General features: G+C 69.8%; 52 protein-coding genes, 2 rRNA genes and 3 pseudogenes (1 of these 57 running past the window's edge). 30 read left to right on the forward strand and 27 right to left on the reverse strand.

Features of this window, described 5'->3' with window-relative positions; genetic code table 11:
• From ACZ3IC_RS00005 to ACZ3IC_RS00050, 10 genes are all read left to right on the forward strand, one after another.
• Positions 1-73 (forward strand): 23S ribosomal RNA (locus tag ACZ3IC_RS00005); the annotation flags it as partial.
• Positions 74-150: 77 nt separating this feature from the next.
• A 5S ribosomal RNA gene (rrf, locus tag ACZ3IC_RS00010) occupies positions 151-267 on the forward strand.
• 72 nt (positions 268-339) lie between these two features.
• Entirely contained in the window at positions 340-984 is a 645-nt protein-coding gene (locus ACZ3IC_RS00015; protein WP_467411086.1) for an HAD family hydrolase, read from the forward strand.
• 51 nt (positions 985-1,035) lie between these two features.
• Positions 1,036-2,241 carry an MFS transporter gene (locus ACZ3IC_RS00020; protein ID WP_467412054.1) on the forward strand — a complete coding sequence of 402 codons (1,206 nt, stop codon included), beginning with the start codon at positions 1,036-1,038 and terminating at the stop codon, positions 2,239-2,241.
• Entirely contained in the window at positions 2,210-3,382 is a 1,173-nt protein-coding gene (locus ACZ3IC_RS00025) for an acetoin utilization protein AcuC (protein ID WP_467411088.1), read from the forward strand. Before ACZ3IC_RS00020 ends, ACZ3IC_RS00025 begins: the two co-directional genes overlap by 32 nt.
• A gap of 122 nt (positions 3,383-3,504) precedes the next feature.
• A complete protein-coding gene (locus ACZ3IC_RS00030) occupies positions 3,505-4,320 on the forward strand; it encodes a phosphatase (protein WP_467411089.1) in 816 nt (271 codons plus the stop codon).
• Positions 4,321-4,448: 128 nt separating this feature from the next.
• Complete coding sequence (locus ACZ3IC_RS00035) at positions 4,449-4,661, forward strand: helix-turn-helix domain-containing protein (RefSeq protein ID WP_014046653.1); 213 nt, start codon at positions 4,449-4,451, stop codon at positions 4,659-4,661.
• 110 nt (positions 4,662-4,771) lie between these two features.
• Positions 4,772-4,870, forward strand: a complete 99-nt coding sequence (locus ACZ3IC_RS00040; RefSeq protein ID WP_003948845.1) for a 30S ribosomal protein bS22 — start codon at positions 4,772-4,774, stop codon at positions 4,868-4,870.
• A gap of 188 nt (positions 4,871-5,058) precedes the next feature.
• A complete protein-coding gene (locus ACZ3IC_RS00045; protein WP_467411090.1) occupies positions 5,059-6,153 on the forward strand; it encodes an NAD-dependent epimerase/dehydratase family protein in 1,095 nt (364 codons plus the stop codon).
• A 15-nt stretch (positions 6,154-6,168) separates the two neighbouring features.
• Positions 6,169-7,236, forward strand: a complete 1,068-nt coding sequence (locus ACZ3IC_RS00050) for a lysophospholipid acyltransferase family protein (protein WP_467411092.1) — start codon at positions 6,169-6,171, stop codon at positions 7,234-7,236.
• Between the two features lie 100 nt (positions 7,237-7,336).
• On the opposite strand, the gene ACZ3IC_RS00055 is transcribed toward ACZ3IC_RS00050, so the two are convergent.
• The 3 genes from ACZ3IC_RS00055 to ACZ3IC_RS00065 all read right to left on the reverse strand — a co-directional run bounded on the left by ACZ3IC_RS00055 (position 7,337) and on the right by ACZ3IC_RS00065 (position 10,887).
• Entirely contained in the window at positions 7,337-8,527 is a 1,191-nt protein-coding gene (locus ACZ3IC_RS00055) for a DUF5667 domain-containing protein (protein WP_467411093.1), read from the reverse strand.
• A gap of 225 nt (positions 8,528-8,752) precedes the next feature.
• Positions 8,753-9,529, reverse strand: coding sequence for an ECF subfamily RNA polymerase sigma factor, BldN family (locus ACZ3IC_RS00060; RefSeq protein WP_030928170.1), 777 nt, complete (start codon positions 9,527-9,529; stop codon positions 8,753-8,755).
• A 392-nt stretch (positions 9,530-9,921) separates the two neighbouring features.
• On the reverse strand, positions 9,922-10,887 hold the full coding sequence (locus ACZ3IC_RS00065; RefSeq protein ID WP_467411095.1) for an HAD family hydrolase: 966 nt from the start codon (positions 10,885-10,887) through the stop codon (positions 9,922-9,924).
• Between the two features lie 195 nt (positions 10,888-11,082).
• Here ACZ3IC_RS00065 and ACZ3IC_RS00070 point away from each other — a divergent pair, with 195 nt between their 5' ends.
• The 7 genes from ACZ3IC_RS00070 to ACZ3IC_RS00100 all read left to right on the forward strand — a co-directional run bounded on the left by ACZ3IC_RS00070 (position 11,083) and on the right by ACZ3IC_RS00100 (position 19,367).
• Entirely contained in the window at positions 11,083-11,358 is a 276-nt protein-coding gene (locus ACZ3IC_RS00070) for a glutaredoxin family protein (RefSeq protein WP_467411096.1), read from the forward strand.
• Positions 11,359-11,630: 272 nt separating this feature from the next.
• Positions 11,631-12,398: a redox-sensing transcriptional repressor Rex gene (locus ACZ3IC_RS00075; protein WP_467411097.1), complete on the forward strand. Its 768-nt coding sequence runs from the start codon at positions 11,631-11,633 to the stop codon at positions 12,396-12,398.
• The gene (locus ACZ3IC_RS00080) at positions 12,395-13,888 is read left to right on the forward strand and encodes a glutamyl-tRNA reductase (protein WP_467411099.1); all 1,494 of its coding nucleotides are present in this window, start codon (positions 12,395-12,397) and stop codon (positions 13,886-13,888) included. The genes ACZ3IC_RS00075 and ACZ3IC_RS00080 overlap by 4 nt, the downstream gene beginning before the upstream one ends.
• Positions 13,885-14,871 (forward strand): hydroxymethylbilane synthase, encoded by a 987-nt coding sequence (gene hemC / locus ACZ3IC_RS00085; protein WP_467411100.1) that lies wholly within the window; start codon positions 13,885-13,887, stop codon positions 14,869-14,871. Before ACZ3IC_RS00080 ends, hemC begins: the two co-directional genes overlap by 4 nt.
• Positions 14,868-16,538: a bifunctional uroporphyrinogen-III C-methyltransferase/uroporphyrinogen-III synthase gene (locus ACZ3IC_RS00090; protein ID WP_467411101.1), complete on the forward strand. Its 1,671-nt coding sequence runs from the start codon at positions 14,868-14,870 to the stop codon at positions 16,536-16,538. The genes hemC and ACZ3IC_RS00090 overlap by 4 nt, the downstream gene beginning before the upstream one ends.
• 130 nt (positions 16,539-16,668) lie before the next feature.
• Positions 16,669-17,667, forward strand: a complete 999-nt coding sequence (gene hemB, locus ACZ3IC_RS00095) for a porphobilinogen synthase (protein WP_467411103.1) — start codon at positions 16,669-16,671, stop codon at positions 17,665-17,667.
• Positions 17,668-18,275: 608 nt separating this feature from the next.
• Positions 18,276-19,367 carry a MarR family transcriptional regulator gene (locus tag ACZ3IC_RS00100; RefSeq protein WP_467411104.1) on the forward strand — a complete coding sequence of 364 codons (1,092 nt, stop codon included), beginning with the start codon at positions 18,276-18,278 and terminating at the stop codon, positions 19,365-19,367.
• Between the two features lie 24 nt (positions 19,368-19,391).
• Here the strand turns inward: ACZ3IC_RS00100 and ACZ3IC_RS00105 are convergent, their stop codons facing one another.
• The 9 genes from ACZ3IC_RS00105 to ACZ3IC_RS00145 form a co-directional block, all read right to left on the reverse strand.
• Positions 19,392-19,736, reverse strand: a complete 345-nt coding sequence (locus ACZ3IC_RS00105) for a DUF983 domain-containing protein (protein WP_467411105.1) — start codon at positions 19,734-19,736, stop codon at positions 19,392-19,394.
• Positions 19,737-19,784: 48 nt separating this feature from the next.
• Positions 19,785-20,576, reverse strand: a complete 792-nt coding sequence (locus ACZ3IC_RS00110) for a DUF4253 domain-containing protein (RefSeq protein WP_467411107.1) — start codon at positions 20,574-20,576, stop codon at positions 19,785-19,787.
• 81 nt (positions 20,577-20,657) lie between these two features.
• Positions 20,658-21,323 carry a maltokinase N-terminal cap-like domain-containing protein gene (locus ACZ3IC_RS00115; RefSeq protein WP_467411108.1) on the reverse strand — a complete coding sequence of 222 codons (666 nt, stop codon included), beginning with the start codon at positions 21,321-21,323 and terminating at the stop codon, positions 20,658-20,660.
• Between the two features lie 24 nt (positions 21,324-21,347).
• Positions 21,348-21,602, reverse strand: a complete 255-nt coding sequence (locus ACZ3IC_RS00120; protein WP_467411110.1) for a DUF397 domain-containing protein — start codon at positions 21,600-21,602, stop codon at positions 21,348-21,350.
• A complete protein-coding gene (locus ACZ3IC_RS00125; RefSeq protein ID WP_467412057.1) occupies positions 21,599-22,384 on the reverse strand; it encodes a helix-turn-helix domain-containing protein in 786 nt (261 codons plus the stop codon). Before ACZ3IC_RS00125 ends, ACZ3IC_RS00120 begins: the two co-directional genes overlap by 4 nt.
• Before the next feature lie 268 nt (positions 22,385-22,652).
• Positions 22,653-23,522: a transporter substrate-binding domain-containing protein gene (locus ACZ3IC_RS00130; protein ID WP_467411111.1), complete on the reverse strand. Its 870-nt coding sequence runs from the start codon at positions 23,520-23,522 to the stop codon at positions 22,653-22,655.
• Between the two features lie 22 nt (positions 23,523-23,544).
• Entirely contained in the window at positions 23,545-24,267 is a 723-nt protein-coding gene (locus ACZ3IC_RS00135) for a hypothetical protein (RefSeq protein ID WP_467411113.1), read from the reverse strand.
• A complete protein-coding gene (locus ACZ3IC_RS00140) occupies positions 24,264-24,692 on the reverse strand; it encodes a hypothetical protein (protein WP_467411114.1) in 429 nt (142 codons plus the stop codon). Before ACZ3IC_RS00140 ends, ACZ3IC_RS00135 begins: the two co-directional genes overlap by 4 nt.
• Positions 24,693-24,914: 222 nt before the next feature.
• Positions 24,915-25,661 (reverse strand): DUF4232 domain-containing protein, encoded by a 747-nt coding sequence (locus tag ACZ3IC_RS00145; protein WP_467411116.1) that lies wholly within the window; start codon positions 25,659-25,661, stop codon positions 24,915-24,917.
• 310 nt (positions 25,662-25,971) lie between these two features.
• Here ACZ3IC_RS00145 and ACZ3IC_RS00150 point away from each other — a divergent pair, with 310 nt between their 5' ends.
• Entirely contained in the window at positions 25,972-27,435 is a 1,464-nt protein-coding gene (locus ACZ3IC_RS00150) for a helix-turn-helix domain-containing protein (protein ID WP_467411117.1), read from the forward strand.
• Positions 27,436-27,479: 44 nt separating this feature from the next.
• Here the strand turns inward: ACZ3IC_RS00150 and argS are convergent, their stop codons facing one another.
• Complete coding sequence (gene argS / locus ACZ3IC_RS00155; RefSeq protein WP_467412058.1) at positions 27,480-29,252, reverse strand: arginine--tRNA ligase; 1,773 nt, start codon at positions 29,250-29,252, stop codon at positions 27,480-27,482.
• 157 nt (positions 29,253-29,409) lie between these two features.
• Here argS and lysS point away from each other — a divergent pair, with 157 nt between their 5' ends.
• Positions 29,410-31,173 carry a lysine--tRNA ligase gene (gene lysS, locus ACZ3IC_RS00160; RefSeq protein WP_467411119.1) on the forward strand — a complete coding sequence of 588 codons (1,764 nt, stop codon included), beginning with the start codon at positions 29,410-29,412 and terminating at the stop codon, positions 31,171-31,173.
• 192 nt (positions 31,174-31,365) lie between these two features.
• Here lysS and ACZ3IC_RS00165 read toward each other — a convergent pair whose 3' ends face one another.
• The 3 genes from ACZ3IC_RS00165 to ACZ3IC_RS00175 all read right to left on the reverse strand — a co-directional run bounded on the left by ACZ3IC_RS00165 (position 31,366) and on the right by ACZ3IC_RS00175 (position 34,999).
• Positions 31,366-32,790, reverse strand: coding sequence for a DUF2637 domain-containing protein (locus ACZ3IC_RS00165; RefSeq protein WP_467411121.1), 1,425 nt, complete (start codon positions 32,788-32,790; stop codon positions 31,366-31,368).
• A 210-nt stretch (positions 32,791-33,000) separates the two neighbouring features.
• The gene (locus tag ACZ3IC_RS00170; RefSeq protein ID WP_467411122.1) at positions 33,001-33,843 is read right to left on the reverse strand and encodes a DUF3558 family protein; all 843 of its coding nucleotides are present in this window, start codon (positions 33,841-33,843) and stop codon (positions 33,001-33,003) included.
• Positions 33,844-34,057: 214 nt separating this feature from the next.
• Positions 34,058-34,999: a DUF3558 domain-containing protein gene (locus ACZ3IC_RS00175; protein WP_467411124.1), complete on the reverse strand. Its 942-nt coding sequence runs from the start codon at positions 34,997-34,999 to the stop codon at positions 34,058-34,060.
• 170 nt (positions 35,000-35,169) lie between these two features.
• On the opposite strand from ACZ3IC_RS00175, the gene ACZ3IC_RS00180 reads away from it, so the two are divergent.
• Positions 35,170-36,363 carry an RtcB family protein gene (locus ACZ3IC_RS00180; RefSeq protein WP_467411125.1) on the forward strand — a complete coding sequence of 398 codons (1,194 nt, stop codon included), beginning with the start codon at positions 35,170-35,172 and terminating at the stop codon, positions 36,361-36,363.
• 127 nt (positions 36,364-36,490) lie between these two features.
• Here the strand turns inward: ACZ3IC_RS00180 and ACZ3IC_RS00185 are convergent, their stop codons facing one another.
• From ACZ3IC_RS00185 to ACZ3IC_RS00195, 3 genes are all read right to left on the reverse strand, one after another.
• Positions 36,491-37,249 carry an SDR family NAD(P)-dependent oxidoreductase gene (locus tag ACZ3IC_RS00185; RefSeq protein ID WP_467411126.1) on the reverse strand — a complete coding sequence of 253 codons (759 nt, stop codon included), beginning with the start codon at positions 37,247-37,249 and terminating at the stop codon, positions 36,491-36,493.
• Positions 37,250-37,303: 54 nt separating this feature from the next.
• Positions 37,304-37,639 (reverse strand): YnfA family protein, encoded by a 336-nt coding sequence (locus ACZ3IC_RS00190; RefSeq protein WP_467411128.1) that lies wholly within the window; start codon positions 37,637-37,639, stop codon positions 37,304-37,306.
• A gap of 81 nt (positions 37,640-37,720) precedes the next feature.
• Positions 37,721-39,178 (reverse strand): FAD-dependent oxidoreductase, encoded by a 1,458-nt coding sequence (locus ACZ3IC_RS00195; RefSeq protein WP_467411129.1) that lies wholly within the window; start codon positions 39,176-39,178, stop codon positions 37,721-37,723.
• 125 nt (positions 39,179-39,303) lie between these two features.
• Between ACZ3IC_RS00195 and ACZ3IC_RS00200 the strand changes: the two genes are divergently transcribed.
• Together ACZ3IC_RS00200 and ACZ3IC_RS00205 are read left to right on the forward strand one after the other, a co-directional pair.
• Entirely contained in the window at positions 39,304-39,879 is a 576-nt protein-coding gene (locus ACZ3IC_RS00200) for a TetR/AcrR family transcriptional regulator (protein WP_467411131.1), read from the forward strand.
• Positions 39,880-40,116: pseudogene (locus ACZ3IC_RS00205) on the forward strand (MarR family transcriptional regulator); the annotation flags it as partial.
• Here the strand turns inward: ACZ3IC_RS00205 and ACZ3IC_RS00210 are convergent.
• Together ACZ3IC_RS00210 and ACZ3IC_RS00215 are read right to left on the reverse strand one after the other, a co-directional pair.
• Positions 40,090-40,884: a Mut7-C RNAse domain-containing protein gene (locus ACZ3IC_RS00210; protein WP_467411132.1), complete on the reverse strand. Its 795-nt coding sequence runs from the start codon at positions 40,882-40,884 to the stop codon at positions 40,090-40,092. The pseudogene ACZ3IC_RS00205 and the gene ACZ3IC_RS00210 sit on opposite strands and share 27 nt — an antisense overlap.
• Positions 40,885-41,109: 225 nt before the next feature.
• The gene (locus tag ACZ3IC_RS00215) at positions 41,110-41,886 is read right to left on the reverse strand and encodes a metallophosphoesterase (protein ID WP_467411134.1); all 777 of its coding nucleotides are present in this window, start codon (positions 41,884-41,886) and stop codon (positions 41,110-41,112) included.
• Positions 41,887-42,058: 172 nt separating this feature from the next.
• Between ACZ3IC_RS00215 and ACZ3IC_RS00220 the strand changes: the two genes are divergently transcribed.
• Positions 42,059-42,496: a GNAT family N-acetyltransferase gene (locus ACZ3IC_RS00220; RefSeq protein WP_467411135.1), complete on the forward strand. Its 438-nt coding sequence runs from the start codon at positions 42,059-42,061 to the stop codon at positions 42,494-42,496.
• 27 nt (positions 42,497-42,523) lie between these two features.
• On the opposite strand, the gene ACZ3IC_RS00225 is transcribed toward ACZ3IC_RS00220, so the two are convergent.
• Both ACZ3IC_RS00225 and ACZ3IC_RS00230 read right to left on the reverse strand, forming a co-directional pair.
• Positions 42,524-43,069 (reverse strand): GNAT family N-acetyltransferase, encoded by a 546-nt coding sequence (locus ACZ3IC_RS00225; protein WP_467411137.1) that lies wholly within the window; start codon positions 43,067-43,069, stop codon positions 42,524-42,526.
• A gap of 67 nt (positions 43,070-43,136) precedes the next feature.
• On the reverse strand, positions 43,137-43,952 hold the full coding sequence (locus tag ACZ3IC_RS00230; RefSeq protein WP_467411138.1) for a DUF6597 domain-containing transcriptional factor: 816 nt from the start codon (positions 43,950-43,952) through the stop codon (positions 43,137-43,139).
• An 89-nt stretch (positions 43,953-44,041) separates the two neighbouring features.
• Here ACZ3IC_RS00230 and ACZ3IC_RS00235 point away from each other — a divergent pair, with 89 nt between their 5' ends.
• Positions 44,042-44,614 carry a TIGR03086 family metal-binding protein gene (locus tag ACZ3IC_RS00235; protein ID WP_467411140.1) on the forward strand — a complete coding sequence of 191 codons (573 nt, stop codon included), beginning with the start codon at positions 44,042-44,044 and terminating at the stop codon, positions 44,612-44,614.
• 165 nt (positions 44,615-44,779) lie between these two features.
• Here the strand turns inward: ACZ3IC_RS00235 and ACZ3IC_RS00240 are convergent, their stop codons facing one another.
• A complete protein-coding gene (locus tag ACZ3IC_RS00240; RefSeq protein WP_467411141.1) occupies positions 44,780-45,673 on the reverse strand; it encodes a universal stress protein in 894 nt (297 codons plus the stop codon).
• 81 nt (positions 45,674-45,754) lie between these two features.
• Positions 45,755-46,756, reverse strand: a complete 1,002-nt coding sequence (locus ACZ3IC_RS00245) for an Acg family FMN-binding oxidoreductase (protein WP_467411142.1) — start codon at positions 46,754-46,756, stop codon at positions 45,755-45,757.
• Between the two features lie 307 nt (positions 46,757-47,063).
• Here ACZ3IC_RS00245 and ACZ3IC_RS00250 point away from each other — a divergent pair, with 307 nt between their 5' ends.
• From ACZ3IC_RS00250 to ACZ3IC_RS00265, 4 genes and pseudogenes are all read left to right on the forward strand, one after another.
• The gene (locus tag ACZ3IC_RS00250) at positions 47,064-47,825 is read left to right on the forward strand and encodes an HAD family hydrolase (RefSeq protein WP_467411144.1); all 762 of its coding nucleotides are present in this window, start codon (positions 47,064-47,066) and stop codon (positions 47,823-47,825) included.
• Positions 47,825-48,499, forward strand: a pseudogene (locus ACZ3IC_RS00255) (glycoside hydrolase family 65 protein); the annotation flags it as partial. The gene ACZ3IC_RS00250 and the pseudogene ACZ3IC_RS00255, both read left to right, overlap by 1 nt.
• 207 nt (positions 48,500-48,706) lie before the next feature.
• Positions 48,707-50,439 (forward strand): annotated as a pseudogene (locus ACZ3IC_RS00260) (glycosyl hydrolase family 65 domain-containing protein); the annotation flags it as partial.
• Between the two features lie 98 nt (positions 50,440-50,537).
• Positions 50,538-51,458: a universal stress protein gene (locus tag ACZ3IC_RS00265; protein ID WP_467411145.1), complete on the forward strand. Its 921-nt coding sequence runs from the start codon at positions 50,538-50,540 to the stop codon at positions 51,456-51,458.
• Positions 51,459-51,610: 152 nt separating this feature from the next.
• Here the strand turns inward: ACZ3IC_RS00265 and ACZ3IC_RS00270 are convergent, their stop codons facing one another.
• The gene (locus tag ACZ3IC_RS00270) at positions 51,611-52,294 is read right to left on the reverse strand and encodes a TetR/AcrR family transcriptional regulator (RefSeq protein ID WP_467411146.1); all 684 of its coding nucleotides are present in this window, start codon (positions 52,292-52,294) and stop codon (positions 51,611-51,613) included.
• Positions 52,295-52,409: 115 nt separating this feature from the next.
• On the opposite strand from ACZ3IC_RS00270, the gene ACZ3IC_RS00275 reads away from it, so the two are divergent.
• Positions 52,410-52,970, forward strand: a complete 561-nt coding sequence (locus ACZ3IC_RS00275; RefSeq protein ID WP_467411148.1) for an NAD(P)H-dependent oxidoreductase — start codon at positions 52,410-52,412, stop codon at positions 52,968-52,970.
• A gap of 80 nt (positions 52,971-53,050) precedes the next feature.
• Here ACZ3IC_RS00275 and ACZ3IC_RS00280 read toward each other — a convergent pair whose 3' ends face one another.
• The gene (locus tag ACZ3IC_RS00280; RefSeq protein ID WP_467411149.1) at positions 53,051-53,641 is read right to left on the reverse strand and encodes a hypothetical protein; all 591 of its coding nucleotides are present in this window, start codon (positions 53,639-53,641) and stop codon (positions 53,051-53,053) included.
• Positions 53,642-53,770: 129 nt separating this feature from the next.
• Between ACZ3IC_RS00280 and hemL the strand changes: the two genes are divergently transcribed.
• Positions 53,771-54,656, forward strand: partial view of a glutamate-1-semialdehyde 2,1-aminomutase gene (hemL, locus tag ACZ3IC_RS00285; protein WP_467411150.1) — the 5' portion only. The gene runs 431 nt beyond the window's last position; the window shows 886 of its 1,317 coding nt (coding positions 1-886); its start codon is at positions 53,771-53,773; its stop codon lies off the right edge, out of view.

Genomic DNA, 54,656 nt, shown 5'->3' on the forward strand with positions numbered 1-54,656 from the left:
GTTGATAGGCCAGATGTGGAAGCCCGGTAACGGGTGGAGCTGACTGGTACTAATAGGCCGAGGGCTTGTCCTCAGTTGCTCGCGTCCACTGTGTTAGTTCTGAAATAACGAACGGCCGTGTTGTTCCGGTGTTGGTTAATTTCATAGTGTTTCGGTGGTCATTGCGTTAGGGAAACGCCCGGTTACATTCCGAACCCGGAAGCTAAGCCTTTCAGCGCCGATGGTACTGCAGGGGGGACCCTGTGGGAGAGTAGGACGCCGCCGAACTCCTTTTACGGGAAAGCCCCGTGCCCTTGTGGCACGGGGCTTTTCTGCGTTCTGAGCGTCTAGGCTCGAACCATGCGCTACGAACTGGTCATCTTCGACAACGACGGTGTGCTCGTGGACAGCGAGCCGATCTCCAACACCATCCTGGCCGAGTACCTCACGGAGCTCGGTCACCCCACCTCGTACCAGGAGTGCCTTCGCGACTACATGGGTGCTGCCGTGCACCGGGTGCACGATCTCGCCGAGGAGAAAGCCGGGGAGAAGCTGCCCGCGGACTTCGACGAGACGCTTCACTCGCGGATCTTCGCGGCGTTCCGGCAGGAGCTGGAGCCGGTGGCGGGCGTCGACGACGTGCTGGGGAAGCTTGTCGCCGACGGGGTTGCCTACTGCGTCGTGTCCTCCGGCAGCCATGAGCGGATCCGGGTCGGGCACCGCAAGACCGGGCTCGACCAGTGGTTCGAGGAGGAGTGGATCTTCAGCGTGGAGGATGTGGAGCGCGGAAAGCCGGCGCCCGATCTGTTCCTGCGTGCCGCCGAACGGATGGGAGTTCCTCCCGAGCGGTGTGTCGTCATCGAGGACAGCCCGCTTGGAGTCGAGGCCGCCAGGGCCGCGGGGATGGATGTGTACGGGTTCACCTCGATGATGCCGGCGGACCGGCTCGCCGGGGTGACCGGGCACTTCTCCGACATGAGCCAACTGCGGGAAATGCTCACCTGATCCATCTACCCATGGGTAGAGGCCGGCCCTACGCTCGCGGCCATGACAGCCATGACAGATGCTCGTTTGCGGCACGGCAGGGCCTCCCTCGCGTTGAGCTTCTTCGTACAGGGCGTCACCTTTGCTCTGCTCGTGACGCGGATTCCCGCCATCCAGGACCGGTACGGGATATCCGACGGGCTGTTGCCGGTGTTCCTGGCCGCGGTGCCGATCCTGGCCGGAGTGGGCAGCGTCGTCACCGAGAAGGTGGTCGCGCGGGTGCGGCCCGGGGTCGTGCTGAGGTGGGCGCAGCCCGTCGTGCTGCTTGGGCTGCTCGGTGTCGGGGCCGGGAGCGCGCTGTGGGAGGCGACCCTGGCGCTCGGTGTGTTCGGGCTGGCCGTCGGGGCGCTCGATGCCTCCATGAACATGATGGGGGTCAGCCTTCAGCGGGCGTACGGGCGTTCCATCATGCTCGGGTTCCATGCCACGTACAGCCTGGGCGGGATCGCCGGGGCGTCCATGGCGTGGGCAGGGGCGCACTGGGATCTGTCGCTGCTGGTCTCGTACCTGCCGGCGGTTGTCGTGCTGCTGCCCGTCGCGTTCATCGGGAGCCGGTGGTACGTCGAGGGGGCGTCGGCGGGTGAGAGCGTGGGGGAGGCGCGGGGGAAGGTAGCCGCCTCGGTCTCCTTCAAGTTGCTGATGCCGCTCTGTCTGGTGATGAGCTTCGCGTACATCGGGGACTCGACGGTCTCCAACTGGAGCGCCAAGTATCTGCAGGACGTGCTGGGGAGCTCGGAGCAACTGTCGACCGTTCCGTACAACGTCTACATGGTGACGACGCTGCTGGGGCGGGCCGTCGGGGACTTCGGGGTGCGGCGGTTCGGGGCTGTGGCCGTGGTGCGGTGCGGGAGTGTGCTGGCTGCTGCCGGGTTCGGTGTGGTGGCGGTGGCCGGTGGGGCGTGGGCAGGGATGCTCGGGTTCACCCTGCTGGGTCTCGGGTTGTGTGTGATCGTGCCGCAGACGTTCGCCGCTGCCGGGCGGATGTTCCCCGGGGCGAGTGATACGGCCATCGCGCGGCTGAATGTCTTCAACTATGTGGGATTCCTGGTGGGGTCGCCGCTGGTGGGGGCGCTCGGGGATGCCTGGAGCTACCGGGGGGCGATGCTCGTACCGATGGTGTTGGTGCTTGCGACGCTGGTGTTCGCCAAGTCGTTCGGTGCGGATCCTGCCCGATACGGTGGCGGGCATGAGCGGCCGCGCACAGTTGATGTGGGATGACGCAGTAACGGGCTATGACTTCGGCGCCAGCCATCCGATGGCCCCCGTCAGACTCGCCCTGACGATGGGGCTGGTGCGCGCGTTCGGGCTCGACGGTGCGGTGGACGTGGTGGCGGCCAGGCCCGCAGGGGATTCCACGCTGCGGCTGGTGCATCGCGAGGACTATGTGGCCGCCGTGCGCGCCGCTTCGGCGGATCCGAAACACGCCGATCAGAACTACGGTCTCGGGACGGTGGACGATCCCGCGTTCGCGGGGATGCATGAGGCGTCGGCGCTGATCGCCGGGCAGTCGGTGGCGGCGGCCGAGGCGGTGTGGCGGGGGGACACCGCGCATGCCGTGAACTTCACGGGCGGGCTGCATCACGCCATGCCGGGCGGTGCGGCGGGGTTCTGCATCTACAACGATCCGGCGCTCGCCATTGCCCGGTTGCTGGAGCTGGGGGCCGAGCGGGTGGCGTACATCGATGTGGATGTGCACCACGGTGACGGCGTGCAGGCGGCGTTCTGGGAGGATCCGAGGGTCCTGACCGTGTCGCTGCACGAGCACCCGCGCACGCTCTTCCCGCAGACCGGATGGCCGGAGGAGACCGGCTCCGGGGCGGGTGAGGGCAGTGCGGTGAATGTGGCGCTGCCGGCCGGTACGGGGGACGCGGGGTGGCTGCGGGCCTTCCATGCGGTGGTGCCGGAGCTGCTGGCGGATTTCCGGCCGCAGGTGCTGGTGAGTCAGCACGGGGCCGATACGCATTTCGAGGATCCTCTCGCTCATTTCGCGGTGTCGCTGGACGCACAGCGGTCGGTGATGGCGTCCTGTCACGATCTCGCCCATGAGTACGCGGAGGGTGGGCGCTGGGTGGCGCTCGGAGGGGGCGGTTACGCGGTGGTCGATGTGGTGCCGCGGTCCTGGACGCATCTGGTGGGGATCGCCGCGCATGCGCCGGTGGACCCCGAGTCGGTGATTCCGTCCTCGTGGCGGGACGAGGTCTATGCCCGGACCCGGCAGCTGGGGCCGGCCCGGATGACGGACGGGCGTACTCCTTCCTGGAAGCCGTGGGAGGAGGGGTACGACCCCGCGGACCGGCTGGACCAGGCGGTGCTGGCGACCAGGCGGGCGGCGTTCCCGTTGCGGGGACTGCTGGCCTGAGGCGGGCGGGGACGGTCGCGGTGCGACCGTTTCTGTGCGGTGGTGAGGAATGGTTACGCCAACTGTGGGGCGTAACCGGGCTTCTGGCCCCCCGTCCGGGTGATTGGGGGAGCATCGGTGGGGTGTTGAGCACCGGAGCGTTGCGTGCGCATCTGCTGGCGGCCCGGCTGGCCGGGCCCGTGGCCACATCGAGGGAAGTGAGCCTGCGGAGCTATCGGCTCTTCGCGGCCCGCGATCCGCGGGTGATGCTCGGCCTCGACCCCGAGTGGGTCTGGAAAGAGCACGATCTGCTCCGTCTCATGGCTGATAAATGCGGAGTTTCGGGCGATCCTGCTCATGTCTCGGGTCCTGATGTGATCGATCCGGAGCGGACCCTGGCAGGTCTGGATGCCTTCGCCGAGCGGCTGTCGTATGCCGTGGCCCGGCGGGCGCCGGTGCTGTTCGGGACCGGTCATCCGCACCGGTTGCTGGGTTTCTACGCAGAGTTGGCAGACGCCATGTCGGCGGCAGGGTGCCCTGTACTCACTCCCGCGCAGGGGAGATGTATCGACATAACGACCCGGTTCGGCGTACGCACGTACAGCCTCGACTACGTACGAGGAGTTGCGATGATGCGCGAACCCGGCGTGCGGACTCCCGGTGGTGACACCGGCGCACATACTCATTCACCGCTGCCGGTCCGGGTCGTTCTGGAGGCGGCTGCGGAGGGGCGCGGGCGGTTGCCGGAGCTGGTCATCGGGGACCACGGATGGGTCTGCGGGGCAGGTCAGCTGGGCATCGAGGCGATCGGGTTGGCGGATACGGACGATCCCGCGCTGTTCGTCGGGGAGGCCGAGGGGCGGGTGTCGGTCGCCGTTCCGCTCGACGACGCAGTGCGGTCCGCCTACTACCGGCCGCTCACTCGCTATGTACTCAATCGGGCGTGTCTGTCACAGTAGGCGACCGATCGTCTCTCCTCTTCCCCACTCGCATCACACGCCCCTAATCTGGTGAGTGAGCGCACAGCGACGAAGAGTCACCGGAGGGGAAGCCGGTGCGCGTCTCGTGCGGAAGGTACAGGTGGGTCATGGCTGCTGGCAGCGAGAGGCCTCTCAACGAGGTCAAGTTTCTGACCGTGGCGGAAGTCGCCTCGGTCATGAGGGTGTCGAAGATGACCGTGTACCGCTTGGTGCACAGCGGTCATCTGCCGGCGATCCGGGTGGGCAGGTCCTTCCGGGTTCCGGAGCAAGCGGTTCACGAGTATCTCCGCGAGTCCTTTGTGGGGGTGGAGTCCGCCTGAGGTTCGCCTCGGATTACGCGCCTCACGCGGTGGCGGGTAGGCTAGGCCGACGTAGGTCGTGTGGGCCCAGACGCCCCGCACCAGTGAAGAAGAAGTGAGCGAGGGTAGTCGTGGGCTCTGTTATCAAGAAGCGGCGCAAGCGGATGGCCAAGAAGAAGCACCGCAAGCTGCTCAAGCGCACGCGCGTTCAGCGTCGCAACAAGAAGTAGGCGAACGCAGTTCGTGAATCCGCAGCCCTCCCGCCGACATGGCGGGAGGGCTGCGGCGCGTTGTGGGGCGGTACGTACGCGCATTCGGGCCAAAGACTCGACAGAAGGCCGCCGCGCAGTCATCACAGGGCAACATCCACCCGCTACGGTGACGGCCAGGGGAAACCTTTCGACGGAAGGCGCTGATCTTGGGGAAGGTCGTGCTGGTCACGGGAGCGGCCCGGCAGCTGGGCAGCCGCTTCGTGCGGCGCATCCAGCGTGATCCGGAAGTGGACCGGGTGATCGCCGTCGACGCGGTCGCGCCCGGACACCAGTTGGGCGACGCCGACTTCGTGACGGCGGACATCCGTCAGCCCGCGATCGCCAGAGTCCTCGCCGAGCACTCCGTCGACACGGTCGTCCATCTGGACGTCTCCGCCAAGGCGGTCGGCACGGGCGGTCGGACAACGGTCAAGGAGACCAACGTCATCGGCACCATGCAGCTGCTGGGCGCCTGCCAGAAGGCGCCGAGCGTGCGGCGGCTGGTGATCAAGTCCAGTACGAATGTGTACGGCTCCGCGCCCCGCGATCCGGCGGTCTTCACCGAGACCACCCCGCCCAAGTCCCTGCCGAGCGGGGGCTTCGCCAAGGACGTGGTGGAGGTCGAGGGGTACGTGCGGGGCTTCGCGCGCCGTCGGCCGGACGTCGCCGTGTGCGTGCTCAGGTTCGCGAACATCCTGGGCCCGGAGGCGGATTCGCCGCTCGCCGACTATCTGTCGCTGCCCGTTCTGCCGACGGTGTTCGGATTCGACCCGAGACTCCAGTTCGTGCACGAGGACGATGTCGTCGACGTACTGGCAATCGCCTCGGGCGCGCCGAGGCGCGGGACGTTGAACAGCGGCACCTTCAACATCGCCGGGGACGGCGTGCTGTTGCTCTCGCAGTGCTCGCGACGGCTGGGGCGGCCGACGATGCCGGTGCTGCTGCCTGCCGTCACCTGGGTCGGCCAGGCGCTGCGTACGGTCGGCATGACGGACTTCTCGCCGGAGCAGATCCGGTTGCTCACTCACGGCCGGGTGGTCTCCACCGTCCAGATGCGCGAGACCCTCGGTTTCCACCCGGGGTTCACCACAGCGGAGACGTTCGCGGAGTTCGCGCGCAGTCAGCGGCCCGGACTGCTGCCGCCGGACGCGGTGGGCAGGGTGGTCGACAGACTGGCTGCCATGCCGTTCGCCGGCACGACCGGCGATGTTCCGGGGATCACCGGGGCGGGTGGCACACACCCGACCCCCAGCGCCAGGTAGAGGAGCGCACCGACGATGGCGGATGCCAAGGTCATTCCGTTCGACGACGACCGTTCGCGGTCGGGCGGCTCACCGCGCTCCGCGCGACGCCGGTCCGCGGGGGTCGGCAGCCGGGGCCAGGGGCCTGCGGCGGCCTCTGTGCTCGGGACTGCGGCCGTCAGCGCCCTTCCGGGGCAACTGGACGCCTCGCTGCCGCAGGAGGAGCCCGAGCAGGCCGGGCAGCCCCTGGAGGGGGCGGAGCGCGATGGCTGGGACCGGCGGATCGCCGGCGGGCTCGCGTTCCTGCGGCGGCGGGTCACCGGCGAGTACGACGTCGACGAGTTCGGGTACGACGAGGAGCTGACGGATCAGGTCCTGATGTCGATGCTGCGGCCGATGTACGAGAAGTACTTCCGGGTCGAGGTGAAGGGCATCGAGAACATCCCTTCCGACGGCGGGGCGCTCATCGTGTCCAACCACTCGGGGACGCTGCCGCTCGACGGGCTGATGCTTCAGGTCGCGGTGCACGACAACCATCCGGCGGGGCGGCATCTGCGGCTGCTCGCCGCCGATCTCGTCTTCATGCTGCCGGTGGTCAACGAGCTCGCCCGCAAGGCCGGGCACACGCTGGCCTGTGCGGAGGACGCGGAGCGGCTGCTGAGGCGGGGCGAGGTCGTCGGGGTGATGCCGGAGGGCTTCAAGGGCATCGGCAAGCCGTTCGGCGAGCGGTACAAGCTCCAGCGCTTCGGGAGGGGTGGCTTCGTGTCGACGGCGCTGCGGGCCGGGGTGCCGATCGTTCCGTGTTCGATCGTGGGGGCGGAAGAGATCTACCCGATGATCGGCAACGCGAAGACGCTGGCGCGGCTCCTGGGGTTTCCGTACTTCCCGATCACGCCGACGTTTCCCTGGCTCGGGCCGCTCGGGGCGGTGCCGTTGCCGACGAAGTGGACGATTCAGTTCGGGGAACCGATCTCCACGAGTGGGTATCCGGTGGAGGCGGCGGAGGATCCGATGCTGATGTTCAATCTGACGGATCAGGTGCGAGAGCAGATTCAGCACACGCTGTACAAGTTGTTGGTGCAGCGGAGGTCGGTGTTCTTCTGAGGTGCGTGCCCGCCCTGTGGGTGCTTTGTCCTCGATCGCCGGACGGGCTCGATTGGCCGCCGGACGGGCTTGGAGTGCCCGTCCGGCGGCTGAGGTTGCGTCAGTCGTTCAGATCCTCGCCGTTGATCCCCAGGCCCGGGAGCAGGCCGGGGAGGAGTGGCGGCAGGGTTACGTCCGGGGTGGGCGGGGTGCTGACGCGGGCGTCGGGGGACGGGGTGGCGCCCGGGGGCGGGGTGCCGAGGAGGCCGTCCGTCCCGCCGACGATCAGGCCGTCGGCCGGGGTGCTGCCGGAGCCCGACGGGTGGGGCGTGGCGCTGTTGCCCGTACGGCCTTCCGACGCTTCGGGTGACGAGGGCGAGGACTGGTCCGTACGGAACGGTCCCGTGCCCTGCTCCTTGTCGTTCGACTGTGGTGAGCCGCTGCTCCTGTCCGGGGTGCGGGGCAGCAGCGACTGCAGCGGTCCGACCTCTTCGTCTATGGCGTCGAAGACCGAGCTGACCTGGTCGCCCACATCGGTCAGCTGTACGGGAAGCCGGTCGCGCAGGCTGCTCCAGCTCTCGCGGTGCGAGCGGGAGAAGGACTCCAGGGTCTGGATCGGGCCGATGGCGCCGTCCCGCTGGTAGGCCTCGTGGAGCAGGCGGTGGCCCTCGGTGGCGTCGTGCGTCATGCCGTTGAGCGTGCGCCTTACCTCGCCGAGCTGTTCGTGGTCGAGATCGCCGGAGCGTGCGCGCTCCATCAGCCGACGGGCCTCGCTGAGCCGGGTCGATGCCTGGTCGAGGTAGACCTCGCCGCGGTCGGCGTCGCTGCTGGCCATGCCGAGGTGGATGTCCTCCATGCCGCGCTTGAGCCCGTACAGCGAATCACCCGGCAGGGCGTCGGAACTGGCAGCGGCCACTCCGCCGAAGGCTCCTGCCGCAACACCGACGGTGAGCCCGCCGGCCGCGAGGCCCTTCGCCCAGCGTGAGCGCGGACGCAATTTCCGGAGCGGGGAGGCCCGGTGGGCCCCCTTCGTCCGCTGTTCGGGCACCGTAGGGCCCGCGGACGCGCCGCCCTCGGCGAACATGGCCTCCATGGCGGCGACGAGCTGGGCTCGCTGCACCACTTTGACTTCGGGATCCAACTCCGGCCGCGGTAGCTCACCGAGGCCGTTCGCCAGGGCCAACAGCGTTCCGTGGTCGGCCGGTTCGGCCGATTCCTCGGGCTGTACGGCTGCCGCACCGCGGAGCGACTGCTCCTCCAGGGCCTGGGCGAAGGCGTTCGCCCGCCGGTGTGCCGAAACGTTTGCGATCACAGGCGGCACCTCCTCTCGTCATGACGGTCGACTCCCCTGAGGGTCCGGAAGGTTGCACACCTTGAGCGCTTCCACACGAATGAGTGAGTGTCGGCGGACATGGGGTGACGACAGGGGGCCTGCAACCGGCACAACGAGGGGCGCGGCACTTGGGTTACGCACGAAGGATGATCGCACCAGTGCGCGATGAACATATCGCCGAGAGCGATTCGGCCGGGGGTGCGGTCAGCGGGCATCGTCCGGAAGGAGCCGGGCCAGGGTGCGGACGGCGCGGTACTGCAAGGTCTTGATCGCGCCCTCGTTCTTGCCCATGACCCGGGCTGTCTCGGCGACCGAAAGGCCCTGGAGGAAACGCAGGGTCACGCACTCCTGCTGCTGGGGGTTGAGTCGCCGCACGGCCTGCAGCAGTGCGGCGTTGGAGAGGGACTCCAGGACGGAGTCCTCGGGGCTGCGCTCGACCTCGTTGGCGTCGAGCATCTCGCCGGTGGTCACTTCCAGCCGGAAGCGGCTGGACTTGAAGTGGTCGGCGACCAGGTTGCGGGCGATCGTGACCAGCCAGGCGCCGAAGTCGCGGCCCTGCCAGGTGAAGGTGGAGATACGGCGCAGGGCGCGCAGGAAGGTCTCGCTGGTGAGGTCCTCCGCCGTCGCCTTGCCGCCCACGCGGTAATAGATGTAGCGGTAGACGGTGTCGCTGTACTGGTCGTAGAGGCGGCCGAAGGCGTCAGCCTCGCCGGCCTGGGCACGCTCGACGAGATCCATCATGCGCGCGCTGTCGCTGTCGGCGGTGGGCCGACGAACGGTGGACGTGGTTGTTGCGCCGCGGTTGCTGCGTCTTCCGACCGCCGCACCGCGTTCGGCCAGGGCGTAGCAAGGGCCGACAGGTGCAGGGGTGGCAAATGCGGGTACGGCGTACGCGGTGGGGACGAAGCCGCGCAGGCGGTCGGCGACCGTTGCGCGCAGCGTAGCCAGGCCCGAGGCGTCAACCCCGACGTGTGGGTACACGGGACTCCCAGAGGCAGAGCTTCCATCACGTGCAGTGCGAAACCGTCACTCGTCGTAGTGAGTGGTGGTTCCGGAATGCGTCTGAGGAGAATAACGCTTCGTACAGGCAGTGCTACACCCAGTTGCTAAAATCTTCGATTACGTCGCTTCTGTGGCGACTAATCGACGCATCAAGCAGCACATCGTGACCGGTTGTTGATCGAATTACTTCGGGATCTGCCTGCGGGTGCGACGGGTTGTGGTCGGGTGCGAGCAATTCGGCTGGCGGGAGCAGTGGGTGGGCAAGGGGTCCCGATCAGCGGCAGGCGTGCGGGCGCGGCTCGGCGGCCCCTGGCGGGGGCGCGAGCAGGTGTGCGAGAAGGTGCGCGAGCGGGGGCGCGAGCAGGTGTGCGTCAGCGGCGGCGGCGGTGCAGGGCGACGGCGGCCGCGGTGCCGCCGGCGAGGGCGCCGACTCCGGCCGCGGCCGGGATGCCGACCTTGGCCGCCTTGCGGCCCGTCCGGTAGTCCCGCAGCCGCCAGTCGAGCGCGCGGGCGTGCTTGCGGAGCTTGGCGTCCGGGTTGATCGCGTACGGGTGTCCGACCAAGGACAACATCGGGATGTCGTTGTGCGAATCGCTGTACGCCGCACAGCGGTCGAGTTCCAGGCCCTCGGCCGCCGCCAGGGCGCGGACCGCCTCGGCCTTCGCGGGCCCGTGCAGCGGCTCGCCGACCAGGCGGCCGGTGTAGACGCCGTCGACGGATTCGGCGACCGTGCCGAGCGCGCCGGTCAGGCCGAGGCGGCGGGCGATGATCGTGGCGGTCTCCACCGGAGCGGCGGTGACCAGCCAGACGCGCTGTCCGGCGTCGAGGTGGGCCTGGGCGAGGGCGCGGGTGCCGGGCCAGATGCGGTCGGCCATGTACTCGTCGTAGATCTCCTCGCCGATGGACATCAGCTCGGAGACGCGGTGCCCCTTGACGATGGACAGCGCGCTGTCGCGGGCGTCCTGCATGTGCTCCGGGTCCTCGACGCCCGCCAGTCTGAACCAGGCCTGCTGCCAGGCGAACCGGGTCAGCTCGCGACGCTGGAAGAACTTCCGCTTGTACAGGCCGCGGCCGAAGTGGAAGAGCGCCGCGCCCTGCATCACGGTGTTGTCCAGGTCGAAGAAGGCGGCGGCCCGGTCGTCGCCGACGACGGGGAAGGGCGGTTCCTCGACCTCCGTGCGGACGGCGGTGTCCTGGTCGGTGGCGGGGGACTGGTCGTCGGGGAGTTCGGTGGGGAGGGAGGACTTCCGTGCTGCCTCAGCTGCTGCCTCGCCTGCCAGCACGCTCCGTGCTGTCGCGGGGCGCCTACGGGGTGTGAGCCATCCAAGAGCGGCCATGCCGTGAGCATAACCAGTTGGTTCGGCCCTTCCCGACCTGCCGGGATGCCGTGCCGTGAACTCTTGGCTGCCGATTTGTCGAACGGGCGATTCGGGGCGTATCGGCTCAAGGGGGGAATAGGCCTCCTCGCGGCTCGGAACGCCGATCCTCCGCCGGGGCGGGGGGTCGGGCTTTTTCCGGCGCAGAATGAAGGCATGAGTGCCCTGCTGCGACGTACGAAGAAGAAGCCTGCGGACCGGGTGGTGACCCTGGTCGGGAAACCCGGATGTCACCTCTGCGACGACGCGAGGGCGGTGGTGCGGGAGGTTTGTGCGGAGACCGGTGCGTCCTGGGAGGAGAAGGACATCACCCAGGACGAGGAGCTGCACCGGGAGTACTGGGAGCAGATTCCGGTTGTCCTGATCGATAACGAACAGCACACGTTCTGGCGGGTGGATCCGGCGAGGCTGCGCAGCGCACTGCGCTCGTGAGTGAAACCCGGTTACCATCATGGGCGTTTTGAGTGGTCTCGGGGGAGTGGCTGTGAGGAGTGTGTACCGCTTTGCCCCCTTCGGGCCCCCAACGGGCTGATGCGATCCTTGGTTCCGGGATCGCACAACGAATGTGCGTGACCCCGATCACTTTGACCGGACAAAACGGACACTATCTTTGTGCACGTGTTCACAAAGGCATAGCCTGCTTTCGACGGGGCGGCCTTGGGACAGACGGCCGCCTGCAGCCCCGCTCATCCCGCAGGAGCACCGTGGCAACTGGCCGAACTCACCGACCGGCGACCCGTAGCCGAGGAATTCCCGAGGCCACCGTCGCCCGACTTCCGCTGTACCTGCGCGCACTGACCGCGCTCTCCGAGCGCTCGGTCCCCACGGTCTCGTCCGAGGAGCTCGCCGGGGCGGCGGGGGTCAACTCTGCGAAGTTGCGCAAGGACTTCAGCTACCTCGGGTCCTACGGGACGCGTGGTGTCGGGTACGACGTCGAGTATCTCGTCTACCAGATCTCCCGCGAACTCGGGCTCACCCAGGACTGGCCGGTCGTGATCGTCGGTATCGGTAACCTCGGCGCCGCGCTCGCCAACTACGGCGGCTTCGCCTCCCGCGGTTTCCGGGTTGCCGCACTGATCGACGCCGACCCCGCGATGGCCGGAACGCCCGTCGCCGGGATTCCCGTGCAGCACGCCGACGAACTGGAGAGGATCGTCGGGGACAACGGCGTGTCGATCGGCGTCATCTCGACCCCGGCCGGTGCCGCGCAGCAGGTCTGCGACCGGCTCGTCGCCGCGGGCGTCACCTCCATCCTGAACTTCGCGCCGACGGTGCTCTCCGTGCCCGACGGCGTCGACGTCCGCAAGGTCGACCTCTCCATCGAGCTTCAGATCCTCGCCTTCCACGAGCAGCGCAAGGCCGGCGAGGATACCGCCGAGGGCAGCCCGGACCCGGCCGTACCGCCCGTGCGTGCCGCCGCCGACGGCCGGAAGGGACCCGACGGGGACATGCCCGCCGTGATGCCGGCATGAGTCTTCTCGTCGTAGGGCTGAGCCACCGCAGCGCCCCCGTCTCCGTACTGGAGCGGGCCTCGCTGGCTGCCGAGACGCAGGCCAAGCTCCTCCAGGACACCCTCGCCGCGGAACCCGCGGTCGAGGCCGCCGTGCTGGCCACCTGCAACCGCATCGAGCTGTACGCCGACGTGGACAAGTTCCACGCGGGCGTCGCCGAACTGTCCACGCTCCTCGCCCAGCACAGCGGCGTCGGACTGGACGAGCTCACTCCGTATCTCTATGTGCACTACGAGGACCGGGCCGTCCACCATCTCTTCTCGGTGGCCTGCGGGCTGGACTCGATGGTCGTCGGCGAGGGCCAGATCCTCGGGCAGATCAAGGACGCGCTGGCGCTGGGGCAGGAGCTCCACACCGCCGGCCGACTGCTGAACGATCTGTTCCAGCAGGCTCTGCGGGTCGGCAAGCGCGCCCACAGCGAGACCGGGATCGACCGGGCCGGGCAGTCGCTCGTCACCTTCGGTCTCCAGCAGCTCGCGGCCGGTGCGGATGTCGCCGACTGGGCCAGGGGCAAGCGTGCCCTGGTGATCGGCGCCGGCTCGATGTCGTCGCTGGCCGCCGCCACCCTGGCCCGTACCGGTGTCGCCGAGATCGTCGTCGCCAACCGGACCCGGGCCCGCGCCGACCGGCTCGTCGAGATCCTCAACCAGCCCGGCGGCGCGGGAGTGGCCGCGCACGCCGTGGAGATGGCCGCGGTCTCCGACGAACTGACACGTGCCGATGTCGTCGTCTCGTGCACCGGGGCGACGGGGCTCGTGCTGACCGCCGAGGCCGTCGCCGGAGCGCTCGGCCTGGACTTCGACCCCGCGTGCGAGGCGCCCGCCGCGTCCGTCCCCGCGCCGCCCGCCGCCCCCGACCGGCATGCCGCCTGGGTGGAGAACGGCGCCGCCGGTACGGTGCGCCGGGCCGTCCGGCGGGACACCGTGCCCGCCCAGGGCACAGGTCCCGTCCGCCTCGCCCTGCTCGACCTCGCCATGCCGCGCGACATCGACGGCGCCACCGCCCGCCTCGACGGCGTGCGCCTCGTCGACATCGAGTCGCTCGCAGAGGCGTCCGCGGACGCCCCGATGGCCGCCGATGTGGACCAGGTGCGCGCCATCGTCGCCGACGAGGTCGCCGCCTTCGGTGCCGCCCAGCGCGCCGCCCACATCACCCCGACCGTCGTCGCCCTGCGCACGATGGCCGCCGGAGTGGTCGCGGGCGAGATCGCACGGCTCGACGGACGCCTTCCCGACCTGGACGAGAAGCAGCGCGCCGAGATCTCGCAGACCGTGCGCCGCGTCGTCGACAAGCTCCTGCACGCGCCCACCGTGCGGGTCAAGCAGCTCGCCAGCGAGCCCGGCGGCGCCGGGTACGCCGATGCGCTGCGGGAACTCTTCGACCTCGACCCGCAGACGGTCGCCGCCGTCTCCCGGGCAGACCTGAACGACCCGAATCGAGGGCGGTCATGACCGACAACTCATCCCTGGGCGCGGGGGCCACCAAGCCGCTGAGGCTGGGCACCCGGCGCAGCAAGCTCGCCATGGCGCAGTCCGGCCACGTCGCCGAAGCGGTCAGCGAGGTGACCGGGCGCGCCGTCGAGCTCGTCGAGATCACCACGTACGGCGACACCTCCCGGGAGCGCCTCTCGCAGATCGGCGGCACCGGCGTGTTCGTCGCCGCGCTGCGCGACGCGCTGCTGCGCGGCGAGGTGGACTTCGCCGTCCACTCGCTCAAGGACCTGCCGACCGCCCAGCCCGAGGGCCTCGTGCTGGCCGCCGTACCGGTGCGCGAGGACCCGCGCGACGTGCTGGTGGCGAGGGACGGGCTGACCTTCGAGCAGCTGCCGTCCGGTGCCCGCATCGGCACCGGCTCGCTGCGCCGTATGGCGCAGCTCAACGCGTACGCCCGCAACCACGGCCTCGACATCGAGACCGTGCCGATCCGGGGGAACGTCGATACGCGTATCGGATTTGTACGAAGCGGGGAGCTGGACGCGGTGGTACTCGCCGCGGCCGGGCTCAGCCGCCTCGGCCGGACCGGTGAGGTGACCGACTTCCTGTCGGTCGACACCGTCCTGCCCGCTCCCGGCCAGGGAGCACTGGCGATCGAATGCGCTGCGACCAGCGCGGACCTCGCCGCCGCGCTCGCCGAGCTCGACGACCCGTACACCCGGGCCGCCGTGACCGCCGAGCGTGCCCTGCTCGCCGCCCTGGAGGCCGGTTGCTCCGCACCTGTGGGTGCGCTGGCCGACCTCCTGGTCGACGGACAGGCTGTCAACGAACTGCGCCTGCGCGGTGTCGTCGGTTCCACCGACGGTTCCTCGCTGGTACAGATGTCCACCACCGGTCCCGTCCCCACGTCGCACGACGACGCGGCGGCCCTCGGTCGCGAACTCGCGGCCGAGATGCTCGCCAAGGGGGCGGCCGGTCTTATGGGGGAGCGAGCACTTTGAGCCCCACCGGCCACGCCGCATCCGACTTTCCGGCCCTGTCCGCACAAGGGCACGTCACCTTCCTCGGCGCCGGTCCCGGCGACCCGGGACTGCTGACTCTGCGCGCTGTCGAGGCGCTCGCGAGCGCGGACGTTCTTGTCGCCGAGCCGGACGTTCTCGGCGTCGTTCGCTGCCATGCGCGGGCAGGTGTAAGCGCACCTGAGCTGACGGTTGTTGACGCGCAGTCAGCAGCCGCCAGCGTTCCCGTTCTCAGGGATGCGGTCAATCTTGTCATGGAGGCAGCGAAGGGCGGCAGGCGGGTCGTCCGTGCCGTTTCCGGCGACCCGGGACTGGACGGGAACGCCGGCGCGGAGATGCTCGCCTGCGCCACCGCCGGTATCCCCTTCGAGGTCGTGCCGGGTGTCGCCAACGCCGTGGGCGTGCCCGCGTACGCCGGTGTGCCGCTGCGTGACGCGCAGGGTGCCGACGTCCGGTTCGTCGACGCCCGTACCGCGTCGGACCGCTGCTGGGCGGAGGTCGGCGCGAGCGATGCCACGGCCGTCGTCTCGACGACGCTCGACTCGGTGGCCGCGGCCGCCGGTGAGCTGGTCTCGGCGGGCCGCAAGCCCGACACCCCGCTGACCGTGACGGTCGCCGGCACGACGACCCGCCAGCGCACCTGGACGGCGACCCTCGGGACGATCGCCCAGGTCCTGAAGCAGGCGAAGGTCCTCCCGTCGCCGGACGGGCACCAGCCCGTCATAGCCGTGGTCGGTGAGCGCAGCTCCGCCGCCCAGCGCGACCAGCTCGCGTGGTTCGAGTCCAAGCCGCTGTTCGGCTGGAAGGTGCTCGTCCCGCGTACCAAGGAGCAGGCGGCGTCGCTCTCCGACCAGCTTCGTTCGTACGGTGCCGTGCCGCACGAGGTCCCGACGATCGCCGTCGAGCCGCCTCGTACGCCCCAGCAGATGGAGCGCGCGGTCAAGGGCCTGGTCACGGGCCGCTACGAGTGGATCGCCTTCACCAGCGTCAACGCCGTGAAGGCCGTCCGGGAGAAGTTCGAGGAGTACGGGCTCGACGCCCGTGCCTTTGCCGGGATCAAGGTCGCGGCCGTCGGCGAGCAGACCGCCGCCGCGCTCGTCGACTTCGGTGTGAAGCCGGACCTGGTGCCGTCCGGTGAGCAGTCGGCCGCCGGTCTGCTGGAGGACTGGCCGCCGTACGACCCGGTCTTCGACCCGATCGACCGGGTCTTCCTGCCGCGCGCCGACATCGCCACCGAGACGCTGGTGGCCGGGCTCATCGAGCTGGGCTGGGAGGTCGACGACGTCACCGCGTACCGCACGGTCCGTGCCTCGCCGCCGCCCTCCGACACGCGTGAGGCCATCAAGGGCGGCGGCTTCGACGCGGTGCTCTTCACCTCGTCGTCGACCGTACGGAACCTCGTCGGCATCGCGGGCAAGCCGCACAACGTGACGGTCATCGCGTGCATCGGCCCGGCGACGGCCAAGACCGCCGAGGAGCACGGCCTGCGTGTCGACGTCCTGTCGCCGGAACCCTCGGTGCACAAGCTGGCCGAGGCGCTCGCCGAGTTCGGTGCGCGGCGCCGGGAGGCGGCGAAGGAGGCCGGTGACCCGGTGACGCGGCCCAGCGAGCGGCGTCCCGGCGCGCGGCGGCGTCGTACGACGACCTGACCTGCCTGGTCGACGGTGTGAGGACGGGCGGTCCGGCTGCTTCGGCGGCCGGGCCGCCCGTCGCCGTTGCGGCGCTTTTCCGGCGCCGGTGTCGGTAAATCGGTGATGTGTACGGGTCTAGTCTCGAAGCATGACTGTGTACGGAAACTTCCCCGGCTCCCGCCCCCGGCGGCTGCGGACGACCCCGGCGATGCGACGCATGGTCGCCGAGACACGGCTCGACCCGGCGAATCTGATCCTGCCCGCGTTCGTACGCGAGGGCATCGACGCGCCCGTCGCCATCTCGGCCATGCCCGGCGTGCAGCAGCACACCCTGGACACCCTGCGGAAGGCCGCCGTCGAAGCGGTCTCGGCCGGGGTCTCCGGGATCATGCTCTTCGGCGTCCCCGCGGACGAGAAGAAGGACGCCCGGGGCGCGGCGGGCACGGACCCGGACGGCATCCTCCAGGTCGGGCTGCGCGCGGTGCGCGAGGAGGTCGGTGACGATCTCGTCGTCATGTCGGACCTGTGCCTGGACGAGTACACCGACCACGGCCACTGCGGCGTCCTGACCGCCGACGGCCGCGTCGACAACGACGCGACGCTGGAGCGGTACGCCGAGATGGCCCAGGTCCAGGCCGACGCGGGCGCCCATGTGGTCGGCCCCAGCGGCATGATGGACGGCCAGGTCGGCGTCATCCGCGACGCGCTGGACCAGACGGGTCACGAGGACGTCTCGATCCTCGCCTACACGGCGAAGTACTCGTCGGCGTTCTACGGGCCGTTCCGCGAGGCTGTCGGCTCGTCGCTGAAGGGCGACCGCAAGACGTACCAGCAGGACCCGGCGAACGCCCGTGAGTCGCTGCGCGAGCTGGCGCTCGACCTCGAAGAGGGCGCCGACATGGTCATGGTCAAGCCGGCCGGACCGTACCTCGACATCCTTGCGAAGGTCGCCGACTCGGTGGACGTGCCGGTCGCCGCGTACCAGATCAGTGGCGAGTACGCGATGATCGAGGCCGCCGCGGAGCGTGGCTGGATCGACCGGGACGCGGCCATTCTGGAGAGCCTGACCGGCATTCGCCGGGCGGGTGCGCAGATGATCCTGACGTACTGGGCGACGGAGGTCGCGCAGCGGCTCGGCGGTCGCTGAGCGGGCGTGTTCCGTGCCGTCGCATCGTGCGGACGGCACCGGTGGGGTCGGCGCTCCGACGTGTTCACCCGGCGGAGTGTCGGCCCCACGCCGTGAGGACGCGGGGCGCCGCGTCGCCGAGGTTGGTGCGCGGGGCCGGGGCGCCCTTCCCGGCAGGCCGCCGCCGGGCGGGCGCCCGCCGCGTGCTTGCCCTTGCGGGCGGCGGGCGTGTGTCCGGGGTGCACCGCGGATGCGGTGCCGGCGCCGCTGGGAACCCGAGCCCCGGGATACGAGCCCCGGGACGCGAGATCCGGGCCCGCTGGTTCACTCCTGCGGGGGACGGGGCGGGGGTGCGGCCGGGCGGTGAGCTTCGGGATTCGGGCGTCGGGATGCGAGCGCCGGGATACGGGTTCCGGGATTCGAGCGCCTTCTTCAACCGGTGGGTGAGGAAGGGGGGTTGGGGTAACCGGCCCACCTACCGGACCCGTCACGGCCAGCAAGTATGACTAATCGTGACAGCTTGCGACACGACGTGCTGAGTGCTTACGGTGCGAGAACTGAACGACCCCGACGCGGTGTTGTCGCACCATGCCGGGGCCTCACCCCGAGATCGAGAACAGGACGATCTCGTGGCTACCCAGAACCTTAGCTCCGCCCTGTCCGCGCCCGCATCCTCGCCCGCGTACCCCATGGCCAAGCCCGGTTACGGCAAGCGGTCCGCGCCGGGCCAACATCCCCCTCGCGCCGACGACTTCGCGCTGCTGCCCGAGCGGGAGCGGTATGTCGCCGGGTTCGTCGACCATCTGCCCGACGGTGCGGCGATGACGGTGAAGACCCTGGCCAAGCAACTTCCGCTGTACGGACAGCAGGCCGTGGGCAGCGCCCTGACCGCCCTCTCGGTGGCCGGTCATCTGCGCCGGGTACGTCGCCTGGCGGGCGAGGGCGAGCAGGTTCGCTGGGTCTTCCGCACGTTCTGGTCGCGTACGGCGCGCGACAACGAGTGGTGGAACGCGTACCTGGCCGCGGAGGACCGCCCGGTGGTGGCCGGAGCCGCACCGGGGGCGTGGGCGGAGCCGGATGTGTCGACGGCCGTGCCCCCGGTGTCCTGGACCGCCGCGCCGGAGTCGGTTTCGGCTTTGGTTCCGGTTCCGGTTCCGGCTTCGGTTTCGGCTCCTAGGGACGCTGCCGACGCCGACGTGGTGCCTGCCGTGCCCGCGTCCGCCGTGCCCGCATCCGCCGTGCCCGCGCCGCGGGGACCGGAGCGTCCCTCGCCTGCGTATGTGGCGCTGGCCCGGCTCGGGCGTGTCGATCACCGGCTGGCCCTCTCCGCCGCCGACTGCGAGGCGCTGGAGGCGCTGGCTGCCGAATGGCTTGTACGCGGTGTGGGTGCGGACTACCTCGTCCAGGCGCTCTCTGCCGGGCTTCCCGCCCGGGTCGACTCGCCGGTCGGCTTTCTGCGGCGTCGACTCAAGGACAAGATCCCGCCGGTGCTGCCCGACACCCCCGAGACTTCCGGCGGTTTTGCCCGCAGCCTGATGGTGGAGTGCACCCGGTGCGGCACCCCTGGCCGCCCCGAAGCGCTCCCCGACGGCCTCTGCCGCCCCTGCCGCCCGGCCGTCCACGGCTCGGACGCCGCCCCGGAGACCGTCACCGAGCCCGAGGCCGGGCGTGAGGTACGTGCCCGCGTGAGCGAACTCCGCGACCTGCTCAGGCTCCCCTGACGTCACGCCTGCGGCCTCGGAGGCTCAGGGCCAGTCGACCACGGCCATGAAGGCCACCCACGTGACGAACACCGTGGCGGGTGCGGCCAGGGCGAGGACGATCGCGACCGGCGGCCTGCGCCTGGTGAACACCCAGCTCGCGATCAGCACGATCAGGGCCAGCACAAGGCCGCAGCAGGACACCGTCCATGCCGGACCGAAGCTGGCCTCGAAGCGGTCGGAATCCGCCCCCGAGCAGGAATCGCAGGCCATCGGCGAGAACATGCTGTAGACGAGGGCGAGGAACGCGAGCGGAAGCGTCACGACCGTGGAGATCAGCGAGGCGATCCAGGTGTGCGGACGACAGGGAGCCAGGGTGTCTTCGGGCATGTGTACGAGTCAACTCGGCGGCCGGGCCGACCGCATGAGTCGTTGTACTCAGTCCCACCAGAACGACCAGGTCTCCTGGTCCAGCACCATCTTCTCGGCGTAGACGTCCAAATCGTACGGCGGGTTCTGCTCGATGTTGTCCGGGCAGAACGCGAAGTGCTCGGCAGCGACCGCCCGTGCCTCCGCGAGGGTGGTGGGCGGTCGCCCGACCGAGACGGTCAGGGTGTCGAAGCCCAGCACCACGACACGTATGCCGAAGCGGTCCTCCCAGGAGCGGAGCACCGCGCAGATGCGGGCCACGTCGCCCTCGAAGTTGGCCGGTCCCGACCAGCCGATCGCCGCCGGTATGTCCGCACTGCGCCGGGCCGGGACGAGCGCCGCCCGCACTCCGGGGAACCAGCCGTCCGGGCCGGCGCACTCGTCCGCGATCTCCGCCGCCAGGTCATCGGGGGAGATCCGACCCTCGGCGGCCGGGACGGGCGCCAGGCCCGGCCATTCGCCTTCCTCGGCGTCGAGTTCGTCGGGTGCGCAGTCGTCCCAGTACTCGCCGAGCACCTCCTCGGCATCGTGGTCACCGGGGTACGACGTACTGTCCGGGTCCAGATCCCAGGTGCCGGGCCACTGATCGCGGCGGCCACCATCGATCAGTACGGGAAGCAGCCCCACCGCCCGCCCGGCCGCGCGCAGATCGTCCCACGTCCCCGGCGACGCGGGCTCGTCGGCCACCCAGAGAAGTGGTTCGTGCCATGGGCCGTCGATCGTCGCGTCGACCAGTGCACCGGGCGGGAGTTGAAGCCCTGACGTCGCCAGGGACGGGAGCGGGTTCGGAAGCGTCGCCATGACTACGACTTTAGGCGCGGCCACTGACAGCGGTGGGGCGCGGTCGGCTTCCGGCCCTCCCGCGGCCGGACTTGGGGCGGACTACGGGTGTGCGTGAACGACGGCGAACGCGGTGCGAGCGGTGGTGCCGTCGGGCAGCGGCACGTCCGCGGTGACGTGACCGAGTGCCTGCCCCTCGGCAGCCTGTCCCGGCTGGAGAACGCGGTTGATGCGGATGGTCAGCCGGCGCCCGTCGGCCGCCATCTCCACGAGGATGTCCGTACCACTGGGGTCGTCGGTCACGGTCGTGGAGGCGATTGCCGCCGGGGCGCCGGTCTCCGCGAACCAACCGGTCACGGAGGGGTCGGGGGTGTCGCTCGCACCCTGCATCTGCGGCACGGCCTCGCCGACGATCAACGCGAACAACTGGGCGACGAGGACCGGGTCACGCGTGCCGTCGTACACCCACCGCTGCCCCAGCACCCCGTGCTCCATCGTGCCGATGAGCGCTTGGTCGGCACCAGCGATCGGTGCGCCTCGGTAGCTGAACGGCACGTGATACGTGATCGCTTGGCCGCCCGAGGTGTCGGTGGCAGCCATGAACTCGATGCCGACCTCGCCCTCCGGGTCGTCCAGCCGGAAGCCGCCGGATTTCACCAGCTCGGGCTGCTGCCCCGACTTGCCGCGGTACCAGGGCTGCGTGGGCAGCCAGGTGGCGAGCAGCTCCAGCTTGGTCGGCGTCAGGGTGGTGCGGTGGATGACAGCCATGGCGGTGGTATCCCTTCCGTGGGCTCAGACGAGACGCCGGTCGGCGGCGAGGCCGGCGAAGGCCGACCAGGTGGTGGGCGCGACGGTGAGGGTGGGGCCGTCGGGGTTCTTGGAGTCGCGGATGTGGATGGCGGTGGGGTGTGCGGCGACCTCGACGCAGGCGCCGCCCTCGTCGCCGCTGTAGCTCGACTTGCGCCATTCGTAGGCAACTTCGAGGCAGGCGCCGCCCTCGTCGCTGCTGTAGCTGGACTTGAACCACTCAAGTGCGGTGCTGCTCATAGCTCTCCCAGCAGGCGATCCAACAGGCCCACGGTGTCTTCGGGGCTGAGGGCCTGAGCTCGCAGCATCGCATATTTCTGGGTGAGGATGCTGACCTCGTCGGGGTCGGAGACGAGCACGCTGCCGCGTTGGGTCTCGGAGAAGGAGATGTGCTGGTAGTCCGGCGTCTCCAGCAGGATGAAGGGGCCTGCAAGTCCCGCGTGGGTGCGGCTGTTCAGTGGCAGCACCTGGAGACAGATGCCGGGGAGTGCGGCACACGCCCGAAGGTGGCGCAACTGCTCCGCATGGCCCTCGGTGTCCAGGAGTTGAAGCATCAGGACCGGTTCCCAGACGACGAAGCTGATGGTCGGGGGCATGGCGCGGTGCAGAATCTCCTGGCGTTTCAGGCGGCCCGTGGTCTGGATGGCGATCTCGTCCTCGCTGAAGACGGGGACCCGGTTGCGGAAGACGGCTCGGGCGTACGGCTCGGTCTGGAGCAGTCCCGGGAGTACCTGGTTGTCGTACCAGGACAGGGCCAGGGCTTCGTGTTCCAGGTCCAGGTACTGCTCGGCCCAGGCCGGGACGAGGTCCACCTCGGGCATGTTGTCCACCGCCGTCTCCAGCGCCCCCTTCGTCTCCAGCAACTGGTCCAACCGGCAGGCCAGTTCCGGCAACAGCGCGCGTCTGCCCTGCTCGATGGAGGCGATCGTCTCCACCTGATGCCCCACCCGGTCAGCGAGCTGTGCCTGGGTCAGGCCCGCCGCGACGCGGAACACGCCGACCAGTTTGCCCACGAGTTTCATTGCCGACGCGTTCTTGCGCTGCCGCTTCCTGGGGTGCATACGGATCGAACTCCCACCTACATGCGTACGTCACGCGCGCGCGACCCGTACAAGAAATCTGTACGGGTGTGCATACTGCGGCAGCGTAGTCACGGAGTGTGACTCTCGTCCCATGAACGAGACGATGCAACTCTCGCTGCTGCGTGAGCGGTTCTACCGGCGCGAGCGCCGATCGGTTCCTGCGGCACGGGAGTTCGTACGAGCAACCGTCACCGATTCCCTGTGGGCGTCACGAATCCGACGGATCGGTGCAGGAGTTCTGCAGGATGGACTCCTCGGTCGGCAGGTAGTCCGTTTCCCAGCCCGTGTTGTTCTCCATGGCCTGGGGCAGCGACGTTTTGAGGTCGTCCAGCCACTCATTGCTGCCCACATAGTCCTTGACGATCTCCAGCAGCCGGCCACAGTCGTCGCGATGCTTCTTGGGCAGGGCGATGCCGTACATCTGGGCGGGGCCGAAGGTGAGGTCCGGGAGGACGTGCAGCCCCTCCTCGGCGTGCTGATCGGCGAAACCGTAGAGGATGAGCTGATCGGTGGACATGGCGACGGGGCGGGTCTCCTCCGGGCCGTGGAGCATGGCTTCGATGCACTGCGAGGCGGTGTTCTTCTCGTCCGGGATGCCGATCTTCAGCTGCTTGAGTAGCTGGGCGGACGTCGTGCCCTTGTACGTGCAGATCGGCTTGTCCTTGAGATCCGACAAGCTCGTGATGTCCGAAGACTTGCCGACCAGGATGCCTTGTTTGTTGGTGAGATAGGGGCCGACGAAGTCGATCTCGTGCATGCGGTCCTTTGTGATGGAGAACGTCGCGATGACCAGGTCGTTCTTCTTCGTCTTGGTCAATGAGGGGATCCGGTCGGCGGAGGAAACGTACCGCTCGGCCATACTGACGCCCAGCTTGTCGGTGATCCGCTTGCCGACGCGGTAGTCGAAGCCGGTGGTGTGGTATTCCGGTGCGTCCCCCGTGCCGGGCTGGTCGCTCTTGAAGCCGATGTTGATCCGGTCCTTGCCGAGGAAGGTGGGCTTGGGCGCCTGTGAGCAGGCTGCCGCGGTGAGCGCGAGGCTCGCTGCCAGGGCGGCGAGCCAGGGGTGCCGGCGTCGCATATGTCTCCTTGACCAGTCGTGTTCAGTCATGCAGAACGGCTTCGGCCGCAGACACGTCCATCCGGCAGCCCTCGCCGGTTCTGAGCGTGACGGAGATCCGGGTGGGGGTGTCGCGGACCGGCAGTTCGTGCCGGGTGTTGAGCCCGGAGGCGCCATCTGTCCCGCCGTCGGGGCCGGGCAGGACGAAGCGGGTGTCGGGTCGGCATCGCTGGACGTCGCCCGCGCCCCTGGCCTCGTCGGCGTCGAGAGCGAGCCTCAGTCGGCCGCGAGGTGGCCCGTCCTTGATCACGACGACGAACTGCTGCCCGTCCGTCAGGTTCTTCGAAGGCGTGAGGGTGATCCGGCCAATGACATCGACCTCTCCGTGCTCCCGCAGGTCCTCCATCGCCAGACAGCCGAGGACCGCGATGACGACCGACACCCAGGAGACCGCCGCGCGCGCCGCCCGGGACCAGTCGACACCGACGGTGGCCCGGAGGAACGCGATCAGGAACGACACCAACAACACCGCGTACACCGGCAGGAACTGGGCGCGGGGGCCCTCCGGTTCACGGGCCAGCGCGATGACGAGCGAGAGGAAGACGAGCGCACTGGGCACCCAGTTCCACACGAGTGAGCGGTGATCGCGCTCCCGGCTGCTCGTCCCGATGAAGAGGGGGTTGCCGATGATCTGCCCGATCCCGGGCCCTCCTTCGGTCCCACCCGTGCCGATGTTGTGCTGGGATCCGGGCTGTTGCCGGCTCATGGCCGGTCGTTCCCGCCCCGCGCCGTGCCGAACTGGACGTTGCCGATGATCTGCCCGATCCCGGGCCCTCCGGCGGCCCCGCCCGTACCGATGTTGACGGTGGTACCGGGGGCGGTGGCGCGTGCGATGCGCTCGATGCGCTCGGTGAGGGACGCCGCGCTCCGGTCGCCGTCCGGCGCGTCGTACCACTCGGCGAGCGCGGTCGCGAGGGCCGTGTGCTCGGCGGGGGGCAGCGCGCGGATGGTGTCGGCCTCGGCGGTGTCCGGCGTGCGGTCCAGCGCCTGGCCGAGCAGGGTGCGGCCACGCTCCACGATTCCGTCGGCCGCGCGGTCCTGCGCGGCGACGAGTACGGACTGGCCGAACGAAGCGAGCGCGGTAGCCAGATAGGGGCCAAGCTGTGCGGCTTGGTTGAGGAGTTCGGACATGCTCATAGCCTCCCGTGTTCCAGCCGATGCTATCCGCAACCATCGTGCGGGGGTGGAGACTTGGCCAGTGTCATGTCGGGGCGGCGGGCGTTCGAAATGGAGCGTGTCGCGTTCGGCGGAGGCTGACACTCTGCGAACGCCCACGTTCCGTAGCAGTGGGCGGCAGGCAACTGCCCGCCCCCGGTGACGGCACCGGAAGCGGGCCCCGCCCGTGCTGAAGAATCAGTACGTGAGCGCGTCGGCCATGTCGCTCTGCCAGTAGGTGACGAAGCCGTTGTCGCCCCAGGAGGTGCCGGCGGGGAGCGTCAGCTCGGCGGGGGCGCCCGTGGAGCCCTGGTTGCTCTTGCCGGTGAAGTACACCGTGAGGTGGGTGCCGTTGTGCAGCTCCTGCCCGTCGGGCTCACCGAACAGCCCGATGGAGGCGTACGCGGACTGGCCCGGCGCAAGGGTGACCACGGCCTGCGGCATGCTGTCGCGGAGGACCGGGAAGGCGGCCTGGGCATCGTCGAACCGGAGCGCCGGCGCGTGGTACGCGTAGCAGGGGCTGGAACCGGTGTTGGTCGCCGTGAGCAGCAGGTGGTTGATGGGGCGGCTCACCTTGCTGACGGTGACCTTGGTGTTCTCGCCGGTGCAGGTGACGGGGGAGTTGTTACCGGTGCCCTTGTTGCTGGTGGCGCCGGTGTTGCTCTTCTGGCCGCCCGTGGCGGAGGTGGAGCCCTTGGGGTGGGCCGCCGTGTTCTCGGCAGGTGTGTTGGACGTGCTGTCGGTGTTCTTGGCGTCCTTGGCGTCCTTGCCCGAGTCCGGCGTGGTGGCGGCCGGGGACTGCTGGTCGGCGGTGCTCCCTGCCGGAGCCGCCGCTCCTGCCTTGCCGTTGTCACCGCTGCCGTTGTCGCTGCAGGCGGTGAGCGAGAGGGCGGCCAGGAGGGCGGTCGCGGCGAGGACGGTGGTGCGGATGCGGTTGCTGCGCATGGTGGTACTCCCCGTATGTATTGGTGAGATTGTTCAGTCAGTGATGGCAGATCAGGACCATGACGATCGCGGTCGACGCGATCACTACGCCGATTGCCACGGCATCGATCAACTCGATGCGAAAACGGGTTCGCACTGTGTCGTCCCGGTGGTCTCTGCGGTGTGGTCACAGACTGCGGGACGGCAGATTCCGGCCGCAACGCCGAACGACCCATTGGGGAAGTTGGAATGCTTGCGCGTACTGTGACCTGGGCAGATTCCACGTCCCTGGAACGGTGTTCCGGGACGAACCAGGAGGGGGAACGCCGCAGTGGCGACGCCGGAGGCCGAGGAATTCGCGGCTCTGCTGAAGGAATTGAAGGGCCGTTCGGGGCACAGCTACGGGGTTCTTGCCAGAAGACTGCACGTCAGCACATCGACGCTCCACCGGTACTGCAACGGTGACGCCGTACCCAATGAGTACGCGCCGGTGGAGCGGCTGGGACGGCTGTGCGGGGCGAGCCGGGACGAGCTGGTGGAGCTGCACCGGCGGTGGATCGTGGCCGATGCGGCGAGACGGCGTCCTGCTTCCGTTGCCGATTCTGTTCCGGCTCCGGCTCCGGCTCCGGCTCCGGTTCCGGTTCCGGTTCCAGCTCCGGCTCCGGCTCCGGCTCCGGCTCCGGCTCCGGCTACTACTCCTGTTACTGCTCCCGTTTCTGATTCCGAGTCCGTTCCCGAGCCGGGAGCTGCGGCTGAGGCTGTGGCTTCGCCCGAGGGCAAGGGCGACGACGCGACCGCGCCCGAGGTCGTGGCCGCCGGGGCGAGTCGGCCCCGGCGGTTCTGGTCCTCCCCGCGGGCGCGCGTCCTGCTCGCGGCCGTCGCCGTCGTCGCGCTGACCGTGCCGACCTCGATCGTCGTCAGCAATCTGTCGGGTACGGACATGGACGATCTCAGTAACGCCCCCGCCGTGGACGCAAAGGACCCGGACGGGGCCGCGCGCGGCCGGCCCGGCCTCGACGCGAGCGTCACCGCCTCGCCCAGCGGGGCGAAGAAGTCGGGCAAACCCGTATCGTCCGGCTCGGCGACCGTCTCGTCCCCGCCGTCCGGCGGCGCCTCCGCCACGTCCGGGAGGCACGGCACGGGAGCCGGGTCGGGTGGGCAGCAGAGCGGGGGCGTGCCGTTGACCGCCACCATCAGCTCGTACAACTGGGAAGAGCCCTGCGGCCAGCACTACGTGCTGGACCAGAAGCCGGAGGACGTGCCTCCGCCGCCCCCGCCGCAGGACACCCGCGGCTGGGCCAGGGCGCTCGGCGGGGTGGACGGCGGCAGCATGCAGCTCGAACTCACCGTGCAGGGGAAGTCGGGGCAGGCCGTCGTGCTGAACGGCCTGCATGTGCGGACGCTGTCCCGGAAGGTGCCGCTGGCGTGGTCGGCGTACTCGATGGGGGAAGGCTGCGGGAGCGGCATCACACCGCAGTCCTTCGACATCGACCTCGATGACAGCCGGCCGACCCTCACCCCGGTGGCGGGGCAGCAGGGGGACGTGCGGGTGCCGCCGAAGAACTTCCCGTTCCGGGTGTCCTCCACCGACGTGGAGGTGTTCGACCTCAAGGCCCATGTCGAAGGGCACGACGTCAGCTGGTACCTGGAGCTGGAGTGGAGCAGCGGTGGCCGGGAGGGGACGCTGCGCATCGACGACGGCGGGAAGCCGTTCCGTACCAGCAGCATTCAGGCGCGGCCGAAGTACATGTACCGGTACGACACGACCCAGTGGGTGACCAAGGAGTGGGACTGAAGGTCACGGCCACCGGGCCGGTGCGTACGGGCTGACGGTCCCGGTCAGAGGCGCTCGGGCGTCCTGATGCCGAGCAGCTCCATGCCCTGGTGCAGGGTGCGGGCGGTGAGGTCCGAGAGGAAGAGACGGTTCTCGGCCACATCAGCCGGAACGTCGGACCTCAGCACCGGGCACTGGTCGTAGAACGAGGTGAAGAGCGACGACAGCTGGTAGAGGTACGCGGCCAGCTTGTGCGGCTCGTACGCGGCGGCGACCTCGGCCACGACCTCGCCGAACTGATCCAGGTGCAGGCCCAGCGCGCGCTCGGCCGGGGCCAGCTCCAGCTCCGGGTGCGGCTGGGACTTGAGCTCGCCGGCCTTGCGCTTGATGGAGCGGGAACGGGCGTGCGCGTACTGGATGTACACGCTCGTGTCGCCGGTCAGCGACACCATCTGGTCCAGGTCGAACTTGTAGTCGCGGGCGGCCGACGTCGACAGGTCCGCGTACTTCACCGCACCGATACCGACCTGCGTGGCGCGCTCGGTGATCTCCTCGTCGGTGAGGTCCTTCGCCTTCTCGCGCACGACGGTGGACGCCCGGTCGATCGCCTCGTCCAGCAGGTCCTCCAGCCGGACCGTCTCGCCCTCACGGGTCTTGAACGGCTTGCCGTCCTTGCCGAGCACCGTGCCGAAGGCGAGATGCACGGCCTTGACGTCCCCGTTCAGCCAGCCGGCCCGGCGGGCCGTCTCGAAGACCATCTTGAAGTGCAGGGCCTGCCGCGCGTCCACCACGTACAGCAGGGTGTTCGCCTTGAGGTTCTGGACCCGGTCGCGGATCGCGGAGAGGTCCGTCGCCGCGTAGCCGTAGCCGCCGTTCGACTTCTTGACGATCAGCGGCACCGGCTCGCCGTCCGTGCCCTTCACATCGTCGAAGAACACGCACAGCGCACCCTCGGAGCGGACGGCGACGCCCGACTCCTCCAGGATGCGGCAGGTCTCCTCCAGCATGTCGTTGTAGCCGGACTCGCCGACGATGTCGGGGTCGCGGATCTCCATGTCGAGCTTGTTGAAGACCGAGTAGAAGTAGATCTTCGACTCGTCGACGAAGCGCTGCCACAGGGAGAGGGTTTCCTCGTCGCCGGCCTGGAGCGCCACGACCCGGTCCCGGGAGCGGGCCTTGAACTCCTCGTCGGAGTCGAAGAGTGCCCGCGAGGCCTTGTAGAGCCGGTTCAGGGCGGACATGGCGGCTTCGCCGTCCGCCGCGCCGCCGTCGGTCTCGTGGTTCAGCTCGCCCGGGTGCTCGATCAGGTACTGGATGAGCATGCCGAACTGGGTGCCCCAGTCGCCGATGTGGTGCCGCCGGACCACGGTCTCGCCCGTGAACTCCAGGATCTGCACCATCGCGTCACCGATCACCGCGGAACGGAGGTGGCCGACGTGCATCTCCTTGGCCACGTTCGGCTGCGCGTAGTCGACGACCGTGGTGCCCGCGGCGCTGTTGTACGGCACACCGAGCCGGCCCTCGTCGTCCGCGTCACGCGCGGCGAGGGTCTCGATGATCGCCCTGTCGCTGAGCGTCACATTCAGGAAGCCGGGGCCGGAGACCTCGATCTCCTTGATCAGGCCGCCCGCCGGGATCGCGGCGGTCACCTGGGACGCCAGCTCGCGCGGGTTGCCCTTGAGCTTCTTGGCGAGGGCCAGGATGCCGTTGGCCTGGAAGTCGGCCCGGTCGCTTCGTCGCAGCAGCGGGTCCGCGGTGCCGGCATCCGGCAGCGCTGCCGTCAGGGCGTCCGCCAGCTGCTGCTGGAGCGTGGAAGCGAGGGAATTGACCGAGGCCATGGGCTGGCTGCCGTTTCCGTAGGGGTACAAGGGATCACACCCAGTATTCCACGGCGAGTAAAGCCGTTTTCGCGCTGCCGGTGGGACCTGGGAGAATGGACGGTGCCCCTATGAGTCCCACAAGGGTGTTCCTACGAGTCCTACAAGAGAGAAGGACGTGCAGACCGTGGCTCAGAGTCAGAGCAGCACCGAGACCGACTGGGTCTCCCGCTTCGCGGACGATGTCATCGCCGAATCGGAGCGTCGTGCGCCTGGCAAACCGGTCGTCGTCGCGTCCGGCCTCTCCCCGTCGGGCCCGATCCACCTGGGCAACCTCCGCGAGGTCATGACCCCGCACCTGGTCGCCGACGAGATCCGCCGCCGGGGATACACCGTCCGGCACCTGATCTCCTGGGACGACTACGACCGCTACCGCAAGGTTCCGAACGGTGTCCCGGGTGTCGACGAGTCCTGGGCCGAGCACATCGGCAAGCCGCTGACCTCGGTGCCCGCCCCGGCCGGGTCCACGTACCCGAACTGGGCCGAGCACTTCAAGGCCGCCATGACCGCCGCGCTGGACGAGCTGGGCGTCGAGTACGACGGCATCAGCCAGACCGAGCAGTACACGGCGGGCGCGTACCGCGAGCAGATCCTGCACGCGATGAAGCACCGCGCCGACATCGACGCCGTCCTCGACCGGTACCGGACGAAGAAGGACCCGGCGGCGGGAGTCAAGGGCGGCAAGAAGCCGCAGCAGCAGAAGAAGGTCGACGAGGCCGAGCTGGAGGCCGAGGCGGGCTCCGGCGCGGCCGCCGAGGACGACGGCAGCGGCGGCTCGGCCGGCTACTTCCCGTACAAGCCCTACTGCGGCAACTGCGAGAAGGACCTCACGACCGTCACGTCGTACGACGACGACAGCACCGAGCTGAACTACACCTGCACGTCCTGCGGCTTCGCCGAGACCGTCCGGCTGAGCGAGTTCAACCGCGGCAAGCTGGTCTGGAAGGTCGACTGGCCGATGCGCTGGGCGTACGAAGGTGTGATCTTCGAGCCGAGCGGCGTGGACCACTCCTCGCCGGGCTCCTCGTTCGTCGTCGGCGGCCAGATCGTCCGCGAGGTCTTCGACGGCGTACAGCCGATCGGCCCGATGTACGCCTTCGTCGGCATCTCCGGCATGGCGAAGATGTCCTCCAGCAAGGGCGGCGTGCCGACCCCGGCCGACGCGCTGAAGATCATGGAGGCGCCGCTGCTGCGCTGGTTGTACGCGCGCCGCAAGCCCAACCAGTCCTTCAAGATCGCCTTCGACCAGGAGATCCAGCGGCTCTACGACGAGTGGGACTCGCTGGCGCGCAAGGTCGCGGACGGCTCGGTGCTGCCGTCCGACGCCGCCGCGTACGCGCGGGCCATCGGCACGGCCGCCGGTCAGCTGCCGCGTACGCCGCGCCCGCTGCCGTACCGCACGCTCGCTTCGGTCGTCGACATCACGGCCGGGCACGACGAGCAGACGCTGCGCATCCTGAGCGAGCTGGACCCGGAGAACCCGCTGACCTCGCTGGACGAGGCCCGGCCCCGTCTCGACCGCGCCGAGAACTGGATCACCAGCCAGGTCCCGGCCGAGGCCCGCACGATCGTCCGCGGCGAGCCGGACAAGGAGCTGCTCGGCTCGCTGGACGAGCAGGGCCGTGAGTCGCTGCGGCTGCTCCTGGAGGGGCTGGACTCGCACTGGTCGCTCGACGGGCTCACCACGCTCGTCTACGGCGTGCCGAAGATCCTGGCGGGCCTGGAGCCGGACGCCAAGCCGACGCCCGAGCTGAAGGTCGCGCAGCGGTCGTTCTTCGCGCTGCTGTACCGGCTGCTGGTCAGCCGGGACACGGGGCCGCGGCTGCCCACGCTGCTGCTGGCGGTGGGGGCGGACCGGGTGCGGAGGCTGCTGGGCGCGTAGGGGTTCCTGCGGCGTAGCGCGCTCCTCGCGTATGAGGTCCTGTAGGGAGAGGGTTTCTGTACGGGGGTCCTGTACGGAGGGAGTTTCTGCACGGGGGTCCTGTACGGGGGGGTTCTGTACGGAGGGCCGTCACCCGGTGATTCGGGTGACGGCCCTCCGTCATTGCCGGGTCCGTCCGCCAGGGCGTGTTTCCTACGCGATGTGGTCCGCTTCGAGTTCCGCGTGGTACCGGTTCTTGAACTCCGGCATCAAGCGGCGGATCAGTGCCGTGCTGCGCGGATGCCTGACGTTGTGGCCGTCCGAGACATGTATGTCCAGGGCCTCGACACTCGGGTAGTCGTTGTGCTGGTTCACGAACGCGGCGAACACCTCGTACGCGATTTCGGCGAACTCCGCGTCCTCCTGCGCCCACTCCATCGGGTCCTGCTCGGGATGTGGTTCCGGCTCCGGCTGCTCGGACCGGGGCGACGGCTGGGGTTCCGCGGCGCGGGGGCCCGGGACGGCGCCGATCGTGCTTACGTGGCCCAGGGGGCGGGTGCGGCCGCCGGGGCCCGACGGGACCATGACCGGGGTGGGTTCGAGGTCCTCGACGTACGTCGGGTTGTACGCACTCTCGTACGCGTCGTCCGGCACCTGGGGCGCCGCGAACCACGGGCTCTCGTGCGAACCGGGGCCCTCCTGGGGCCATTCCTCGGCGGCGGCCGGGTCGGAGGGGTGGGTGTGGTGTTGTTGCTGTTGCTGTTGCTGTTGCTGTTCGTACGGCTGTTGCTGTTCGTACGGCTGGTGCTGCTCGTGCTGCTCGTGCTGTTCGTGCTGCTGGGCGTGGGCGTGGGTGTGGGGCTGGGGGTGGGGCTCGGCGTACGGCAACTCGGGCGGGAATTCGCCCGATTCGACCGAGGCCGGGACCGGGGCCGGGGGCAGCAGGGCCGGTTCGATGCCTGCGGCGGCAAGGCCGGCCGGGCCGGTTTCGGCCAGCGGGACGCCGTACTTCGCCAGGCGCAGCGGCATCAGGGACTCGACGGGGGCCTTGCGGCGCCAGCTGCGGCCGAAGCGGGCCTGGAGGCGGGCCTGGTAGATCAGCCGGTCCTGTTCGAGCTTGATGACCTGCTCGTACGAACGGAGCTCCCAGAGCTTCATCCGCCGCCACAGCTTGAACGTCGGCACGGGGGAGAGCAGCCAGCGGGTGAGCCGCACGCCCTCCATGTGCTTGTCGGCAGTGATGTCGGCGATCCGGCCCACGGCGTGCCGGGCGGCCTCGACGGAGACCACGAACAGCACCGGGATGACCGCGTGCATGCCGACGCCGAGCGGGTCGGGCCAGGCCGCGGCGCCGTTGAAGGCGATCGTCGCGGCGGTCAGCAGCCAGGCCGTCTGGCGCAGCAGCGGGAACGGGATGCGCAGCCAGGTCAGCAGCAGGTCCAGGGCGAGCAGGACACAGATGCCCGCGTCGATGCCGATCGGGAAGACCAGCGAGAAGTTCCCGAAGCCCTTCTGCTCGGCGAGCTCGCGCACCGCCGCGTATGAACCAGCGAAACCGATCGCGGCGATGAGCACCGCACCGGCGACCACGAGCCCGATGAGTATTCGGTGGGTGCGTGTCAGCTGCATCGCGGCCACCGCGTTCCCCTCCCCGTTTCCCGTGTACGACGTCCTGCGCTGCTGCTCTGCTTTGACGTCCTGCTTCGACTTCTGGCGGCCACAGCCTGGCACATGAGGGTGCGGCGTGTTGCTCGGGGAGGGCGAAGCCCGGTACTCGAGGGAGGACCGGGCTTCGTAGAACTGCTTCGGGGCAGGGGCGGTTGGGGGGCAGGCCCGCTGCCGTGTCGGCTAGCTCGTCTTGTTGTTCGTGGCCTTCGCGCTCGGCTTGGCCGACCCGCTGGACTTGCTCGACCCGCTCGACCCGCTTGACTTGGACGACTCGCTCGGCTTGGCCGACCCGCTCGGTGTGTCCGACTTCGTGTTGGCGGTGGTGACCGAGGCCACTGCTTCCTTGGCCGCCTTTTCGGCGCCCTTCAGGATGTCGGCGGCGGACGGAGTCTTCGCTCCCGCGTAACCCGCACCGTTGTAGTTGAGGGTCACGATGACGTTCCCCGTGCGGGCCACGATCGTTGCGTACTTGAAGTCCTCACTCGTCTTGGTGAGGTCATACGTGATTTTGGTTGCGTGCTCGCCGATGCCGGTGACGGGCGCCGCGACGACCTTCTCCGCACCCTCGGCCGCCTTCGCCTTGTCGACCTGCTTCGCGTAGTCCTGCTCCGCGCGCTCGGCGCCGCTGCCCAGGGACTGGTCCGAGTCGAAGCGGGTGAAGCCGACGTCGAGCCAGCGGTACTGGGAACCCTTCACGCCGTTGTCGTCGAGGCCGTTCCAGGAGCAGCCGGCGCGGTATGCGGTGTCGCTGGACTTGGCAGGCGTGCCGGCCTTGGACTTCGCCTCGGGGACCAGGGAGCTGACCGTCTTCTTGTCGATCGACTTGCACGGGTCGGGCAGCGCGGCGAACTTCGCCGGCTTGACGCTCGGTTCCGACTTCTTCGCGCTCGGTGAGGCGGACGACGAGGGCGAATCCGAGTCCTTGTTGTCGCCGGAGTCCGACGAGCAGCCGGCGACGACGAGCATCACCGGAACGGCGGTGCAGGCGAGTATGCGGGAGAGTCGCGGGGCTGAACGGTGCATGGTTCCTTCACTCGGGTGGCGCGGCGGGTGGTCGGGCGGGCTGCCAGGTGGCCGGGCGCGGGCGGTCGGAGGGTGGTCGGTCGGAGGGTGGCCGAGGGGGTGGTGCGGCGGGTGTTCCGGAGGGCCACGGTACGACGGACGGCGACCGGATGCCGCCTCGGTCGGGCGCCCGGCGGGCGTGGACGACGCGGGGCCGGGGTGCCCCGGGCGGGGGCTATCCGCTGAGTCCGTCGACCAGCTCCCGGGCCAGCTTCTGGGCCTTGTCCTGCAGTTCCTTGCTGCTGGGGACCACGGTGGAGACGGTCGGCTGCTCGGCGTACTCGACGGTCACGATGACGTTCGATGTGCGGAATACCACCCTCACCGTACGGTTCTGTGCGGTGGAACCTGCCTGGTTGAGTAGATCGTCCAGAAACGCACTGTCTCCGAGGTCGTCGAGGAGGCGTGGCTGGAGGCTCTCTTCGGTGCTGTCGGCCGTGCCGTCGTCGGAGGTGTCGGCGGTCGTGCCGTTGCCGCCGTCGTCGCTTCCGCTGCCGTTCTCGTCGGCGTTCTCGTCGGCGCTCTCGCCTGCGGGCTCGTCCGCGGGCTCGTCTGCGTTTCCGTCTTCGTTCTCGTCTTCGGAGGCCGGGCCGGACAGCGCGTGCGAGGCGGAGTCCGAGGTGGAGTCCGACTCGGAATCCGAGGAGGGGGGTGTCCCCTTCTCCGGGCTGTCGGGCGTGGCGGAGGGCGAGGACAGGCCGGCGGCGTTCTCCTTCTCCGCGTACACCTCGCGGGCACGGTCGTCGTCGCTCACCAAGGGGTCGTAGGACACGACACGCTCGAAGTCGACGAAGAGGGTGTGCGAGGAGTCGGGGGCCTCGGACTTCCAGCGGCAGCCGACCCGGCGGTCGGTGTCGTAGGTGACGGTGGCCGTGCCCTCGTACACCTTCTTCTGCTGCTCCTCGGGGAGCTCGGCGGCGCCCGGGAGCAGGTCCTTCAGCGTGGATGGTGCGATGGCGCGGCAAGGATCGGGAAGGGTGCGGTACTTGCCGGGGGCCGCCGCGGCGACGGTGGCCTCGCCGGGCTTGCTGTCGGGGGCGGAGCTACCCGTTCCGGTGCTGGCACTGCAGCCGACGACAAGCGCTGTCAGTAGCGCGATGCCGGGTACGTACGCCATTCGTCGCACGGTCCTGGGCTCCCTTCGTGCGAAAAACGGTTGCCGCTCGATGACGGCCGATGGACACAATGTGTATCGCACGCGCCGCTGGGAATGCCGGTCGACCGACTCGTTTGCCGATCTTGGCACCGGTTTTGCGCTTTCTGGCTTTTCGGGGGAATCGAGGAACTATGTCGTATGTAGAGGTGCCGGGCGCGAAGGTTCCGATCCGTATGTGGGCCGACCCGGTCTCGGTCGAGGACGTCGCGATGCAGCAGCTGCGCAATGTGGCCACCTTGCCCTGGATCAAGGGTCTCGCCGTCATGCCGGACGTCCACTTCGGCAAGGGGGCGACGGTCGGTTCGGTGATCGCGATGCACGGCGCGGTCTGTCCGGCGGCGGTGGGCGTGGACATAGGCTGCGGAATGTCCGCGGTGAAGACCTCCCTGACGGCCAATGACCTGCCGGGCGACCTGTCCCGACTGCGGTCGAAGATCGAGCAGGCCATTCCGGTGGGCCGTGGCATGCACGACGAGGCCGTGGAGCCGGACCGGCTGTACGGCTTCCGGGCGCCGGGCTGGGACGACTTCTGGACGCGGTTCGACGGGGTGGCCGATGCGGTTAAATTCCGTCAGGAACGTGCAACGAAGCAGATGGGAACGCTCGGATCGGGAAATCACTTCGTCGAGTTCTGTCTCGATGAGTCGGGTTCGGTCTGGCTGATGCTGCACTCCGGATCGCGGAACATCGGCAAGGAACTGGCCGACTTCCACATCGGGCAGGCGCAGAAGCTGCCGCACAACCAGGACCTGATCGACCGAGACCTGGCCGTGTTCATCGCCGACACGCCGCAGATGGCGGCGTACCGGAACGACCTGTTCTGGGCGCAGGAGTACGCGAAGTACAACCGCGCCATCATGATGGCGCTCTTCCAGAACGTGATCCGCAAGGAGTTCAAGAAGGCCAAGGTCACCTTCGAACCGGTCATCTCCTGCCACCACAACTATGTGGCGGAGGAGCGGTACGAGGGCATGGACCTGCTGGTCACGCGGAAGGGCGCGATCCGTGCGGGTTCCGGGGACTTCGGGATCATCCCGGGCTCGATGGGCACCGGCTCGTACATCGTGAAGGGTCTCGGAAACGAGAAGTCCTTCAACTCGGCCTCGCACGGCGCCGGCCGGAAGATGAGCCGTAACGCGGCGAAGCGGCGCTTCTCGACGCGGGACCTGGAGGATCAGACGCGGGGCGTGGAGTGCCGTAAGGACTCCGGTGTCGTGGATGAGATCCCAGCCGCGTACAAGCCGATCGAGCAGGTCATCGAGCAGCAGCGGGACCTGGTGGAGGTCGTCGCCAAGCTCAAGCAGGTTGTGTGCGTGAAGGGCTGAGGCCCTTTGCGCGGGACGGGACTGGAAGGGCCTTTGGGCGGAAGGGGCTTTCAGTAGCAGCGTCTTCGCACGGAAAAGCCCTGGGCGCGGGTTGTGCGTCCGGGGCTCCTTCTGTTTTCTGCCGGGTTCAGGCGGTGCGGTGGACCTTGGAGTTGGAGGCCTGGGCGCGGGGGCGGACCACCAGGAGGTCGATGTTGACGTGGCTGGGGCGTGTGACGGCCCAGGTGATGGTGTCGGCCACGTCCTCGGCGGTCAGGGGGGCCTCGACGCCCGCGTAGACCTTTGCCGCCCTTTCGGTGTCGCCGCGGAAGCGGGTCGTGGCGAACTCCTCCGTCTTGACCATGCCGGGGGCGACCTCGATGACGCGGACCGGGGTGCCTACGATCTCCAGGCGGAGGGTCTCGGCCAGGACGTGTTCGCCGTGCTTGGCGGCCACGTAGCCGCCGCCGCCCTCGTAGGTGGAGAGGCCCGCGGTGGAGGAGAGGATCACCACCGTGCCGTCGCCGCCCTCGGTGAGGGCGGGGAGCAGGGCCTGGGTGACGTTGAGCGTGCCGATGACGTTCGTCTCGTACATCTGGCGCCAGTCGGCGGGGTCGCCGGTGGCGACGGGGTCGGCGCCGAGTGCGCCGCCGGCGTTGTTGACGAGGACGGCGAGGGTACGGAACGCCGTGGCGAACTCGTCCACCGCATCGCGGTCGGTGACATCCAGGGTGTAGGCCGTCGCCTGGTGGCCCGCCTCGTTGATCTCGGCGGCGAGCGCCTCGATGCGGTCCTTGCGGCGAGCGGTGAGGACTACGCGGTAGCCGGCGGCGGCCAGCTGTCGAGCGGTCGCGGCGCCGATGCCGCTGCTCGCTCCGGTGATGACGGCGATCGGGGTGGCGGCCATGGTGGACTCCTCGGGCAGCTGATCGGTGCGGGCCCAGGATAAGCAGGCGTGCGGTCAGTGGTTGCGGGGGGCGTACATGATCACGGCCATGCCGACCAGGCAGATCAGCGCGCCGATCACGTCCCAGCGGTCGGGGCGGTAGCCGTCGGCGACCATGCCCCAGGCGATCGAGCCGGCGACGAAGACACCGCCGTACGCGGCGAGGATGCGGCCGAACTCGCCGTCCGGCTGGAGTGTGGCGACGCAACCGTAGGCACCGAGCGCGATGACACCCGCGCCGATCCAGATCCAGCCCCGGTGCTCACGTATGCCCTGCCAGACGAGCCAGGCGCCGCCGATCTCGAAGAGTGCGGCGATGGCGAACAGGGCGACTGAGCGGGCGACGAGCATGGAAGCAGCGTGCCATGGTGCGAAGGGGCGGTGTCGCTCGAGATGCGGACGCCGCGTGCGCCGTGGGTGCGGGTCGGATGCTCATCGGGTGAGCGCGGCCCGCAGGGCCGCCGGTTCGGCGTGGTCACTCGCCCAGGCGATGTAGCCGTCGGGGCGGACGAGCAGGGTGGTGGTGCGATCGCCCCTCCAGTGGGCGTGCACCAAGGGAGTCGTTGATGCGGGGGTGGCGGCGCCGGCGGGGGTGACGAGGACGAATGTGCCGTCGCGCAACAGTTGGTGGAGGCGGCCCTCCCGCAGGCTCAGGTCCGGGGCGCGCTTCGCGGTGAGGGGGTGGGCGCCACGCGGGGCCGCGTAGGCGATCGAGATGCCGGAGATCAGGCCTATGGCCTTGTCGCAGGCGGGCCGGATCGTGGCCAGCGCCTTGGCGGCGAGTGCCCGGACCGTCCGCTGGAGCGGGGTGCCGGCCATGGCGAGGCGGACGAGTGCACCGCTGGAGCGGAGCACCATGGTGCCGACCGGGTGCCGTTCGGCGTGATAGCTGTCGAGCAGTGCCTCCGGTGCGGCCGTGTGTCCGTGCAGTACGGCGGCGAGCTTCCAGGAGAGGTTGGCGGCGTCCTGGAGGCCGGTGTTCATGCCCTGGCCGCCTGCGGGTGAGTGGACGTGGGCTGCATCTCCGGCGAGGAAGACCCGGCCGGTGCGGTAGGCGGGCACCTGGCGCTCGTCGCTGTGGAAGCGGGAGATCCAGCGCGCGTCGTGCATGCCGTAGTCGGAACCGAGGACGAGGCGGGTGGTTTCGCGCAGTTCGTCGAGGTCGATGGGGTCGCTGTCGGCGGCCTGGTGCTCGCGGTTCCAGCCCATCACGCGGTACCAGCCGTCGCCGAAGGGGATGATGAACGCGAAGGCGTCTCCCACGCCGTTGACCGTCAGGAGGCAGGGGGGTTCCTCGGCGAGGCGGACGTCGGCGAGGACGAGCGACCGGATCACGGATTCGCCGGGGAAGGGGAGGCCGAGTGCCTGACGCACTCGGCTGCGTACTCCGTCGGTGCCGACGAGGTAGTGGGCGCCGGCCGTGGTCCGGCTGCCGTCCGCCTCACGCAGTTCGGCGGTCACGGTGTCCGAGGCGGGGCTCTGGCGGAGCGCGGTCAGCTCCGTGCCGTACCGGAAGTGGACGCCCGCGGTGCGGGCGCGGCGCTCCAGCAGGCGCTCCACCTCGTACTGCGGAGTGATCAGCACGAAGGGGAAGCGGGTGTGCAGCCGGGAGAGGTCGAGCGAGAGCTTGCCGAAGAAGCGCAGGGTGGAGAGGGGCGTGCCCGTCTTGATGAGTTCGTCGGCGAGGCCGCGGGTGTCGAGCAGTTCGAGTGTGCGGGCGTGTACGGCGAAGGCGCGCGTCATGTTGCTGGTCTCGTGCGGGCGGCGCTCCACGAGCGTGACCGAGAGGCCCTGGGCGGCGAGGTCGCCCGCGAGGAGCAGGCCGGTGGGGCCTGCGCCCACGACGAGTACGTCGACGGTGTCGGGTGCGGTGCTCGGGGTGGTGGTCATGTCTGCCTCCTGGGCCCGTTCGTCATCGGTCACCTTCGCGCCAACAAGCGTTGGTCAACACTTGTTGGCAACGGTAGTCCTGTCGTGATTGGCATGTCAACAGCTGTTGGCCTACAGTCGTTGGCATGACGACGAAGCGCGCTGTTGCCCCCCGCCGCTCGGATGCCACCAGGGCTGCGATTCTCGAAGCCGCGCGCGAGCGGTTCGCTGCCGACGGGTACGAGCGCGCGACCATCCGGGCCATCGCCCGCGACGCGAACATCGACCCGTCGATGGTCATGCGCTACTACGGCAACAAGGAGGGGCTGTTCGCCGCCGCGACCGCGATCGACCTTCGGATGCCCGAGCTGGGGGCGATACCGGGCAAGCACATCGGTGCTGTCCTCGTCGCGCACTTCCTGGACCGCTGGGAGGGCGACGACGTGCTCACGGGCCTGCTCAGGGTCGGTGTCACCAACGACGCGGGCGCCGAGCGGATGAGGGCGGTCTTCGCCGAGCAGCTCGGTCCGGTAGCGGCCGGCGTCTGTCCCGATCCGGCCGACGCCCCGCGCCGTGCGGCCCTCGTCGCCTCGCAGATCCTGGGGATGGCGCTCGTGCGCTACGTCCTGAGGGTCGCGCCCGCCGCCTCGATGCCGCGCGAGGAGGTGATCGCTTGGCTCGCGCCCACCGTTCAGCGCTATCTGACCGCCGAGCGGCCGTAGCGCGGTCGCGGCGACCGGCGGAGGGTGCTCGTCGCGACCGTGCCGGAGCGGACGGCGGAGATCGGTGCGGTGTGGGAGCGACTGAACGGGGCGTGGGCGGCGATGTTCGAGGCCTACGACGATGACGAAGTGGCTCTGCGCATTGCCCATATGCGGCGGACGGTTGAGCTGAGTGCGCTGCAGGTCACGGCGTTGCGGGAGGGTGGCCCCTCAGCCTTCGGCTCCGGACGGGCGTGATGGCGCCCGGTCGCGGACATCCTCCTCGGCGTCGTCCGGGGGAGTGGGCGCGAAGTCGTGCAGCGCTTGCGTGACGATCGCGTCCAGGTGGGTGTGGTGGGCGCCCCGCCAGTAGACACGGTCGCACTCCGTGCACTGCGCGAAGACGTCGTACGAGCGGCGGGTGCCGTGTTCCAGATGCTTCCTGACGGAGTCCTTGTCGGCGGCCTTCAGGGGGCCGTTGCAGGCGGTGCATCTGGTCCAGGGGGCCAGATGCGGGGTGAACCGCTCCAGTACGTCACGCAGTTGGTCCTCGGGCCGGTCGCTGTAGACGTACGCCCCGGCCCAGATCTCCCGCCGGTGCAGCAATCCGCGGTCCCGGGAGAGCAGTACGCGGCGCTCGTCCGCCGACCGGGCGGCCAGCGCGGCATCGCCGATGTCCTCGCTCTCGTACGCCGCATCGACACCCAGCAGCCGCAGCCGCCGGGCGAGCGTGCCGAGGTGGACGTCGAGCAGGAACCGCAGGGGTGCGCCCGGGACGCGCTGGGGGCGTTCCACGGCGCGTACCTCGACCAGCTCGCCAGCACCCGGGATGTGTGAGACGGATACGGGGCGGCCGTCGACCAGGAGCTGTCCGGCCTCGGTGAGCGGGATGCCGAGCGACTCCACGACATGGCCGAGGGTGGAGGAGCCGTCGGTCGTCACGGCGCTGCGTCCCCGGCGGCGTGCGTGCGCGACGAAGAGTCGCAGCTCGGGAGCGACTTTGAGGTGGATCTCGGGTCCGTTCACCCCGTCAGGATGTCATCGGGCGGGGTGCGCGAGCCAGGGGTTTCGATGCCGGGGCGTACGGGGCCTTCCGGTGACTGCGGGTGACTGTGGGTAACTGCGGGTGGCTGCGACTGTCGGGAATTTCAATGTCGGTGCGGTGCGGTGCGGTGCGGGTGCGGGTGCGGGTGCGGTGCAGGGCAGGGCAGGGCAGGGCAGGGTGCGGTGCGTGCGGTGTGGGGGCGGCGGCTACGGCACGACGCGGTAGTGCGTGGTGATGCGCCCGCCCGCGCCCCGGTCGCCCTCGTCCAGGACATGGAAGGCCACCCCGGGCGGGGCCACCCGGTCGGTCAGCCCTTCGCCGCTCTCCCAGGGCAGTCGCAGCGTCGACACGACTCCGGGCGCCACGAGCAGGGGCCGTCCGGCGAAGGCCGCTGCCATCGCGGTGTGCGCGTGTCCGGTCAGGATCGCCGGGACGTCGGCAGTGGGGTGCTCGGCGAGGAGTTCGGCGAACCGGGCTGCGTTGGTCAGGTTCATCGAGTCCAGACGCGGGTGGCGGACCGCGGCCGGGGGGTGGTGGAACGCGGGGATCGCCGGGGTGTCGCCCAGGTCGTCGAGGGTGCGCGCCAGCCAGTCCAAGGTTTCGTCGTCGAAACGTCCCGCATCCTCGCCGGGGATGGTCGAGTCGCAGAGCAGCAGGGCGTAACCGGACACGTGGTGCAGCCGGTTGATAGGGGCGGCCGGATGTACCCCGTCGTCCGGTTCGTCGGCCAGCAGGATCTTGCGGTAGGTGCTTCGGTCATCGTGGTTGCCCGGGCACGGGTAGGCGGGCGCGTTGAGTGCGGCCAGCAGTCGGGCCGCCTCCGCGTACTCCTCGGGGGCGCCGTGGTCCGTGATGTCTCCGGTGACCAGGACCGCATCCGGTTGCCGGGTCAGGGAGTTGAGGTACGCCACCACTCGGGTGGCCCGGTCCGTGGCCCGGGCGGTGCCGTCGAGATGCAGATCGCTGATGTGTGCCAGCAACATCGGGTTGTTCCCCGTCAGTCAGTCAGTCAGTCAGTCAGTCATGACAGTCGGTTGGTCGGGCAGAGGCTCGTTCGTGAAGTCGGGCTAATGGATGGTGTGTTGCCCACCATTTGATCGATGGGTGGGGTGTCCGTGCAAGACCCCGCGCCGCTCCGGGGCCTACAGTTCCCGCATGCAGATCCTCGATCTCGAACCTGGCGATGACCGACTGGCCGGTGACCTGCTTCCCGTCCTGCGCGAACTCCGCCCCCATCTCACCGAGGACCTCTTCCGGGAGGTGTATGAGAAGGGGCACGCACAGGGGCTGCGGTTCAGCGCCGTCTACGACGACGAGGGTGCCTGTGTGGCCGCGGCCGGCTGGCGCATCGTCGACAACACCAGCCAGATTCGGAAGTTGTACGTCGACGACCTGGTCACCGTCGAAGGCGCCCGTTCCACCGGCGTCGGCCGCCGGCTCCTCGGGCATCTCGAAGGGCGGGCCAGGGAGGCCGGCTGTCTGCACCTCAGCCTGGACTCGGGCACGCAGCGCACCGACGCCCACCGCTTCTACCTGCGGGAGCGGCTGGACATCGTCGCGTTCAACTTCGACAAGGTCCTTGATCTGGATTGAGCCCGAGGGCCCGGGTGCGCGCCGAAGTCAGCGTCCCGCGTCCGGGGCGTCCGGCGTGAGGTCCAGCTGCCAGTCGTTCGTGAGCAGCGCGTGGCCGGGCGGGTACTCGAAGTCGCACGTACCGATCAGGGTGAAGCCCGCCTTGCGGCACACCGCGTTCGACGCGCCGTTGTCGACGGAAGGATAGGCGTGCAGATAGCGGTGAATGCGTTCGGCGCGGGCCTGTTCGGCGACGGCCGTCGTGGCAGCCGTCGCGATGCCCAGGCCCTGGTGGCCGGGGAGGACGGCCCAGCCCGTCTCGTACACCTCCCGGCCCTGCCAGGTCCGCTCCCAGAAGCCGATCGTGCCCACGGGCTCATCCCCACCGGCCAGGGTGATGCGGAACATCCTGCCACCGCCCGTCCGGCCCGCGCTCATCGCCACATAGCGCTCATGACGCGCTATGAGCTGCTCCTCCGTCTCGGGGCCGCCCAGATGGTCCATCAGCTCCGGTGCGTTGGCGCGGCGGAGCAGCTCCAGGTCGACGTCCGACCAGGGCTCGATCTGTACGGATGATGAAGCGATGCGTCGCATGCCAGAACTGTAGGACGCGGCACTGACAGCCGGACGGCGCTCGGGCAGCCGGACACGGATCCCCGGGTCATCGGTGCGGGGCGAACGCCGTCGGCGGGACACCGACCGTCGCCGTGAAGTCCCTGACCAGGTGGGCCTGGTCGCTGTAGCCGAGCTCCGCGGCGAGTTCCGCCCAGTTCACCTCCGGGTCCGACTCGGCCCGCTCCAACGCCTCGTGGATGCGGTAGCGGAGGATGACCCACTTGGGGCCGACGCCGACGTACGCGGCGAAGAGCCGCTGGAGCGAGCGCGACGACAGCCCTTCGGCGCGGGCGAGTTCGTCGACACGGCGCATCGCGCGGTCCGTACGAACCAGGTCGACCAGGGCCATCGCGTGGTCGGCCTGCGGGTCCGGTTCCGGGCCGATCGCCAGCAGATACGCGTCGAGCGCCGCCACCCGCGCGTCCTCGTCCGTTGGGTCCAGCACGGCCGACGGCGGGGCGGGCGGGGCGAACACCTCGTCCGCGGGGAGCCGCCGCCCCGTCCACTCGGAGACCGGCCGGTCCGGGGCGAACGGGCGGAATCCGCCGGGCCGGAACTGCACCCCGCAGACCCGCCCCCGGCCCTCCAGCTGTTGCGTGAAGAGCTCCAGACCGATGCCCGAGACCTCCACGGACCCGGTGCCGTGGCCCTCGCCGGTCCCGTACCGCTGGAAGACCAGGTTCACGGACGGGTGCGGCACCAGATGAGAGGCGTACGGAGCCGGCAGGTCCCAGTCGATGAGCCAGTAGTGCTCCAGGTACGGCCGCAGCGCGGGGGCGGGTTCGCGGCGGCGGAAACGCACCTGCGCGAAGAGGTCGGGGGCGTCGACGATTCCCCGGGTATCGCGTCGCGGACCAGCCATGGCGGCGATCCTACGGTGCGCCGTACTCCGTGGCGGGCGGTGTCGCGTTTCTTCAAGCGCCGGGCGGACCTGGCATGCAGGGTCGAAGCATGAAGAAAATCAGCGAGTTGCTGGAAGCGGCCGCCGGGCAGGCCGTTCCCGTGATGGTCGGCATCGACGACAAGAGTCTGGCAGATCCCACGCCGTGCACGGAGTACGACGTACGGGCCCTGATCAACCATCTCTTCCAGGTGGTCGTCAACTTCCAGGCCCTGGCGGCCAGGGAACAGGCCGACTTCGGAGAGATGCCGGACGTCGTCACGGGGGACTGGCGGGCCCGTTTCGGTGAGGAGGCGGCCAAGCTGGTGGCGGCCTGGGCCGTGCCCGGCGCCGACGAGGGGACGACGGGGGCCATGGGGCTCCCGGCCAGGACCGTCGGGAACATGGTGCTGGGCGACCTGACCGTTCATGTCTGGGACCTGGCGCGCGCCACCGGCCAGGAGTTCGTTCCGGACGATGCGGTGCTGGGCGAGATCGGTCCCCAACTGGCCGCGATGGCACCGATGGCCCGGGAGGCGAAGGTGTTCGGCGATCCCCACCCCGTACCGGACGGGGCTCGGCCCTTCGAGAAGGTGCTGGCGCTGACCGGCCGGGACCCGGGCTGGCGGCCTCCCGGCGCGTGACGCCGACGGCCGGAGCGTGCGCGTCCGGTGGTGCACCCGGGCTGTCGTAGAGGCCGCCCTTCGCGTTGATTCCCTCCTCCGCCTTGGAGTCGCACGGACCGGACCGCGTCCGCTCTCCGGTCGGAGACCACCCGACTCTCCGGTCGGAGGTCACCCGACAGGCTCTCAGGCCCGGGACGAAAGGTACGTATCAGGGACGACGGCGACTGGGCAGGGCGCGTGGTGCAGCATTGCGTGGTTCACCGGGCCCAGGTGACGTCCGTGCCGCCCGCTGCTCCGCCGGGCGCCGACGACCAGCAGCTCCGCACCTGCGGCGGCTTCGATCAATTCCTGGTGCGCCGGTCCCTGCACCACCGACCTGTGGATGGCGACGTCGGAGGAACCGGTCCGGTCCAGTGCCGACAGGACGTCCTCGAGGTGTTCCTCAGCCTGCTGCTGGTGTGCTGAGGCGGGGGAACCCGAGAGGAGCGGATGGGACATGGCGTGGTGGGCGGGGGCGCGCCAGGCCCGCACGGCGATCAGCTCGCCGTGGCGTGATGCCGCCTGGCCGAGTGCGAAGACGGCGGCTGCCGACGGTCCTGCGGCGCTGCCGATCCCGACGACGACGCGGCCGGACTGCGGCGGGGTGCTGGGCGTCCTCGCCGGGACCACCACGACCGGGCAGTGGGACCGGTTGGCGAGCGTGAGGCTGACGGACCCCAGGAGCATCTCGGTGATCCGGCCCCGGCCGCGGGATCCGAGGACGACAAGGGTTGCCTTGTGGCTCTCCCTGACGAGCGCGGCCACCGGGTCCTCGGGCTGTACGGCCACCACCACGTCCATCTCGGGTCCGAGCCGTCGCGCGCGTTCCTGAGCGGCGGTGACGAGCTGTTCGGCGAGGATCTGTTCGGTGGTCCGTTCGGTGTCCGGAGCGGGGTGCAGGCCTTCGTAGCGTTCCCACAGCGATGCGTGGACGACGCGCAGGGGGAGCCGTGAGCGCGCCGCTTCCGCCGCCGCCCAGTCCAGGGCACGGAGACTGCCCACCGATCCGTCCACTCCGACGACTACGGGGAGCCGCATCGCTCCCACCGCCTTTCGTGCTGATCAACCCGGGCTCGGGCGTATGTCCGGGCGTACGTTGTCGCGTACGTCCTCACGTTTCTACGGTTCGACCGTCAGCACCTGGTTCAAGGGACGGCGCGGTGTGCGCGGTCCCTTGGGCCCGTATCCCAGGCGGACGATCATCTGTGCGTGCCCCGTGCCGAAGACCGGGTCGCGCAGGAGCCATCGCAGGTCCGGCCATTCGATGGGCTGGGTCGCGAACGAGGTGGACACGTTGTGGAGCGCGGCGGTGAGCAGGACACGTTCCAGGGCCTGACCGGCGCGCAGCCAGTCCACGGAGCGGTCGCCCGGGGTGCTCAGCAGGGCCAGCTGCGGCCGCTTCTCGAACGGGACGCGTGCCCGGCCCCCGAGCACTCCGGTTCCCGCGAAATCACGGGTGGTCGCCCGCTCGGCGGCGTCGCGGGGGCCGAAGGCGTAATCCGGGATTCCGTCGACGGGCGCCTCGGTCTTCGTGTCCCGGGTCCAGTGCTCCTGCTCCGCTTCCCGGCCCGGATCCCCGCGGTTGTATCCCTCGGCGTCCCGTATCAATTCGAGCACGGTCTCCAGATGCGGCGGGACCAGGAACGCGAAGTCCGCGCCCTCGATACGGGCCTCGTCGGAGAGGCGCGCGCGGATGTCCTCGGGGACCGCCTGGTCGTCGAACGGATAGCGACTGGTGTGCCGCTCCCGGATCGCGGGGTGGAGAGCGGCGAGCGCTTCGTCCGCGGGCCGTTGCGGAGCGTCGGGGCGGAAGCCGAGACGGACGGTGGCCAGGAGGGCGGGTTCCGACGGTTCGGGCAGCAGTGCGGTGACCGCGTGCAGGCCGTGGTGGGCGGCGGACACCCGCAGGTTCAGCAGGGCCGCGCCGCAGCCGACGTGCAGTGCGCGGGTGGAGGGGTCGGCCTCCGGCATCGCGCGGTCGAGGTCCGCCCGGAGCGTGAAAGTCCGGCCGGCGCGTGTGTAGCGGAACTGCCAGGGCTGGGCGTTGTGCATGGACGGGGCGGCGGTGGCATCGGCGACGAGGTCGGTCAGCGTCCTGTCGTCGAGTGTCTGGCTGAGCATCGGAACTCCCCGGGATCGGGAACGGTCGATGGTCCTCTCTTCAGCATGGAACAGACGACGCCTGGGCGGTATGGGTCATTTGTCTTTCGGGTTCCGTCGTCCGGCGCTGACGGAACGCATCAGGGCCGAACGGTCCCGTGCCCCGGACGGGGTCCCAGAGCCTGCCCCCTGATGTCGTACGGAGTCCACATGCCGTACGGAGTCATGCCGTACGGAGTCCACATGCCGTACTGAGCCCACGCCGCGCCCGTACGCCGCAACCGTGGTGCCATGAAGAAGAGCCCCTGACGAAGGGACCGCCCCGGTCATGGCAGCCGCACCGCCCCTGGCACCGTGCCTGCGCTCCGTGCGGGCCGTGGTCTTCGACACGGACGGAGTGATCACCGACTCCGCCCGGCGGCACGCCGCAGCCTGGAAGAAGGCGTTCGACGCCTGTCTGTCGGCCGTCGCAGGACAGCGGCCCTTCGACCCCGTCGACGACTATCTGCGCCATGTCGACGGCCGGTCGCGGAAGGACGGTGCAGCGGCGTTCCTGGCATCGAGGGGACTCGACCTTCCCGAGGGCGACCCCGATGACCCGCCGGGAACCACGACGGCATGGGCCATCGCTGCCCGCAAGGACGAGCTGTTCACGCAGAGCCTGCGCACCGACCCGGTCGACGTCTGGCCCGGCACGGTCCGTCTCCTCGATGTACTGTGCGGCGAACAGGTGCCCTGTGCCGCCGTCTCCGCGTCCCGGCACGCCACGGAACTGCTGGCGCGGGCCGGCCTCATCGACCGGTTCGATGCCGTGGTCGACGGGAACGAGGCGCGCCGACTGCGGCTGCCGGGGAAACCGGACCCAGCGCTCTTCGCCGAGGCGGCGAGACGCCTGCGGACCCCGGTCCAGGACACGGCCGTGGTGGAGGACGCGCTGGCCGGGGTCGAGGCCGGGCGGCGCGGTGGCTTCGGACTCGTGGTCGGCGTGGACCGTACGGGCAGCTTCACCAGCGCCGCCGCGCTGCGCCGCCACGGTGCCGACATCGTGGTGGCCGATCCGGGGGACCTGCTGATGGCCGGGGGCGACTGATGGCACGGGCGTGGACCTGGTCGTACGAGGGGTACGACCCGCAGGAGGAACGGCTGCGCGAGGCGCTGTGCACCCTAGGCAACGGGTACTTCGCCACCCGTGGAGCCGCATCCGAGACATCCGAGGGCCGGTCGCACTACCCCGGCACCTACGCGGCGGGCTGCTACAACCGGCTGACCTCCTCGGTCCGGGGCCGCCGGGTGGAGAACGAGGACCTGGTCAACCTGCCGAACTGGCTGCCGCTGCGCTACCGCATCCACCCTGCCGGCAGCACCCCGGGACCATGGCTCTCCCCGGACCACGCGCACCTCGCGGAACACGGTCAGTCACTCGATCTGCGCGGGGGCACGCTGACGCGCCGATCCGTCTACGAGGACGGGGCGGGCAGAGTGCTGCGTGTGGAGCAGTGCCGTCTGGTGCACATGGGCGATCCGCATCTCGCCGCCTTGCACACGGTGTTCCGGGCGGAGGGCTGGACGGGCGCGATCGAGGTGGAGGCGGGGATCGACGGCGATGTCCGCAACTCCGGTGTCGCGCGGTACCGGGGTCTGTCGAACCGGCACCTCACCGGCTGGGTGACCGGTACGGAGGGGGACGGTGTGGTGTCGCTGAGGTGCCGCACGGTGGAGTCGGACATCGGTGTCGCGCTGGCGGCCCGCACGGTGGCCGTGAGCGGCGGCGAAGGGACCGGGGTACAGGGAAGCGGACACGGCCCCGGACTCGAACCCGGGCCTGTATCGGGGATCGGACCCGGGCCGGTATCGGGGCTCGAACCCGGGCCGGTATTGGGGCTCGAACCCGGGCCCGAACCCGGGCCTGAACCCGGGCCTGAACCCGGGCCTGAACCCGGGCCTGAACCCGGGCCTGAACCCGGGCCTGAACCCGGGCCTGAACCCGGGCCCGAACCCGGCCCCCGCTTCCGGCAGACGGAGAAGGTGGTCTTCCAGCGGCTGGTGCTGCAGCTGAGCCCGGACTCCGACGCCGTCGCCGACAAGACGGTCGCCCTCCACACCGCGCGCGACCCCGCGATCGGCAGCCCCCTGCGGGCACCGTGGCCGCGGTGCGCAGGGCGCCGGACTTCGTGCATCTGCTGTCCTCGCACCGGCGGGCCTGGGCCGACCTGTGGCAGCAGGTCCGGCTGGAGGTCCCGGGCGAGGCAGGCCGCATTCTCCGGCTGCACCTCTTCCACGTGCTGCAGACGCTCTCCCCGCACACCGCCGAACTCGATGTGGGGGTACCGGCGAGAGGACTGCACGGCGAGGCGTACCGAGGCCATGTCTTCTGGGACGAGTTGTTCGTACTGCCGTTCCTGAACCTGCATCTCCCGGAAGTCTCCCGAGGACTTCTCGACTACCGCTACCGGCGGCTGCCCGCAGCGCGTCGCGCGGCGCGTGATGCAGGCAGGGCCGGGGCGATGTATCCCTGGCAGAGCGCAGACAACGGACGTGAGGAGACCCAGGAACTCCATCTCAACCCGCGCTCGGGGCGCTGGCTGCCCGACCGCTCACGGCTGCAGCACCACGTCGGCTCGGCCGTCGCGTACAACGTGTGGCAGTACTGCCAGGCCACCGCGGACACGGAGTATCTGCACTCCAGGGGCGCGGAGATGATGCTGCAGATCGCCAGGTTCTGGGCCGACAGCGCCGAATGGGACGCGTCCCTGGCCCGCTACCGCATCCGTGGTGTCGTCGGACCGGACGAGTACCACGATGCCTATCCGGGAGCCGGGACGGCAGGCCTGGACGACAACACGTACACGAACGTGACAGCGGCCTGGGTTCTGTCACGTTCGACAGAGCTGTACCGCGACCTGCCCGGGACGCGGCGTCGGCAGTTGCTCGACTTGATCCGGCTCGACCCCGACGAACCGGAACGTTGGGAGGACATTTCCCATCGGCTTCATGTGCCGTATCACCAGGGCGTCATCAGCCAGTTCGCCGGCTATGGGGAACTGGCCGAGCTCGACTGGGAGGGATACCGGAAGCGGTACGGGGACATCCGGCGGCTGGACCGGATCCTGGAGGCGGAGGGCGACACCGTCAACCGTTACCAGGCGTCCAAACAGGCCGATGTGCTGATGCTCGGCTACCTCTTCTCGCCGGAGGAACTGGCCGGTCTCTTCCGGCGGCTCGGGCATGCGCTGGACGAGGACACCTGGCGCGCCACCGTCGACTACTACCTTGCGCGTACGAGCCACGGCTCCACGCTCAGCTCCCTGGTCCATGCCTGGGTCCTGGCCCGGGCGCGCCGCGAGAAGGCGTGGAAGTACTGCGAGGAGGCGCTGACCGGGGACGTGGCCGACATCCAGGGCGGCACCACCCCGGAAGGCATCCATCTGGGGGCGATGGCGGGCACCCTCGACTTCGTACAGCGCGGGATGATGGGGCTTGAGACCCGCGACGACGCACTGTGGCTCGCGCCGGCCACACTGCCCCAGCTCTCGAAATTCGGGGTACGCATCAGATTCCGCCGGCACTGGGACGTGGACCTGCGCATCTGTGTTCGGCAGCTCCGGATCGCCGTACCGGACTCGCACCACCGGGCCGGCCGGGTCGTCCTGGGAGGCCACACCCATGTGATCACACCCGGTACGGCGCGTTGGCTCGACCTGCCCCCGGCCCGGTCCCTCCGGGAAAACTCTCCCTCGCCGGGCCACGGGACAAGAGGGATCGTGGAGGAAGAAGGCGGAACGTCTCTCACCGGAGGTGCGTCATGCCCCGTCCCGTGACCGTCGGCCTGAACGGTACGCCCGCAAGCCTGGCTGCGGCGGACTGGGGCGCCCGCGAGGCGGTGCTCAGAGATCTGCCGCTGCGGCTCGTCAGCGCGTGGGAGTGGCAGCCCTTCGCGTACGCTCCCCTGGCCGGAACCGAGATGCCCGAGCAGTGGTCCCGGCGTATGCCGGACGAGACCGCCACGGAGCTGCGCCACCGCCACCCCGGCCTCGACATCACCACGGACCGGCTCACGGGCCCGCCCGCCGAGATGCTGTGCCGGGCCGCGAAGGAGAGCGAACTGCTGGCCCTCGGGACCGCGGGGCTCGGCCCACTCGCCGGATTCCTGATGGGGTCGGTGGCGATGGCCACGGTCGCGCATGCCGAGCGGCCCGTCGTCCTCGTCCGCGCCGATGAGCAGGGCGATGACACCGGTGCCGACGAGGGAGCCCCGGTCGCGGCGGAGGGTGAAGAGGCGCGGTCGGGTACGGACGACCGTGTCGTGGTGCTCGGCATCGACCTCGGCAGTTCCTGTGACGAGGTGATCGGGTTCGGCTTCGGAGCCGCTGCCGTCCGGTCGGCCGTGCTGCGGGTGATCAATGGCTGGAACCCGCCGCCCCACCTCGTACACGGCATCGGCGGCGACCCGGGCTGGCGGGCCGATGCGACCGCTCGGGCCGCGGAATCGATGCGGACCATGCTGGCACCGTGGTGCGAGCGCTATCCGGCCGTCGCCGTGATCGAGGAGCCCGCAATCGGACGGCCCGCCCGTCTCCTGGCGGAAGCAGGAGCCGAGGCCGGACTCGTGGTCATCGGCCGCCGGGTGAACCCGCACCTGCCCGGTCCGCCCCGCATCGGGCATGTCGCCCACGCCGTCCTGCACCACTGCCCGGCGCCAGTGGCCGTTGTGCCGTCGGCGTGAACGGCCGGCCTCGGCAGACTGCCGAGCCGTCGACTGCCGAGCCGTCGTCGGCGTGAACGGTCGCCCTCGGCCGCCGACTGCCGAGCCGATGACTGCCGAGCCGCCGACTACTGAGCCGACAACTACTGAGCCGCCGACTACTGAGCCGACAACTACTGAGCCGCCGACTGCTGAACCGCCGACTGCTGAGCCGCCCCGAGTCGTGTGACCAGATGGTGCCAGCCCTCCTCCAGGCGCTCCAGCGGTATGCCGCGGTCCCTGGTGAGGTGGTGGACGAGGGCGGCGTCGATGGAGCCGAGCAGGGTGTGTGCGAGCAGTTCCGGGTCGCCCGCCACGTTCGCCTCACGCAGCAGCATCGCGATGTGGCTGAGCCGCAGACGGTGCGCCGGGACGGCGTAGTTGCGCAGCGGGTCGGACCGGCTGGCCAGGATCAGCGGGTGGTGATCGCGTTCGTGGCGCAGGACGGCGGGCCCGAAGGCGTGCAGCCGCTCCGCCGCCGGGGCGCCGGGACCCAGGGGCGGCGGGCCCGCGAGGAAGGCGGCCTGGAGCTGCTCCTCCCGGTGGTCCAGGAGCGCGAGCAGGAGCCCGGCCCGGTCGCCGAAGCGCCGGAAGACGGTGCCCTTGCCCACCCCTGCGGCGGCGGCCACCGATTCCATGGTCAGGTCCGCCGCTCCGCACTCGGTCAGAAGCCCGGAAGCGGCGTCCAGCAGGCGCGTGCGATTGCGTGCCGCGTCCGCCCGTAGCTGGGGTGGTTCACCGGTCGGGGCGAGCGGAAGATGCGTCCGCGCCTCGCCGGGCGCGGGCTGCCTGAGCGGCGGAGGAACGGGACCGGTCATGGCCTCAGGGTAGCGCCCGGAAGGCGTAAGTGGACCACGGTCCGCTTAAGTGGTACAACTTTAAACGGACCACGGTCCGCTTGATTCCGCAGTCTTCGCCTTCCGGGAGTTCCCCATGTCTGTACGCATCCTCGCGCTCGTCGGCAGCCTCCGCGCCGGCTCGCACAACCGCCAGCTCGCCGAAGCCGCCGCCAAGCACGCTCCCGCGGGCGTCGAGATCGAGCTGTGCGAGGGCCTGGCCGACGTGCCCTTCTACAACGAGGACATCGACGTCGAGGGAGGCGTCCCGGCCGCCGCCGCACGGCTGCGCGAGGCGGCCGGCCGGGCCGACGCGTTCCTGCTGTTCTCGCCCGAGTACAACGGCACCATGCCGGCCGTCCTGAAGAACTCCATCGACTGGCTGTCCCGCCCGTACGGCGCCGGCGCCATCTCCGGCAAGCCGGTCGCCGTGGTCGGCACCGCCTTCGGCCAGTACGGCGGCGTATGGGCGCAGGACGACGCCCGCAAGTCCTGCGGGATCGCGGGCGGTGTGGTTCTGGAGGACGTGAAGCTGTCCATCCCCGGCTCCGTGACGCGCTTCGCCGACACCCACCCCGCCGACGACGCCGAGGTCGTCGCCGCGCTCACCGAGGTCATCAGCCAGGTCGCCTCGCAGGTCACCTCCGTGGCCGCCTGACCTCTCACGTGCGGCGGCGCGCCCAGGATGCCGCGCCGCCGTCGGCGGTCAGGGGTGGGCCAGGACCTTGAGAGCCCGGCTCAGGGCCACACCAGGCAGTACGCCTGATGCCCGGCGTCATGCAGACGGTGGCTGAAGTCCTGCCACTCGTGCAGCAGTTGGTAGACGTTGAACGCGTCGCGCGGCCCGCCACGGTCCGGGACCGTGGACCAGATGAAGGCCGCGGCGCCGACCGACTCCTCGCCGACGCCGCGCAGCGGGTCGACGACCGTCATCGGGAGCTTGACCACCGCGTAGTCGGGGTGCAGTACGACCAGTTCGAGCGGGGGAACCTTGTGCAGAGGTACGCCCTGGATACCGGTGAGGACCATCGCCGCCACCGTCTCCGGCTTGATCTTGGTGAACATGCCGCCCATGCCCAGTTCGTCGCCGCCGAGCTCCTCGGGGCGCATCGAAATGGGCACGCGTGCCGCGGTGGCCCCGTCGGGGGCACCGAAGTACTTGTAGGTCACCCCCACCCGGCCACCACTCCTGCTTCCGGCTCCGCCACCCTGCGCACCACCGGCCTGTATGCCCTGCTTGCGCTCCGCCCCACGTCGGTGCCGACCCCGCCGGGCAGGCTCGGGCCCCAGGTCGTCGGTCCCTTCGCCCACTCCGCCACCGCGATGCATATCTCATCCACCCGACTACTACTTAGGAGACACAGCCCCCGCCGCGCAACCCGATCATCGTCTCAGTGACCTCCCCCACGGGCGTGCGGCGAAACACCTGTCCGCAAGACCGTCCGTGGCTCTGACACCATGGCTTGTGTGAGCTTTCCCTATGACGCCCCAGTTTCGCAGACGCTTTTCGACCGCGCGTCCCTCGTGACGCCCGGCGGCGTGAACTCTCCCGTCCGTGCCTTCAAGGCCGTGGGTGGTACGCCCCGCTTCATGGTGTCCGGCACCGGTCCGTACCTCACCGATGCCGACGGCCGTGAGTATGTCGACCTCGTGTGCTCGTGGGGGCCGATGATCCTCGGCCACTCCCACCCCGAGGTCATCGCCGCAGTCCAGGAGGCCGTCGCCCGCGGCACCTCGTTCGGTACGCCCGGTGAGGGCGAGGTCGCGCTCGCCGAGGAGATCGTGGCCCGGGTGGAGCCCGTGGAGCAGGTACGGCTGGTGTCGTCCGGCACCGAGGCGACCATGTCCGCGATCCGTCTCGCCCGCGGGTTCACCGGCCGCGCCAAGGTGGTGAAGTTCGCCGGCTGTTACCACGGCCATGTCGACGCGCTGCTCGCCGCCGCCGGGTCCGGGGTCGCGACCTTCGGCCTTCCGGACACTCCGGGAGTCACGGGCGCGCAGGCCGGTGACACGATCGTGCTGCCGTACAACGACCTGGACGCGGTGCGGGAGGCGTTCGCCGCGCACCCCGGCGAGATCGCCTGTGTGATCACTGAGGCGTCGCCGGGCAACATGGGCGTCGTACCGCCGCTGGACGGTTTCAATGCCGGGCTCAAGGAGATCTGCGCCGCCCATGGCGCGCTCTACATCTCCGACGAGGTCATGACCGGATTCCGTACCTCGAAGGCCGGCTGGTTCGGTGTCGACGGGGTGCGTCCCGACCTGATGACCTTCGGCAAGGTCATGGGCGGCGGCTTCCCGGCCGCGGCCTTCGGCGGGCGTGCCGACGTGATGGCGCACCTCG

It is taken from the genome of Streptomyces sp. NPDC002958 (genome assembly GCF_055563255.1).

Excerpts from the sequence above, each read along its gene's own strand:
- ACZ3IC_RS00185 (WP_467411126.1), bottom strand. The coding sequence starts at position 37,249 with ATGGCCGCCACCCCGATCGCCGTCATCACCGGAGCGAGCAGCGGCATC.
- ACZ3IC_RS00280 (WP_467411149.1), bottom strand. The coding sequence starts at position 53,641 with ATGCATCGCGGTGGCGGAGTGGGCGAAGGGACCGACGACCTGGGGCCC.
- ACZ3IC_RS00115 (WP_467411108.1), bottom strand. The coding sequence starts at position 21,323 with ATGGCTGTCATCCACCGCACCACCCTGACGCCGACCAAGCTGGAGCTG.
- ACZ3IC_RS00145 (WP_467411116.1), bottom strand. The coding sequence starts at position 25,661 with ATGCGCAGCAACCGCATCCGCACCACCGTCCTCGCCGCGACCGCCCTC.
- ACZ3IC_RS00175 (WP_467411124.1), bottom strand. The coding sequence starts at position 34,999 with ATGGCGTACGTACCCGGCATCGCGCTACTGACAGCGCTTGTCGTCGGC.
- ACZ3IC_RS00020 (WP_467412054.1), top strand. The coding sequence starts at position 1,036 with ATGACAGATGCTCGTTTGCGGCACGGCAGGGCCTCCCTCGCGTTGAGC.
- ACZ3IC_RS00135 (WP_467411113.1), bottom strand. The coding sequence starts at position 24,267 with ATGAGCCGGCAACAGCCCGGATCCCAGCACAACATCGGCACGGGTGGG.
- ACZ3IC_RS00220 (WP_467411135.1), top strand. The coding sequence starts at position 42,059 with ATGCAGATCCTCGATCTCGAACCTGGCGATGACCGACTGGCCGGTGAC.
- ACZ3IC_RS00065 (WP_467411095.1), bottom strand. The coding sequence starts at position 10,887 with ATGGCCGCTCTTGGATGGCTCACACCCCGTAGGCGCCCCGCGACAGCA.
- hemC (WP_467411100.1), top strand. The coding sequence starts at position 13,885 with ATGACCGACAACTCATCCCTGGGCGCGGGGGCCACCAAGCCGCTGAGG.
- ACZ3IC_RS00200 (WP_467411131.1), top strand. The coding sequence starts at position 39,304 with ATGACGACGAAGCGCGCTGTTGCCCCCCGCCGCTCGGATGCCACCAGG.
- ACZ3IC_RS00240 (WP_467411141.1), bottom strand. The coding sequence starts at position 45,673 with ATGCGGCTCCCCGTAGTCGTCGGAGTGGACGGATCGGTGGGCAGTCTC.
- ACZ3IC_RS00245 (WP_467411142.1), bottom strand. The coding sequence starts at position 46,756 with ATGCTCAGCCAGACACTCGACGACAGGACGCTGACCGACCTCGTCGCC.
- ACZ3IC_RS00195 (WP_467411129.1), bottom strand. The coding sequence starts at position 39,178 with ATGACCACCACCCCGAGCACCGCACCCGACACCGTCGACGTACTCGTC.
- ACZ3IC_RS00265 (WP_467411145.1), top strand. The coding sequence starts at position 50,538 with ATGCCCCGTCCCGTGACCGTCGGCCTGAACGGTACGCCCGCAAGCCTG.
- ACZ3IC_RS00025 (WP_467411088.1), top strand. The coding sequence starts at position 2,210 with ATGAGCGGCCGCGCACAGTTGATGTGGGATGACGCAGTAACGGGCTAT.
- argS (WP_467412058.1), bottom strand. The coding sequence starts at position 29,252 with ATGGCCTCGGTCAATTCCCTCGCTTCCACGCTCCAGCAGCAGCTGGCG.
- ACZ3IC_RS00140 (WP_467411114.1), bottom strand. The coding sequence starts at position 24,692 with ATGTCCGAACTCCTCAACCAAGCCGCACAGCTTGGCCCCTATCTGGCT.
- ACZ3IC_RS00230 (WP_467411138.1), bottom strand. The coding sequence starts at position 43,952 with ATGGCTGGTCCGCGACGCGATACCCGGGGAATCGTCGACGCCCCCGAC.
- ACZ3IC_RS00250 (WP_467411144.1), top strand. The coding sequence starts at position 47,064 with ATGGCAGCCGCACCGCCCCTGGCACCGTGCCTGCGCTCCGTGCGGGCC.
- ACZ3IC_RS00235 (WP_467411140.1), top strand. The coding sequence starts at position 44,042 with ATGAAGAAAATCAGCGAGTTGCTGGAAGCGGCCGCCGGGCAGGCCGTT.
- ACZ3IC_RS00120 (WP_467411110.1), bottom strand. The coding sequence starts at position 21,602 with ATGAGCAGCACCGCACTTGAGTGGTTCAAGTCCAGCTACAGCAGCGAC.
- hemB (WP_467411103.1), top strand. The coding sequence starts at position 16,669 with ATGACTGTGTACGGAAACTTCCCCGGCTCCCGCCCCCGGCGGCTGCGG.
- ACZ3IC_RS00190 (WP_467411128.1), bottom strand. The coding sequence starts at position 37,639 with ATGCTCGTCGCCCGCTCAGTCGCCCTGTTCGCCATCGCCGCACTCTTC.
- ACZ3IC_RS00180 (WP_467411125.1), top strand. The coding sequence starts at position 35,170 with ATGTCGTATGTAGAGGTGCCGGGCGCGAAGGTTCCGATCCGTATGTGG.
- ACZ3IC_RS00275 (WP_467411148.1), top strand. The coding sequence starts at position 52,410 with ATGTCTGTACGCATCCTCGCGCTCGTCGGCAGCCTCCGCGCCGGCTCG.
- ACZ3IC_RS00170 (WP_467411122.1), bottom strand. The coding sequence starts at position 33,843 with ATGCACCGTTCAGCCCCGCGACTCTCCCGCATACTCGCCTGCACCGCC.
- ACZ3IC_RS00225 (WP_467411137.1), bottom strand. The coding sequence starts at position 43,069 with ATGCGACGCATCGCTTCATCATCCGTACAGATCGAGCCCTGGTCGGAC.
- ACZ3IC_RS00035 (WP_014046653.1), top strand. The coding sequence starts at position 4,449 with ATGGCTGCTGGCAGCGAGAGGCCTCTCAACGAGGTCAAGTTTCTGACC.
- ACZ3IC_RS00215 (WP_467411134.1), bottom strand. The coding sequence starts at position 41,886 with ATGTTGCTGGCACACATCAGCGATCTGCATCTCGACGGCACCGCCCGG.
- ACZ3IC_RS00125 (WP_467412057.1), bottom strand. The coding sequence starts at position 22,384 with ATGAAACTCGTGGGCAAACTGGTCGGCGTGTTCCGCGTCGCGGCGGGC.
- ACZ3IC_RS00105 (WP_467411105.1), bottom strand. The coding sequence starts at position 19,736 with ATGCCCGAAGACACCCTGGCTCCCTGTCGTCCGCACACCTGGATCGCC.
- ACZ3IC_RS00080 (WP_467411099.1), top strand. The coding sequence starts at position 12,395 with ATGAGTCTTCTCGTCGTAGGGCTGAGCCACCGCAGCGCCCCCGTCTCC.
- ACZ3IC_RS00130 (WP_467411111.1), bottom strand. The coding sequence starts at position 23,522 with ATGCGACGCCGGCACCCCTGGCTCGCCGCCCTGGCAGCGAGCCTCGCG.
- ACZ3IC_RS00015 (WP_467411086.1), top strand. The coding sequence starts at position 340 with ATGCGCTACGAACTGGTCATCTTCGACAACGACGGTGTGCTCGTGGAC.
- ACZ3IC_RS00070 (WP_467411096.1), top strand. The coding sequence starts at position 11,083 with ATGAGTGCCCTGCTGCGACGTACGAAGAAGAAGCCTGCGGACCGGGTG.
- ACZ3IC_RS00110 (WP_467411107.1), bottom strand. The coding sequence starts at position 20,576 with ATGGCGACGCTTCCGAACCCGCTCCCGTCCCTGGCGACGTCAGGGCTT.
- ACZ3IC_RS00050 (WP_467411092.1), top strand. The coding sequence starts at position 6,169 with ATGGCGGATGCCAAGGTCATTCCGTTCGACGACGACCGTTCGCGGTCG.
- ACZ3IC_RS00270 (WP_467411146.1), bottom strand. The coding sequence starts at position 52,294 with ATGACCGGTCCCGTTCCTCCGCCGCTCAGGCAGCCCGCGCCCGGCGAG.